Origin of the sequence: Methylorubrum populi (genome assembly GCA_036946625.1) — a bacterium.
GTDB classification, from domain to species: Bacteria; Pseudomonadota; Alphaproteobacteria; order Rhizobiales; family Beijerinckiaceae; genus Methylobacterium; species Methylobacterium populi_C.
Genome location: JAQIIU010000003.1, coordinates 2,170,244 through 2,227,286 on the forward strand (window position 1 = coordinate 2,170,244; position 57,043 = coordinate 2,227,286).

The following is a 57,043-nucleotide window of genomic DNA, read 5'->3' on the forward strand; positions in this document are numbered from 1 at the left end:
AGCGGTGATGAGATCCCCTCCGCGGCGGCTTGATCGGTGGATATATCGGCCAGATGGGGCTCTTTTCTCGGTTTTTCAGTCGGTTTATGGGAGAAGCGCTGGAATTGGCCTTGAAAGTTTTCTCGATCCTTTTAGTTCACAAGAACGAGGGGCAAATCAGGGTCACTTACAATGTCGGAAAACAGTCAGTCACCGGAACTCGACCGGATCGAACTCGCCGCGGATCTCGTCTCGGCCTATGTCTCGAACAACTCCCTTCCGTCGGCCGAGCTCGCGGGCCTGATCACCCAGGTTCACGCCGCCCTCGTCGGCCTCTCGGCGCCCCAGGCGCCCAAGGAAGAAGAAGTCGAGCGGGCGACGCCGGCCCAGGTCAAGAAGTCGATCACGCCCGATGCGCTGATCTCCTTCATCGACGGCAAGCCCTACAAGACGCTCAAGCGCCACCTGACCACGCACGGCCTGGACATCGAGGGCTACCGCCGCCGCTACGGCCTGCCGACCGATTATCCGACGGTCTCGGCCAACTATTCGGCGGCGCGCTCGGCGCTGGCCAAGGACCTCGGCCTCGGCCAGCAACGCCGCAAGCCGTCGACGAAGGCCGCCGAGACCGCCGATGAGGTCGTGGCCGAGGCCGCCCCGGCGACCGGCCGCAAGGGTGCCGCGACGGGCGAGGGCCGCAAGACCGGCGGGCGCCGCAAGGCCGCCTGAGCCCGGACCGGACCGGCAGGAGATCGGATCCTGCCGGCCGCTCCTGGGCCGGACGGAAGACAGGGGTTGGTGTCTCACGCGGCCGGTCCGCCCGGATCGCCGTTGTCGCGTGCGCGTCGATGCGCCGGCAGACTTCGGCTGAAGCGCTCATACCGGCCAACGGGGCCCGGACCGATCGTGAACCCCATCCGGCACCGTCGTGCTCCTGGATTGCTTCGCCTGACGGCTCGCAATGACGGGGGTTGGGCCCTCCTTTTCGGCCCCGTTGCCGTCATCGCGAGGCGGAGCCGAAGCGATCCAGACCGCGACGCGGACCGGATGAGTATGCGAGAGCATCGTGCTGGATATCGGATCCAGCACGATGCTCTCGGCTTTCAATCTTGCATCGTCTTTTCAGACAAGCCGGCGGCCACCTTTCGGGACGATGCTCGAGCCCATCCAAAACTCCGGCGCCGGCAGTATCGACCTCGCGTCGACGGTGCGGTCGGATCCGGAAAATCACCGACGGAGCGGGAGGAGCCCGTTCAGGCGTCGGGCATCGCCGACTGGATGAAGCGGTCGGAGGCGAGGTCGTCCCCGTCCCCCCACCCCCCCCCCCCCCCCCCACCCCCCCCTTCACCCCCCCCCCCCCCCCCCCCCCCCCCCCCCCCCCCCCCTCCCCCCCCCCCCTCCCCCCCCCCCCCCCCCCCCCCCTGGACCCCCCCCCCCCCCCCCCGGGCCCCCCCCCCCCCCCCCCCCCCCCCCCCCCCCCCCCCCCCCCCCCCCCCCCCCCCCCCCCCCCCCCCCCCCCCCCCCCCCCCCCCCCCCCCCCCCCCCCCCCCCCCCCCCCCCCCCCCCCCCCCCCCCCCCCCCCCCCCCCCCCCCCCCCCCCCCCCCCCCCCCCCCCCCCCCCCCCCCCCCCCCCCCCCCCCCCCCCCCCCCCCCCCCCCCCCCCCCCCCCCCCCCCCCCCCCCCCCCCCCCCCCCCCCCCCCCCCACCCCCACCCCCCCCCCCCCCCCCCCCCACCCCCCCCCCCCCCCCCCCCCCCCCCCCCCCCCCCCCCCCCCCCCCCCCCCCCCCCCCCCCCCCCCCCCCCCCCCCCCCCCCCCCCCCCCCCCCCCCCCCCCCCCCCCCCCCCCCCACCCCCCCCCCCCCCCCCCCCCCCCCCCCCCCCCCCCCCCCCCCCCCCCCCCCCCCCCCCCCCCCCCCCCCCCCCCCCCCCCCCCCCCCCCCCCCCCCCCCCCCCCCCCCCCCCCCCCCCCCCCCCCCCCCCCCCCCCCCCCCCCCCCCCCCCCCCCCCCCCCCCCCCCCCCCCCCCCCCCCCCCCCCCCCCCCCCCCCCACCCCCCCCCCCCACCCCCCCCCCCCCCCACCCCCCCCCCCCCCCCCCCCCCCCCCCCCCCCCCCCCCCCCCCCCCCCCCCCCCCCCCCCCCCCCCCCCCCCCCCCCCCCCCCCCCCCCCCCCCCCCCCCCCCCCCCCCCCCCCCCCCCCCCCCCCCCCCCCCCCCCCCCCCCCCCCCCCCCCCCCCCCCCCCCCCCCCCCCCCCCCCCCCCCCCCCCCCCCCCCCCCCCCCCCCCCCCCCCCCCCCCCCCCCCCCCCCCCCCCCCCCCCCCCCCCCCCCCCCCCCCCCCCCCCCCCCCCCACCCTTTCGGGACGATGCTCGAGCCCATCCAAAACCTCCGGCGCCGGCAGTATCGACCTCCGCGTCGACGGTGCGGTCGGATCCGGAAAATCACCGACGGAGCGGGAGGAGCCCGTTCAGGGCGTCGGCATCGCCGACTGGATGAAGCGGTCGGAGGCGAGGTCGTCCTCGTCGTAGCCCAGGAGTTCCGCGAGGCGGCCGCGGGCGCGGCTGACGCGGCTCTTCACCGTGCCGACCTTGCAGCCCATGATGGTCGCCGCCTCCTCGTAGGACACGCCCTCGGCGCCCACCAGGACGAGGGCCTCGCGCTGGTCCGGCGGCAGCTTGGCGAGCGCCGTCTGGAGATCCTCGACGTCGAGCCGGTCGCCCTGGTGCGGGGCGGTGGCGAGCCGGGCGGCGTAGGAACCGTCCTGATCCTCGACCTCGCGCACGCGCTTGCGGTGGTCCGAGTAGAAGATGTTGCGCAGGATCGTGAACAGCCACGCGTTGAGGTTGGTGCCGGGCTGGAAGCGGGCGCGGTGCTGCCACCCTTTCAGCAGGGTGTCCTGCACGAGGTCGTCGGAGCGGGCCGGGTTCGAGGTCAGCGACAGGGCGAAGGCGCGCAGGCTCGGCACGGCCGCCAGGAGCCCGTTGCGGAACCCCGGATCGACCCGCTCTCCCTGCGCCTTCAGGGCCGCCTCGAGCTGTCCGATCAGTTCGGCGAAGCGGGGCGGCGTGTCCTCGGCCGCGCCGAGCGTGTCGTAGACGCTGCGCAGGTGATCGCCGAGATGCGAGCGGATGGAATCGGAGAGCTTCGGACGGCCGTCGGCCATCGCGGGACGATCCAGGGTCGCTTCGGTGTCGTTGCGCATCGGGCTCTTCGCGATCGGATTCTGTGCAATTGTCGAGGCGGCGCATCGTCCGGAAACAAGCACCGGGCCCGCCCTTTGACAGGGTTGTAGCGCATTGCCCGTCCGAGCGCACCCGCACCGGGCGAATTACCGCCACGCTTGCGCACAGGGACGAGACCCCGACTCCATTGCGTGAGATGGCCGGCCGATGCCGACGCGAGAATGCGGCAAATCGGCCGCGAAGGGGACGGCGCGGATCCCGGTCAGGCCGCGCCGCGCAGCACGGGGGCCGGTCGTGCCCGGCGCGGGGCCGGCCGCTGCGTGCCCTTGTGCGTGCCCTTGCGCACCCGCACCGCGCCGTCGACGATCACCACGGTGTCGCCGCGCTCCAGCTCGGTCCAGGTCTCGTCCCGCGTCAGCGCCCGGGTCGCGATCACCGTGACGATGTCGGTCTCGGTGGTCTCCTGGGCGAAATCGACCCGCCAGTCCTCGTCGATCAGCGTCGCCGTGCCGAAGGGGGCGCGGCGGGTGAGGTAGCACAGCCGCTTGCCGCAATGGGCGTAGAGCACGCGGCTGTCGGTGAGCAGCATGTTGAACACGCCGCGCTCCGACAGGGCGAGCGCGCAGTCGGCGACCGCCGCTTCCAGGGCGGCGGCCCGCGGCGGCTTCGGGAAGCGCTCCCGGAGCTGCGACAGGATCCAGCAGAAGGCGTGCTCGCTGTCGGTGGTGCCGACCGGCTCGAACCGCCCGAGGGCCAGGCGCTTCACGCCCTTGAGCTGGCCGTTGTGGGCGAAGGTCCAGCGCCGACCCCACAATTCGCGGGAGAAGGGGTGGGTGTTCTCCAGGCTGACGCGGCCGCGGTTGGCCTTGCGCACGTGGGCCACGACGATGCGGCTCTTGATCGGATAGCGGCGCAGGAGCTTGGCCAGTTCCGAGCGGGCGCTCGGCTCCGGGTCGTGGAAGGAGCGGCAGCCGCGCCCCTCGTAGAAGGTGATGCCCCAGCCGTCGGCGTGCGGACCGGTTTCGCCCCCGCGCCGGGCCAGGGCCGCGAAGGAGAAGCGGATGTCGGTCGGCACGTTCGCGCTCATTCCGAGCAGTTCGCACATGGAGGATCGGGAGCTTCGCGCGGATACCGAGGGGGAGGGCGAAACTAGAGCGCTCTCCGCCGAAGTGGAAGCCGGTTCGGAGAGTTGCCAGGGCCATCGCTCGAAGCCGCTTGAGCGGCTTCGCGGCGCGAAGAGCGCCTGCGCGGAGCGGGTTTTTCCAAGACATTCGTCCTGAAAAACATCGAGCGGAGCGAAAGCCTGATACGACATCCGGCTGATGACTTCGGCCTGTCCTGCGTCCTTGCGAGGCGAAGCCGTGGCAAACCAGGGCGCGCCCTTTCCGGACATGCCCGCGCCCTGGATCGCTTCGCGGCCGCTCGCGAGGACGGCGTGGGGCGAAACCCGAAGCGATCAATCGGAAACGGTATCAGCCCGCGGAAGCCGGCGCCGGCGACTGAGGCCGGCCAAGAAAACCAGGGCCATCGCTTCAAGCGATGGCCCTGGGAGAGTGCGCGCGAACGGGCGTTCAGAGCCGCGCCCGCTCGCGCCCCGGCCAGGCCGGCGTCACGGCCAGGCCCGGGATCAGGCGCCGGACCACCGGCACCAGCCCGGCCGCCAGCCCGGCGACACCCGCGAGCGCCAGGGCATCGGTGGGGCCGATCCGGAAAGTCCCCCGGAAGGCCGGCGTGACGAACCAGAACAATTCGGCGAGATGGACCGCGACGGCGAGCGCGGCCACGAGCCGGGTGCGGTTCTCGCCGGGGCGCAGGGTCAGCCCGGCGGCGAGCGCCACGACGGCGCCCGCGGCCCAGGCCAGGACGCGGCCGGAGCCGCCGGCGCGCAGCCGGTACCACGCGGCGGCCTGCGGATCGGCGGCGGCGGCGAGCATCAGGACCTGCACCGCGTGCAGGCCGGCCCAGACCAGGAGCAGCACGGCGAGCGGGGTGAGCCGATCGTGGCGGCGCCGGGCGGGGCCGGTATCGGGCGGCGCCAGGAGGATCGCCGCGGCGAGCGCGAGGCTCGCCCAGGCCGCCATCGCCAGGAGGCCGAAGGCGCTGGCATGGAAGCCGCCCGCCGCCCCCGCTCCGGCCGTCATCACGAGGTCGCCCGCCACGAGCGTGCCGATCACGGTATGGAGGCCGAGGCCGAGGACGGCGCGCCCGTCGTCGATGCGTCCGGCCTTGCCCCAAGGCTCGCCGCCGCGGCGGGCGAACAGCAGGGCGAGGCCGGTCCAGAGGGCGAAGTACAGGCCCAGACGCCCGGCCAGGAACAGGTGCGCGAGCCAGGGCGCGGCGGAGAGCCCTTCCGGCCGGAGGTCGCCCGCGGGGAAGAGCAGCGGCGCCGCGAACGGGATCGGCAGGCCGAGCAGGGCCGCCACCGGCATCAGCGCCAGCAGGCCCCGCAGGGTCTCCAGCAGGGCGGTCTCGGGCTGCGGCCGCCACGCATCCGAGCGCTCGATCATGATGACGACGGGCAGGGCGCCCGCCGGCAGCGCCAGCAGGCAGGTCCAGGCGGCGAGATAGGCGGGGGCGAGCCGCGCGAGGCCGGCGAGGTGGGCCGCCAGCAACAGGCAGCCGAGCCCGGCGGCGAACGCCGCCGCCGGCCGGCGGGCCGGGTCGAGGAAATAGCCGCGGGCGGATTTCGCTCCGGCCGCCTTGCGGGCGGCGGCGCCCTTCTCCTGCACGCTCACCGGCGCGGCCCCGCGGCGGCGGCTCCGCCGTAGAGGGCCAGCGGCCGACCGCCGGTCTCGGGCAGGCGGCGCAGGCGGCGCGCCAGGGCGGCCGGGTCGCGGCCTCCGGCGGACGGCTCGACCGTCAGGACGAAAGGCTCGGTGAGCGCGGACGGCGCCACGCCGTCCGGCCGCACCGTCAGCGCGAGGAGGAGGGCGGCGGCGATGCCGAACGTGCCGCCCAGGACCGCGGCGGAAAGGGCCGGCACCGCCAGCATCGCCCAGGACATCGCCCAAGACATCGCCCCGGACAGGGCGGTCGCCGCCGTCGACCCGTCCGCCGCACCGCCCTCGCCCGAAAAGGCCCGAACGGCGAGGAAGGCCGCGACGCCGAGGACGGCGCCGAGGAGCGCGAGACGGCGCGTGCCCCCCTCGTCCCGGTGCAGGGCCGCGGCGGCGTCCGGCATCGGCACCGGCCCGAAGGCGTCGAGCCGCGGCGGCCGGTCGAGGACGGAGAGATCCCGGGCCGCCTCGGCGAGACCGGCTTCGGAGGCGAACACCGCGACGAGACCCGATCCCGTCTCCGGAACACCCTCCGGCGCCCTCGCTTCGGCGCGCGGGTTGTGGGCGAGGGCGAGTTCGCGCGTCTGCGCGATCGAGACCGGCGGCACGAGACGGAAGACGAGGAGCAGACCGAAGCCGCACAGGCCGAGGGGACCGAGGAATCCGACGGCCTCCGCGAAAGCCTCGGCGAGGAGACCGGCGCCGGGGACGGCGCCGGCGATCGGATCGTGGTCGGCCCGCAGGCCGACCGCGACCACGGCACCGATCAGGCCGAGCCCCGTGGCGCTGCGGCGCACGGCGCCGATCCAGAACAGTTGCGAGGGCATCAGGCCGACGAGAACCAGGGTCCAGAAGGCGGGGGCCCCTTCGCCGAGGAGCCTGCGGGCCGCGGCCCCCCGATCGGCCGCGCCGCCGTAGAGGACGGCGGTGACGATCTGCGTGACGTGGCAGTAGAGCGCCGCCAGCCCGAAGACGAGGATGAGCCGGCCGAGGATGTCGAGGTGCCGGCCGGTGACGAGGCCGTCGAGCCCCCGGACCCGGCGCAGGGCCGGCGCGAGCGCGGCGGTGAGGCCCGCGCCCGCCAGCACGGCCTCGACCAGCAGGGCCACCGGCCGGAGGGTGTCCCGGCGGAGGAGGTCCTGCCGGTCGGAGCGCAGGGCGTCGGTCAGAGCGAGGTCCATCAGCACCGCCACCGCCGCGAGGATGGCGAGCAGGGCGAGGCCGCGGCAGGCGCGGGTCCAGGCCAGCCATTGCAGCGCCGAGCCCCGCCAGCCGGCCGAGAGCGCGCGATAGAACCGGGCACGCAGGGTCCCGGGTCGTGTTCCCGCTCCTGCGGCGAGGCGGTCGCGCAGCACCGCCAGATCCGGCAGCAGCGCCGCGCCCCACAGGCCGAAGCCGACCGCGAACAGGCCCGCGAGGCTCACCGGACCGACGGGAACGGGATGGAGCGCGGCGATGCCGGCGCAGAGGAGGGCGGCGGACTGCACCGAGCGGTCGATGCCGCAGCGCCACGCGACATCGGCGAGCCGCAACAGCCCCGCGATCATCAGGCAGCCCGCCGCGAGCCCGATCCACCAGCCTCCTCCCGCCCCGTCGAGGCGCGTGCCCGGCAGGGCGGCCTCCGATCCGGCCCAGGCGAGGATCGGGGCGAGAGCGGCGGCGGCGGCGCGGCGCCATCGACGCCCGGCGGGCGCGAGCACGGCCCCCGCGAGCGCGTCGCCGATCGACGCGACCGTCTCGCCCGGGCCGACGACCGGCGCGCCGTAGAGCGGGTCCGTGCGGGATGCGGCCGGATGGGAGAGGGCGGCCATCGGCTCACGGCCCCCGCACGGAAGGCCCTTCGCCCCCGCGCGGCCGGAAGCGGGCTTCTGGGCGGGCCTTTGGGGATGGAGCGTCTCGCGAGGCCATCCGGCGTCGTCCGCTTGGAGGGGAGGCGGAAGGCCGCCGAACGGATCCCGCACAGGACATGCGGCATCCGACTCCGTTCGAGGTCGGGCGCCCGCGCGCCATGTGCTCTCCCGCACTAGAGCCGATCCCGGCCGCGGTGCAATCGGCCGCGGCTCCAAGTTTTTGTTTCGACGCGCGCTCTCGCATCAAACCGCACTGCGCCCCGTCCTGTGCCCATGCCTCTGGCCGGGCGGCGCTCTTCGAGGGAATGCGGGGCGGGCGGCCCAGGTCTCGGGCTTGCGTCTCGGGCTTGCGTCTCGGGCTTGCGCCGCCGCATTTCCGTGCGAAGAGGGCGGCCCTCATCTTATCCACGCCGACGCCGGCCGGATCATCCCTCACCTGCGCCGCGGACCCCGATCGATGCCGCATCCCACCCCCGCGAACCGCCTGCCGGGTACACGGAATGCCGATGGAGCGTGATCCCGTCCTGTTCGCCTGGGCGTCGTCGCCGCGCCGGCACGCGGCGGCGCTCGTCCTGGCGGTCGGCCTCGGCGCACCGCTGGCGCTGTTCGTGCTCCTGTGCCTGCGCGACCTCATCGCCGTGCTCACCCGCAGCAGCCCGGAATTCCTGCCGTTCCTGCGGATCGCCCTGCCCCTGCCCGGCCACCACGAGAGCGAGGCGCCGATCCTGTTCCAGGGCTGGAGCCTCGCACCGACCGAACTGCCGCTGATCGCCCTGACCGCGCTCGCCGCCGCGGCGCTGCTGCTGGCCGGCCTGGGGGCGGCGGTGGCCTATCTCTGCTTCTCGGTCCAGGCCCGGGCCATGGCGCGGCTGCGGACGCGGGCGAGCGAGGCGATCCTGGCCTCGCCGCCGGGCGCCCGCGAAGATCTGCGGACGCTGCCCGGCCTCGTCGGGCAGGCGCTGGCGCGGATGGGTCCGCTCGCGGCGGTCGGCCTCGTCGTCCCCGGGCTCGCCGGCGCCGCGATCCTGCTCGCGCTCGTGCTGGCGGAGCTGGCCGCCCCGCGCCTCGTGCCGGTGGTCGCCCTGCTGCTCGCCGCCGCCGGCCTCGCCCGGGCGCTGCTCGCCAGCCGCACCGCCGCCCGCCGCAGCCTGCGCCGCTCCGACACCGCCGCGACCGAGGCCGGCCTGCGCGACCTGATCCGGCGGATGCCGGCGGTGCGCGCCCACGGGGCGGCGGCGTTCGAGCGGCGCCGCCTCGGGCTCCGGGCCCGGGCGGCCCGCTCCGCCCTGGTCCGGGCCGAGGCCCGGCTCGTCTATGCCCGCGCCCCGGCGCTCGCCCTGGTCGTGATCCTGCCCGCCCTGCTCGTCGCCACCGCCCTGTGGCAGGGCGAGGCCGCGACCGAGGCCGACAACGTCCTGCCCGGGGCGCTCGCCGCCGCGGCCGGCGCCTTCGCGCTCGCCGCGACGCTCGTGGCGATCAGCCTGCGCCTGTGGAACCAGTATCGGGCGCTCGCCCCCCTGTTCCGGGCCATCGCCGAGATCCTGGCGGCGCTCGCTCCCCGCCCGCCCGGCGCCCAGGCGCAGCGCACGGCCCCGTTCCCGGATGCGGGCGCCCTCGCGGCAAGCGGCGTCGGCGCCTACGATCCCGGCAGCGGCGAGCGCCTGACCGGCGTCGACCTCGCCCTGCCGATGCCGGCGCATGTGGCCGTCGTCGGCGCCCGCGGCAGCGGATCGCGGGCCCTCGCCGCCCTGCTCGCGGGGCAGATCGAGCCCACCGCCGGCGCCGTCACCTACGGCGGCACCGACCTGCGCGCGTTCGACCCGGCCGAGCGCGCCCGGCGGATCGCGCTGGCCGGCTCGGAAGCGATCCTGATCGAGGGGACGCTGCGCCAGAACCTGCTCTACGGCGCCCGCAGCGGCGACCGCGAGGCCTCGGGGCTGGCCGAGCGCATCGCCATCCTCAAGCTCACCGGCCTCGATGCCTTCGTCTACGAGCGCGGGCTGGAAGCGTCCGTCGACCCGGAGGACGACCCCGCCACGGCGGAGGCGGTGGTGGACGCCCGCCGGGCCGTGCGCGAGGCGCTGGCCGCCGAGGGCATGGCCCGCCTGGTCGAACCGTTCGACCCCGCCCGCTACAATCATCAGGCCGATATCGGCGAGAACATCCTGTTCGGCGAGGCGGTCGGCCCGGCCTTCTCGGAGGGAAGGCTCGCCGCCCATCCCTACCTGCGGGCGGTGCTGGAGGCGGAAGACCTCACCCGGACGCTGGTCGATGTCGGGCTCCAGGTCGCCCGCTCCACCGTCGAGATCTTTTCCGACCTGCCCGACGATCACCCCCTGTTCGAGACCTTCTCGCTGTTTCCGGCGGCGGAGCGGGGCTATTTCGAGGATCTCGTCGCCCGCCAGCCCGAGGCCCGCGGCTTCCGCCGGGGCCCGGCCGGCCATCGCGACCGCGAGCGGCTGATCGGGCTCGCCCTGCGCTACAGCGAGACCCGCCACCGCTTCGGCCTGATCGATGCGAGCCTCGAACGGCGTCTGGTCGCCGCCCGCCATTCCTTCGCGGCGATGCTTCCGCCGCGCTATCGCGAAAAGATCGAATTCTACGATCCGGCCCGGCTCACCGCCGCCGCCAGCCTGGAGGAGAACCTGCTGTTCGGGCGCGTCACGCAAGGCGAGGCGGGTGCGGAGGCGCGGGTGCGCGCCCTGGTGCGCCGGGTGCTGGCCGAGCAGGGCCTGGAGCCGACCGTCTACCGGCTCGGCCTCACCGCCCGGATCGAGGCGGGCGCGGCGGTCGCCGGCCAGGGCCAGCGCGCGGTGCTGGGCGAGGGCGCCATCGGTCCGCGGGAGCGCGTGGCGATCGAGTTCGTGCGCTGCCTCGTGCGCCGTCCCGACATCCTCGTGGTCGGCCTGACCCTCGACGAACGCAAGCCCGACGAGATCACCGCCCGCGTCGAGCGCCTGCGGGCGCTGCGGGCCGGGGCGGGTCTGATCGTCTGCCTGCCCGACGAGGACACCTTGAGCCGGCAGGCGCCGTTCGACGCCGTGCTGCGGGTGGAGCGCAACACGGTGGTGGCCGGCGCTCCTCGGGCCATCGCCGCGACCGACGCCTGATCGCTTTGCTTCCCCCGGCTTCCCTCGCAAAACCGCCCCAAAGCTTGGGCACGGGTGCTCCCTGCCTCACCCACGGGCGGCCCTGGCCGCGGGCCGGCCTCGATCGAGACGGTGCATGCTTTCCCCGAACGGCTCTCGACGCCCCGCGAGGCTTTCGCTCCGCGCCCTGCCGGCGGTTCTCGTCGCGCTGCTGACCGCCGCCCCGGGCTCCCCGGCACGCGCCGACAAGGCGAACGCGCCGATTCCCGCCGCCACCCTGGCGCTGATGGCCGCGCGCGGCACCGGCGCCGCCGCGCCGATCGTGCTGCGGGCCTACAAGCGGGAATCGGAGATCGAGGTCTGGAAGCGCAACGCCGCCGGCCGCTACGTGCCGATCAAGACCTATCCGATCTGCCGCTGGTCCGGGCAGCTCGGGCCGAAGACGAAGAACGGCGACCGGCAGACGCCGGAAGGGTTCTACACCGTGGCCAAGGGCCAGATGAACCCGAACTCGCGCTACCATCTCTCCTTCGACATCGGCTACCCCAACGCCTACGACCGGGCGCACGGCTCCACCGGCTCGGCGGTGATGGTTCACGGCATCTGCTCGTCCATGGGCTGCTTCGCCATGACCGACGCCGTGGCGGGGGAGTTGTTCGCCATCGCCCGCGAGGCCTTCGCCGGGGGCCAGGGCGCGTTCCAGTTCCAGTCCTTCCCGTTCCGGATGACCGCCGCGAACATGGCCCGGCACCGCACCGACCCGAACATCGCCTTCTGGCGCCAGTTGAAGGAGGGCTCGGACCGCTTCGAGGCGACCGGCGAGGAGCCGGTCGTCGGCGTCTCGGGCGGGGCTTACGTGTTCGCGCCCTCGCGCGATCCGGCGAGGGAGGCGGCCTTCACCGCCCTGCACAAGGACGAGACCGACCGCATCGCCCGCTTGGTGGAAGAGGGCGCGGCGGCCGTGCGCACCACCTACTCCGACGGCGGGCAGCACGCCTTCTGGGCCGCGCGCATCCGCCAGGGTTTTCCGGTCGGCGACATCAGCCGGCCCGAGGCCCTGGCCTATGCCGGCCAGGAGGTCGTGCTGATTCCCGCCCGCCGCAGGATGCCGCCGGTGCCGGAGGCGGTCTGGACCGCCTGGATCGGGACCGACAGCCCGTCACTCACGATCCGCACCGCGGATTTCGTGCCGTCCTACGCGGCGGCGCCCCCGCGCTTCCCGACGCCGGTCACGCGCTACGCCCAGACATGGCCGAGCCTGACCCGGGCGGCGATCGAGGGTCCGCTGCCGACGCCGGATCCCGCGCAATCGCAACCTTCGATCGAGAAGGTGGCGCAGCGCTGACTGGGACCGGCTCGAATCGGCGTGTGCGTGCACGCACACGGACCCGAATGGCGGCCCCCCATCTCAGCGCGGTACACTCCGTTCCCGAACAGGGGCCGAAGGACAGCCGCGAAGACGTGCGCGGATGCGTGCGGCGGCGCCGCTGCCACCCGAGAAAGCCCGGGACGCTGCCGGGCACTGGTACCGATCGATGACCCTGCCATATCCAGCCAAGGGCGACGCGCTCGTCCTGCGTTTCTGGGGCGTCCGCGGCTCCACGCCGGTCAGCGGCCCGGACACGGCCGAGTTCGGCGGCAACACGCCGTGCCTGGAGATCCGCTGCGGGGACCGCCTGTTCGTGATCGATGCCGGTTCGGGCCTCGGCGCCCTCGGGCGCGGCTGCCGCGACAGCCTTCCCCGGGACATCGACCTGCTCTTCAGCCACCTGCATCTCGACCACACCGCCGGCCTGCCCTTCTTCAAGCCGGTGGTGATGGATCTCGGGTGCACGATCCACACCTATTGCGGGAATCTCGGCGGGGCCAGCGCCGAGGATGCCCTCGGCCGGCTGTTCTCGCCGCCGCTGTTTCCCGTGACCCTCGACGTGCTGCCCTGCACCTTCGAGCATCACGGCTTCCGCGCGGGCGAGCCGCTGACCTTCGCCGACGGCAGCCGGGTCGACACCATCCTGCTCGACCATCCGCAGGGCTCGACCGGCTACCGGTTCGACCATGCCGGCAAGCGTCTCTGCGTCATCAGCGACATCGAGCACGGCGCCGACTGGCCCGACCCGGAGCTGTGCCGCTTCGTCGAGGGGGCCGACCTGCTGGTCTACGACGGCATGTTCACCGAGGGCGAATATCCCTGCTGCAAGGGCTGGGGCCACTCCACGTGGCAGAAGGGCGTCGAGCTGGCCAAGGGCTCCGGCGCCAAGGCGCTCGCGATCATCCACCTGCACCCGGCGCATTCGGACGCGCAGTTGCGCAAGGTCGAGGCCGAGATGCAGGCGGTGATGCCGACCGCCTTCATCGCCCGCGAGCGCCAGTCGATCGAAGTCGGCCGCCCGATCGTGCCGCTGGCCGATCCGCCGGTTCTGGCCCTCGCGCGCCGGGCCTGAGGCGAGCCGGACTTCCTTCCACGCACCGGTGATGCGTACCGGCGACTGGCCGAGGCGCGGGTTTCCGACATTCCGCTCCACGACCTCGAAGGCTTTGCCAACACGCCCGCAAAGCCCTACCTTTCGGACATGACGCGGCCGATCCGATTCGAAGAGTCCGTGCTGGACCGTTCCACGGTTCGCGGGCTGCTGAGCACCGTTGCCCTGCGCACCGACCAGAAGTCCTGGGACGGTGAACTCGTGCCGGCGGGAGCCTCAGGCACGATCGTCGAGGTTCTGAAGGGCGGTGAGGCCTATGTCGTCGACATCGCCGAGCCCTTCGATGCCATCGTGACCGTCAGGGCACCCGAACTGGACGACATCGATGGCAGGTAGCGCTTGCTGGAAGCGGACCATCCCCTCCGCGTTCGCATCGTCCGCTTCGAGAAGATCTCCGATTATCTGTTGAGCCGCCGAACCGCGAAGTCGCTCAGTCGCTACACGTTCTTCACCGCATACGGCTTCGATCCCGACGACCCGCAACGACTGGTCGATGCGATCGACCGGCATCCGGAAACCGGCCTCGTGACACCGCTGCCGAGCGACATCTACGGGCAGCGCTGGAACGTGGTCGGCCCGCTCATCACGCCGGATGGCCGCAATCCGGTGATCCGGACGGGTTGGATCAAGGATACAGCGGGCCCGGCGCGCTTCGTCACCGCGATCCCCAAGGCCGGATAGAGCATCGTCTTCTTCCGAAAGCCGGCAGCCGCCTTTCGGGACGATGCTCCGGAACAAGCTCCGCCCGGCGCGGGCCGGACGGGATCTTCCGTCACGCCGATGTCCGGCCATCGCCGCCATGCGCGGTCGATCGTCCCCGCTCGGCGGGGACCGGCCTCGAACTCACAACGCCGTCGTCGCGCCCGCACCCTCCTCGCGGCCGATGCGGCTGTGCTTGCGGCTCCAGGCGAAGTAGATCACGAGGCCGATCGCCAGCCAGATGACGAGCCGCAGCCAGGTCTCGCCGTCGAGCGAGAGCATCATCGCGAGGCAGAACAGCGCGCCGAGGATCGGCACGAACGGCACCAGCGGCGTGCGGTAGGCCCGCGGCGCGTCGGGCTGGGTCCGGCGCAGGATGACCACGCCGGCGCAGACGAGGATGAAGGCGAGCAGGGTGCCGATGCTGGTCATGTGGCCGAGCTGGGAGATCGGCAGGAAGCCGCCCAGCGCGCTCGTGAACACCATGAAGAACAGGTTCGAGCGGTAGGGCGTCTTCCAGGTCGGGTGGATCGCCGAGAAGAAGGCCGGCAGCAGCCGGTCCTGCGACATCGAGTAGAACACCCGGCTCTGGCCGAGCAGGAGCACGAGGATCACGGTCGAGAAGCCGCAGATCACGCCGAAGGTGACGAGGCCCTTGAGCCACGGATACGGCGTCGCCGCGATGGCGGTGTTCACCGGGGCGGCGTCGCCGCGCATGGCTTCGTAGTGGACGAGGCCGGTCAGCACGCCGGCGAAGGCGATGTAGAGCGCGGTGCAGATCGCCAGCGAGCCGAGGATGCCGATCATCATGTTGCGCTGGGGGTTCTTGGCCTCCTGCGCCGCGGTCGAGACCGCGTCGAAGCCGACATAGGCGAAGAACACCACGCCGGCCGCACGCATCACGCCGCTCCAGCCGTACTCGCCGAAGGTGCCGGTGTTGGCCGGCAGGAAGGGGGTGTAGTTCTGCGCCTTGACGTAGAACAGGCCGACGCCGATCACCGTGAACACCACGGCGAGCTTGATCATCACCACGACGCCGTTGACCCGGGCCGATTCCCGGATGCCGATGATGAGCAGCGTCGAGGCCGCGACCACGATCAGGATCGCCGGCAGGTTGACGAGGCCGTGCGCCACCGTGCCGTCGGCGAGCTGATAGGTCTCGAAGGGCGAGTGCACGAGGGAGCCCGGCAGGTTGATGCCGAGCGAGTCGCGCAGGAAGCGGGTGACGTAGCGCGACCAGCTCACCGAGACGGTGGCCGCGCCGACCGCGTATTCGAGCACGAGATCCCAGCCGATGATCCAGGCGACGAACTCGCCCATCGTGGCGTAGGTGTAGGTGTAGGCCGAGCCCGCCACCGGGATCATGCCGGCGAGCTCGCTGTAGCACATGCCGGCGAGCGCGCAGCCGATCGCCGCGATGGCGAAGGAGAGCGTCACCGCCGGGCCGGCATGCTCGGCCGCGGCGATGCCGGTGAGCGAGAACAGGCCGGCGCCGATCACCGCGCCGATGCCGAGCCCGACCAGGCTCCAGGGGCCGAGATGGCGCTCCAGTTTGTTCTCGCCGGCCTCCGCGTCGGCATTGAGCCGTTCCAGCGTCTTGATCCGGAAAAGGTCACTCGCCAAACCCGACGCCATGTCCGCTCACCCTCATGCCAGCCTCGGCCCTCTCCGCGAGGTGCCCGAGCCGTTTCTCCGATCGATCGCAGAACCATCGCGCACGCGACGGCCCGTCGCAACATCGCCCTGCAAGGAAACGGCCAAGTTGCAACGCGCGTGAACGCCGCGCGATCAGATCGGCCAAGTCAGATCCCGATAGGCCAAGTCAGATCCCGATAGGCCAAGTCAGATCCCGATAGGCCCCATCCCAGAACCCGTATTCGAGGCGGGTGGCGTGGGCGTAGGCCGCGTGCATGCGGGCGCGCAAGGGAGGCGAAGCCTCCGCGGCCGCCTCGTCGGCCGCCGCGATCATCGCGGCCACCGCCGCGCCGAACGCCTCGCCGGCATAGGTGTCGATCCAGGCGCGGTAGGGATTGTCGGGCCGCGCGCGGGAGAAGATGTCGCGGCCGACCTCGGCGTAGATCCAGAAGCAGGGCAGGAGCGCGCCGAGCACGGTTTCGTAGGGCTCGGCGTAGGCCGACGCCATCAGCCACGCGACGTAGTGGTCGCAGGCCGGAGACAAGGGCGTGGCCGCGAACGTCTCCGCATCGATGCCGTAGGCTTGAAAAAAGCCGCCGTGCAGCGCCCGCTCGACCACGATCGCGGTCTCGGCGCCGCGGGCGAACTGCACGATCCGGTCGGGACGGGGCGCCTTGGCGGCGGCGAGGGCCAGGGCCCGGCCGAAGCCGATGAGGTAGTTGTTTGATCCCAGGGTTTGATGGTGCACTCTTCACGTTGGAGTGGAGGGACGCGCTATGGGCCAAGTTCTTCACGGCAGCGCCACCACGACGGAGGCAGTCCGTCGAGCGATCCAGCATAGTCAAGCGAGCCTGAGGGCGCTCTCGAAGCGCTACGGGATCAACCGGAAGACGGTCGCCAAGTGGCGGCAGCGGACCTCGGTCGCCGATCAGCGCACGGGTCCGAAGGATCCCCGCTCGACGGTGCTGTCACAGGAGGACGAGGCGGTCGTCGTCGCCTTTCGCCGCCATACGCTCCTGCCGTTGGACGACTGCCTCTACGCGCTCCAGGCGACGATCCCGCACCTGACCCGTTCGTCGCTGCATCGGTGCCTGCAGCGCCACGGCATCAGCCGACTGCCGGAGGTCGACGGTGACAAGCCCAAGCGGTCACGCTTCAAGACCTGCCCGCTCGGCTATTTCCACATCGATCTGGCCGAGGTTCACACAGCCGAAGGGCGACTCTACCTGCTCGTCGCTATCGACCGCACGACCAAGTTCGCCTTCGTTGAGCTCCACGAGAAGGCCACGCGGCGGGTCGCAGGTGACTTCCTCCGCCATCTCATCGAGGCCGTGCCTTACAAGGTGCACACGGTGCTCACCGACAACGGCACCCACTTCACCACGCCCGGCAACGTCGCCTCGGCCGCTTCCGTCATCAAGGAGGCGATTGTAGCCGGCGAGACCTTCCGAGCCCACAGCTTCGAACTTGCCTGCGCCCGCAACGATATCGACCATCGGCTGACCAAACCGCGCCACCCCTGGACGAACGGTCAGGTCGAGCGGATGAACCGCACGATCAAGGACGCGACGGTCAAGCGCTACCATTACGACAGCCACGCGCAACTCCGTGCGCACTTGGCCGACTTTGTCAGCGCCTACAACTTCGCACGCCGTTTGAAGACCCTGCGCGGCCTCACGCCCTACGAAGCCATCTGCAAGGCATGGTCCGCTGAGCCCGGCCGCTTCAGGTCAAACCCGCTCCACCAAATGCCGGGACCAAACAGGTAGTGCGCATCCTGCACGATGTAGCGGCGGAAGCGCTCCGGGCTCAGCGAGCCCTCCGCCAGTTCCGCGTTGAAGGGCATGGTGCGGATGGTCTCGTAGGCCGCGCGGTTGCGGGCCCAGGCTTCTTGCGAGAAGGACGCGGCAGAGGTGATGTCGGCCAAGAACGGCGCTCCGTCGCTTCGAGAAAGGATCAGCCCTGCCGCTGCGCCTGGGTCACCGCCACGTGGATCAGTTCGGCCAGCGTGCGCACCCTGAGCTTCTGGCGCATCTGCGAGCAGGCGTTGGTGACGGTCTTGTAGCTGACCGAGAGGTCGGCGGCGATGGCGCCGTAGGACTTGCCCTGGGCGAGGCGGGCGAGGATCTGCTGCTCGCGCGGCGTCAACTGCGTCTCCGGGGTGCGGCGCGGGTCGGCGCGCAGCATGGCGACCTCGGTCGCGAGCCGCCGGTCGAGGAAGACGTCGCCGGCCCGCACCCGCTCGAAGGCCTGGAACAGCTCGCTCGAGGCGTGGTCCTTCAGCACGTAGCCGAGCGCGCCCGCCTCCAGCGCCCGCGAGACGATGACGGGATCGTTGTGCATCGAGAAGACGAGCACCCGGGTCTCGGGCGCGACGGCGCGCATGCGCCGGATCAGGGCGAGGCCGGCCAGCCCGCTGCCCTGGAAGGTCAGGTCGCAGATCACCACCGGCGGACGCAGACGGTGGAAGGCGCGGTAACCGGAGACGACGCCGGTCGCTTCCACCACGGTCTCGATCCCGGCATCCTCCAGCACGCGGCGGCAGCCCTGCAGGACGATGGGGTGGTCATCGACGACCAGGACGGGCGGGGGGGAGCCCTTGTGCGGGCCCGCCTTCGCCAGGGAGGTGCTGACCGGCGCGTTCATCGTCCACGCATCACTCGGGTTGCGGCGCGGCGGGCGAGGACGAAGCCTCGTCCCCGTCGCGCTCGGGATCGATCGGTAGGGTGATCCGGACAACCGTTCCGGAGGGGCCGTCGTCAAGGGCGGCCTGGCCGAGGGCGAACCGGCCGCCCAGGGCCTCGACCCGCTCGCGCATCCCCGACAGGCCGAGGCCGACGCGGTGGCCGGGGCCGACGCCGCGGCCGTCGTCCTCGACGCTCAGCCGCAGGCGCGTCGCGCCGGCCGCGTCGGTCTCCTCGGCGGCCCGGGCGCGGACGCGGCGGGCGCCGCCGTGGCGCACGGCGTTGGTCGAGCTCTCCTGGATGCAGCGGAACACGGTGAGGTCGACGATGTCGCCGTAGCCCCGGGCCAATCCCTCGAACACGCCCTCGAAGGCGGTGTCGGGATGGCGCCGCTGGAAGTCGCGCAGCAGCAGGTCGAGGCAGTCCGTCAGCGGCACCTCGCCGAGCCCGTGCGGGCGCAGGCGGTTGAGCAGGCCGCGGTTGAGGGTCTGGACCTGCCCGACGATGCTGCCGATGTCGCCGGCCCGCGCCGCCAGCCGGGTGCGGTCGATCTCGCCCGAGGCCGCCGCGAGCCGCGCCACCGAGGCCGCGTTCGCTTCCAGAGCGAACAGGCAGGGGCCGAACTCGTCGTGGAGTTCGAGGGCGATGCGGGCGCGCTCGTCGTCCTGGGCGGTCAGGAGCTGCCGGTTGAGCCGTCCGTTGGCCCCCCGCGCCTCGGCCAGGGCGCCGGCCACCCGGTTGAAGCGCTCGGCGATCACCGCCAGTTCGCGCGAGGCCGGCGGATCGAGATGGGCGGTGTCGTCGTGGCGCTCCAGCCGGGTCAGCCCGTCGGCGAGGCAGCCGAGCGGCCGCAGGATGCGGCCGAGAGCGAGATAGAGGGCGGCCAGCACCGCGAGGTTGAGAACGAGGCCGGCGAGCGCGAGCGAGCGGGCATAGCCCCAGACCTCCTCGATCTCGTCGCGCGGCTCCGTGGTGATCGCCGCGGTGCCGATCCGCTCGGCCTTCACGGCGATGGGCAGGTCGTGCCGGCGCGGCTCGGGCGCGATCAGCCGGACGAACCAGCGCGGCGCCATGCGCACCCGCCCCCGCTCGGACGGACCGAAGCCGACCCGCCGCCCTTCCGCGTCGAGGATGGTCACGCGCACGTGGCGCAGGGACTGGAAGCGCAGGTCGAGGGTGTGGAGCACGCTCTCGGGGCTGGGGCTGCGCAGGGAGCGGATGGTGTCGGCCACCAGCGGTTCGACGGTCGAGAGGCTTGCCGCCATCTCGACCTGCACGGCGCTGCGGGCGGTGAGCACGATCACGCCGCAGGAGGCGAGGACGGCGGCGATGTCGATGGCGAGCACCGCCAGGATCAGGCGCGTGCGCGTCGGCCAGCCGGCCCAGAACGGCACGGCCGCCTCCGGCCGCGCCGCGCGCGGCGCCGGATCGGAAACGGATCGCGCCATCGCGGAGGCGAGAGACGGCTGCGTCGCGGATGGAATCGGCACGGGCCCTCGCGATCGATCAGGCCACCGCCCGCCGATGGCGCCGCGGACCCCTCGGGCCCGGGACTATTCGGCAAGCCGACATCGGATAAAAGTCTCGGATTCCTGCTCTTTCGGCACGGGATGCACCGTGGCCGATCACCTGGCGAAAGTCCATGCCGACGCCGTGCCGCGAGGTCGCACGTCACACTGATGTTTTTCTTATGATCGGATGTCCACGCGCGCCGACCGGCCCGGCCCGACCGACACGCTCCGTTAAACCGCTTCCCCTAAAGATCCCGCACGGGAACCGACCGGGACGAGACTTGGCCGAGGCGCGCACGACGCGCCGGAGGCCGGCCGTTGCGCGTGTATCCACCAGATTCGCATGGACGGCGGGTGCTTGAATTCTTCTCAGGCACCGCCGGACATCTTGCCGCCGCATTGCCGAGGCCGTCTTGTCGCAGGGGAACAACGTGCAAGAGGCCGACCGCATGTCGGTGGCGATCCACCCGTCCGAGACCCGCCGGCCCGCTGGCCGGCCGACATTCCGTCCGCGGCTGAAGGCGATGGCGGTCCTCGCAGGCGGGGGCGTCACCCTGCTCGCCTTCACGCTCGGCGCCTTCTCGTTCTTCTCCGATCTCGCCGGTCCGCGGGCCAAGCCCGTGCGGATCGCGCCGGTCGCTTCGCAATGGCCGGACCTGAAGGACGGCGTTCCGGCACTGGCCGAAGCCCCCGCCGCATCGCCGCCAGTTTTGCGCCAAGCGAGCCGGCCCGCAGCCGAACCGGCCCCGGCCACCCCGGTCCGATCCATCCCCGTCGCGCCGGCTCAGGCGTCCGTTCCGGCTCCGACGCCCGCGCAAGCGGCTCTGCCGATCGAGCCCGCGCCCACGGTGCCGCCGGCGGCACGGACGGCGGCGTCCGTCGGCCCGGCCAGGGTCGCGATCCCGCTCCCCCCGAGCCGGACCGAGACGGTGAAGGCCAAGACGGTGAAGGCCAAGACGGAGCAGCCAGCCCGGTTCGTGTCGCTGCCCGCCCCGAAGGCCAGGGAAGCCGCCGGGACGGAGGCCAAGGCCGTCGCCTCCAAGCCTGACACGACCCAATCCGAAGCCGGGCACAGGCTCGCTCCGCCGGCGCGCAACCGGACCGCGGAGGCGCAGCCGGCGCAGACCGCCTCGGCTCAGGCCCCCGCCCCGCAGCCGGCCCAAGACGCCCCGGACGAGCCGGAACTGCTCGGCGTCAAGATCCCGGGTGGCCGTCAGATTCGCGAGGGCTGGGATTCCGCGGTCAACGGCCTGCTCGGCGGCCAATGACGCGCCGCGCGGCAGAGGCTTCCGCCGCCGTTCGTCATCGCGAGGCTTCAGCCGAAGCGATCCGGACCGCGACGCAGGCCGGATGAGGCGTTCGCGTCGTTCAGGCCCGCACGCCGACCCGGCTCGACCCCCGAAATCCCGCGCCTCGGGATCGACCCGCTCGCGCATCGTCCCGGAAACCGGCTCCAGGGCGATGCGCTCGACGCTTGTTCCTGCACCGTCTTTTCGAACAAACCGGAGGCCACCTTTCGGGACGAGGCTCTATCCGCCCCGCTGCGCCTTGCCCGCCTCGCGGCGATGGCGCTGGGCGCGGGGGCTCTTCGGGCCCTTGGCGGGTGCCGGCGCTTCGCCCTGCATCCGCTCGACGCGGACATCCGGCGGCCCGCGCCGGGCGAAGGCCGCGGCGAAGTCCTCCGCGGCGCTGCTGCGCACTTCGAAGGTGGTCTCCCGGTCGAAGATCCGGATCGCGCCGATATCGCCGCGGCCGATCTGCCCGCGGCGGGTCAGCATCGGCAAGAGGCGGCGCGGCTCGGCCCGGTCGTGCCGGCCGAGATTGAGCCGGAACCACGTCGCCGGCTCGTCCTCGCCGACCCGCGGCGCGCCGACCGGCACGCCGCCGCGGGTGTCCGGGCGCCGGCCCACCTCGTAGGCCGGGTCGGTCACCTCCTCGGGTACCGGGATGCGCGAGCGGTAGAGGCGGGCGAAGGCCGCGGCGAGGCGCTCCGGGGAGAAGCGTTCGAGCAGCGCCTCGGCCCAGTCGCGCTCCCACTCGCGCTCCTCCTCCGTCTCCGGCTCGGAGAGCAGCGGGTCGGACATCATCCGCTCGCGGTCGAGGGCGCGGATCTCGTCGGCGTTCGGCGGGCCGCTCCAGTCGGGGCTCACCTTGGCGATGGCGAACATCTGCTCGGCCCGCCGCCGCCGGGCGGCCGGGACCAGCACGACGCTCGTGCCTTTCCGCCCGGCGCGGCCGGTGCGGCCGGAGCGGTGCTGCATCACCTCGGCATCGTGCGGCAGGTCGGCGTGGATGACGAGGTCGAGGCCGGGCAGGTCGATGCCGCGGGCGGCGACGTCGGTGGCGACGCAGACCCGGGCGCGTCCGTCGCGCAGGGCCTGGAGCGCCGCGTTGCGCTCGCCCTGGCCGAGTTCGCCCGACAGGGCGACGGCGGAGAAGCCGCGCTCGGTCAGCGAGGCCTGGAGGTGGCGCACCCCGTCGCGGGTGTTGCAGAACACGATCGCCACCGGCGCATCGACGTAGCGCAGCACGTTGACCACGGCGTGCTCGATCTCGCGCGGCATCACCCGAACCGCGCGGTAGACGATGTCGGCATGGCCCCGCGTCTCGCCGGCGACCGCGAGGCGCAGGGCCTCGCGCTGGTAGCTCTCGGCCAGCGCGACGATCGCCTTCGGCAGGGTCGCCGAGAACAGCAGCGTGCGCCGGTCCTGCGGGGTCGCGGCGAGGATGAATTCGAGATCCTCGCGAAAGCCCATGTCGAGCATCTCGTCGGCCTCGTCGAGGATGACGGCGCGCAGGCCGTCGGTGACGAGCCGGCCGCGCTCGAGATGGTCGCGCAGGCGCCCCGGGGTGCCGACGACGATGTGGGTGCCGGCCTCCAGCGCCCGGGCCTCGCGGCGCGGGTCCATGCCGCCGACGCAAGCGGCGACGCGGGCCCCGGTCTGGGCGTAGAGCCAGGTCAGCTCCCGCTGCACCTGCAGCGCCAGTTCGCGGGTCGGGGCGATGACGAGGGCCAAAGGCGCGCCCGGCGGCGGCAGGGTCTCCTCGGTCCCGAGCAGGGTGCCGGCGATGGCGAGGCCGAAGGCGACGGTCTTGCCCGAGCCGGTCTGAGCCGAGACGAGCAGGTCGCGCCCGGGCGCGGCGTCGAGCACCGCCTGCTGGACGGGGGTCGGCTCGGCATAGCTGCGCTCGGCGAGCGCCCGTGCGAGGGGGGAGGGCAGGGACGGAAATGGCAAGGGAGGCGCGCCTCAAGGACCGGCGAATTCGGACCGGCGATCATCGGCCGGATCGGAATCGGACGCCGCTTCTAGCCCCAACCGGCCGCGCAGACCACTACCCGCATCGCGCAGGGGCGTTGCGCGGGGGCAGGGGGCCCGCCCCCGCGCAGCCTCGATCGTCGCTCCGCTGCCGGGCCCGCTCGACGCTCCGGCCGTCGCGCGAGGCCTCGACCGTCCACACGCCGTCATCGGCCTCGATGCTGCGCGACGTCGCCGTAGCCGGCCTCGGCGAGCTTGTGCGGCCCTCGATCGGCATCCCATCCTTGCAGGGCTGGTCCGCCTGGGCCGGCGCGGCGGCCGGACCGGCGCGCATCAGGGTCTTGACGGTCTTCGTCGAGCGGCGTCCGTTGCCGGTGAGTGTTCCCACCGCATGCCTCCGGGCCGCCTCGCCGAGCCGACGGGGCCGGCAGGAGAATGTCAGGCAGCCATCCCTCACCGGCCTGTCCTGGAAGAGCGCCCTCAGGACCGGACGGACGGCACGTCGTCCGCGTCGTAGAGGCCCCGGCGGAACAGCCAGGCATAGGATCTGCGCACGATGTCGAGGGACGAGGCGTCGTAATAGGCGGCGGCCGCCGCGCGCGACGTGGTGTTGATGCGCGGCAACGCCTCTCCGGCCCGCAGGGTGACGCCCTCCAGGGCCGCGGGCAGTCCGGCCTCCAGTTCCTCCGTCCTGACGATGGCGAGCTGCGGCAGGGCGAAGGTCTCCTCGATCCGGTGATAGCTCTCGGTGTTCCAGAGGTCGCAGGTCCCGTGCGTGTCCCAGAGCCACTGCAGGTATTCGCCGAAGGGCAACCGCGCCGCCTGGTGCACGGCCTCCAGCAGCACCGGACTGTTCAGATCGTCGGCAACCGACGCGTATTGCAGGTTCTGCCGGTAATGCTCGTAGACGGAGACCTCCCGGTCGAAGGGATTGCGCGTCATGACGAGCACGCGCTTGAACGCCGAAGGCGGCTGGGCCAGGGCGGCACAGGCGTATCCGAGGGAGACGGACAGGGAAGGGTGGTTGCTGTCCAGCTTGCGCACATCGGCGGTCTGGACCTCGGGCAGAACCGAATTCAGATACCTGAGCATCGAGGTTCCGGCCGTCTTCGGATTGTGAACGAAGAGCAATTCACGATTGAACAGTATCATCCGAGCGACCGAGACCCTTTTGTTCGCCGTCACGCCACACTCGGCCACGCGGTGCCGTCATGTCGAGCCTTGTGGCAGTGCTTTCTCGCGCGGCGGGAAGGCGTTTCACCGAAGACCGAGCGCCTTCTCTATCGCAAACACCTATACGGCACGTTGTGCCGGCGGCAATTCGATGTCCCGGCGACGGGTGCGGGCGATGCGCCGCGGACCGGCACTCGACACGCTCGATCCGCGACGTCGGCGAGCCGTGGACCCGCCGCGCGCCGGGGCGGCGGCTTTCTGCTTTCTACCGCGCGCGACGCCCTGAGAGCATCGTCCCGAAAGGTGGCCTCCGGCTTGTCTTGAGAGCCTGTTTGACCGGCCGCCGTGTCTTCGTCAGGCAACGGCAAGGCAAGGTCCTACTCCCATCTCGACCCTCATCCTGAGGTGCCGGAGCATCGCGGAGGCCTCGAAGGGGGCTCCAGGAATCGCGCGGGATCTGGAGCACCCTTCGAGGCCGCTCACGCGGCACCTCAGGATGAGGGGCGAGATGGGATCACCGCGAAAAGACGATGCAAGAACGAGTCCAGCGCATCGTCCTGGAGCCGATTTCCGGGACGATGCGCGAGCGGGCCTGCATGCGCAGGGCGCCATCGATGCGGATGGTCTCGCCGTTGAGCATCGGATTGCCCAGGATCGCCATGACAAGCCGGGCGTACGCGTCGGGACGTCCGAACCGGGAGGGGAAGGGCACGGCGGCGCCGAGGCGGCTCTGAACGTCCGGCGGGCAGACGCCCGCGCAGTTGACCAGGACGCGAGCGACCCCGTGCTTCTCCGCCATGGCGACGGGGCGCCCGCGGCCGTCACGGTGCCGTCCGGAGGGAACGCGGGCTTGAGCGTCGGGATCTTGTCGGGCCGTGCCTTGCGGTCCCTCGCACGTCCGCGCCGACCGACCGGGACGGTCTCGTCGGCGAAGGCGCCCGCCTGCGCGGCGCGCTTGGCGCGGGCCAGGGATTCGAGGGCGTATGCGTCCTGCGCGTCTCGGGTGGACCGGTCGTGCCCGAGCATGACGATCGGATCGACCTGCATCTCCCGTTCCCTTCGCGATACGCCGTCCCACCGGCCCGGCCATGGCGCGGGGTTCAGCTCTCGGTCGCGGCTTCGAGGGCCGCTTTGGCGACCTCCCGATTGCGCAGGACGAAGCGCTGCAGCTTGCCGCTCGGCGTCTTGGGCAGACGATCGGCGAACTCGATTTCGCGCGGGTAGGCGTGCGCGGAGAGACGCGTCTTCACGGAGTCCCGGATGGCCTCGGCCAGGGCGGCGTCGGCTTGGATACCGGCTTTCAGGACGACGAAGGCCTTGACGATCTCCGTTCGCTGCCGATCGGGCTTGCCGACGACGGCCGCTTCCGCGACGGCCGGATGCTCGATCAACGCACTCTCGACCTCGAACGGGCCGATCCGATAGCCCGACGACGTGATGACATCGTCCGAGCGGCCGACGAAGGAGATGCTGCCATCCCCGTTGCGTTCGACGGTGTCGCCGGTCAGGTAATAGTCTCCGACGAAAGCCGGTGTCGGACGCTGCCAGTAGCCCGTGAACCACATCAGCGGCGACCGCGCCCGGTCGAGGGCCAGAATGCCCGGCTCGCCGGGACCGAGTTCCGCGCAGACGGCATCGACCACCGCCACGCGGTGGCCGGGGATGGCATAACCCGCGGAGCCGTGCGTGACGGGATGGGCCAGCGCATGATGGTTGCACAGGACCATCCCGAGCTCCGTCTGGCCGTAATGATCGTGGATGGTCGTGTCCAGATGCTCCGCGAACCAGCGGATGATCTCGGGATTCAGCGGCTCGCCGGCGCTGCTGACGGCGCGCAGGCTTCCCTTGACGGCGACCGCAGCCTCGGGGCCGGCCGCGATCAGGTGGCGGAAAGCCGTGGGGGAGCCGGCCAGGTTCGTGATGCCGAGCCGCTCGATCGTTCGGTAGGTGTTTGATCCCAGGGTTTGATGGTGCACTCTTCACGTTGGAGTGGAGGGACGCGCTATGGGCCAAGTTCTTCACGGCAGCGCCACCACGACGGAGGCAGTCCGTCGAGCGATCCAGCATAGTCAAGCGAGCCTGAGGGCGCTCTCGAAGCGCTACGGGATCAACCGGAAGACGGTCGCCAAGTGGCGGCAGCGGACCTCGGTCGCCGATCAGCGCACGGGTCCGAAGGATCCCCGCTCGACGGTGCTGTCACAGGAGGACGAGGCGGTCGTCGTCGCCTTTCGCCGCCATACGCTCCTGCCGTTGGACGACTGCCTCTACGCGCTCCAGGCGACGATCCCGCACCTGACCCGTTCGTCGCTGCATCGGTGCCTGCAGCGCCACGGCATCAGCCGACTGCCGGAGGTCGACGGTGACAAGCCCAAGCGGTCACGCTTCAAGACCTGCCCGCTCGGCTATTTCCACATCGATCTGGCCGAGGTTCACACAGCCGAAGGGCGACTCTACCTGCTCGTCGCTATCGACCGCACGACCAAGTTCGCCTTCGTTGAGCTCCACGAGAAGGCCACGCGGCGGGTCGCAGGTGACTTCCTCCGCCATCTCATCGAGGCCGTGCCTTACAAGGTGCACACGGTGCTCACCGACAACGGCACCCACTTCACCACGCCCGGCAACGTCGCCTCGGCCGCTTCCGTCATCAAGGAGGCGATTGTAGCCGGCGAGACCTTCCGAGCCCACAGCTTCGAACTTGCCTGCGCCCGCAACGATATCGACCATCGGCTGACCAAACCGCGCCACCCCTGGACGAACGGTCAGGTCGAGCGGATGAACCGCACGATCAAGGACGCGACGGTCAAGCGCTACCATTACGACAGCCACGCGCAACTCCGTGCGCACTTGGCCGACTTTGTCAGCGCCTACAACTTCGCACGCCGTTTGAAGACCCTGCGCGGCCTCACGCCCTACGAAGCCATCTGCAAGGCATGGTCCGCTGAGCCCGGCCGCTTCAGGTCAAACCCGCTCCACCAAATGCCGGGACCAAACACGTCGCATGTCCCATGGCGAGGGGGCCGGTCACGGCGTAGTACAGGCCGTAGGCCCAACCCGGATCGGCGATGTTCCAGAACCGGTCGTCCGGACGGAGATCCACGGCGTCCCGCATGTAACCGACGAAGGCCACGATGGCCTTGATCGGGACGAGCAGCGGCTTGGCCGGCCCCGTCGTTCCCGACGTGAACATGATCAGGAACGGATCTTCCGCGTCACAGGGCACCGGTACGGCCCCGCCGGGCATGGCCTCCGACGCGGCCCAGAAGTCCAGATCCGTCCCGCCGCTCCCGGCACTCACGGTGACGATCGTGCACAGGTCCGCGACATCCGCGGCCTTGGCGCGGTTGGCGGCGTCCGTGACGAGGATGCGCGTCCCGGCATCCCTGACGCGCTGCCCGACGGCCTTCGGACCGAAGGCGGTGAACAGCGGCTGGTAGACGCAGCCCAGGCGCCATGTCGCCAGGATCGTGATCAGCAGTTCGGGTGTGCGGGGCAGCAGCCCGGCGATGCGGTCGCCCTTGCCGACGCCGCGCCGGGCGAACACTTCCGCAAGCTTGGCGGCTTGCACGACCAGTTCGGCGAAGGTGATGTCCCGGACGGTGCCGTCCGTCGTCCCGTAGCGGAGCGCGACGCGGCCCGGATCCCCGGCATGGCGGTCGCAGCAGGTATGACAGGCGTTGACCCGCCCCCTTCCTTCCGGAAAGAGGTGATCGAAGGCGTCTCGATAATCGAACTTCGACACGGCCTCCCGGTGGTCGGCAGGCTCCCGTCGCCGGATGGTCTGCTGCAATCGCGCTGCCGTTCATCTGTTCCGTCCCCTGCTTTATTCTTGTATTTGCAAGATTCTTGTATTTGCAAGCAGCCGACCTTCGCGATCCGGCCGGCATCGACCCTTCGGCAAGCGGCAGAACTTGTCTCAGAGCCTGTTTGACCGGCCGACGTGTCTTCGTCAGGCAACGGCAAGGCGAGAGGAAGATCCTGCTCCCATCCTGAACCCTCATCCTGAGGTGCCGGAGCGCAGCGGAGGCCTCGAAGGGGGCTCCAGGAACCGCGCGGGATCTGGAGCATCCTTCGAGGCCGCTCACGCGGCACCTCAGGATGAGGGGCGAGATGGGATCACTGCAGTCAAACAGGCTCTCAGTCGAGCCGGCCGAAGGCTCTCACGTTCCAGCGGCGTCCATCGCTCGTCAACTCGGTCCGGCTGAGGGGACGAACATCGAGGCGCGGGAACGACGCCTCGCCGGCATCGAGCGCATGGACGACGGCCGCCCGGACGACGGCCGCGGCGGCGACCACGATCGAGGCGCCTCCGTTTCTCCGGCCGGCGAGCCAACGTCCGACGCGTGCCACCAACTGGCCGATCGGTTCTCCGCCGGGTGGGGTGGCGGTCGCCGGGGACACGACCCAGGCGGCGAGGAGGTCGGGGGCCTCGGATCGAATCTCCTTGATCGTTCGACCTGTCCAGGCCCCGTAATCGAGATCGCGGAGCGCCGGATCCACGACCGCGTCGAGCCGAAGGGCCTCCGCACTCCGGCGCGACGCGCGGTCCGGCCCGGTCCAGGCCCGATCGGAGGCCGGCAGCAGGTTCGCGAGGGCCTCGGCCTCCCTCGCAGCACGCTCATCCAGCGGGTCGTCCTCACCGAACCGCCCGGTGCGGAGGGCGGCGGTCGCACCTCTGCACACGAAGGTGACGACATGGATCATCGCCCCTTCGACCCCCGCGCCGTCGCGCTCTGGCGTCCCCCGGTCAACGCGTCGAACGCGAGGCCGAGCGCCCCCCAGAGAACCGTCTGGACGCCGAGGGCGGCCAGCCGGAAGTCCCACAACAGGGCCGCCGGAAATCCCTCGGGAACCTCGTCGATCGCCGGCATGGCGAGCGCGGCGACCCCGACCAGCACCCCGTAGGACAGGCCGGCGCAGACCGCCGGGCCCCATGCCCCTCGACACGACCCTCGACGCCTGTGCATCCACCCGGATGCCGCGACCGCGAGCGCCATGGCGCCGACGGAGAACGTGACCATCCAGAAGAACAGCGCCGTACGGTGGCCGATCGTGCGGAAATCTCCGACGGAAGGCGGATTGGCGGGGTACTTGAGGCCGGGAACCAAGACGATCGCGACGAAGCCCGCCAGCGCGATCAGCCCGGCGACACCGTGGGCCCCGATCCGCCCCAGCCGGCCGTGCGCGAAGGCGAAGACCAGGGCGAAGCTTCCGCCGAGCGCCGCACCGTAGAGCACGAGCCCGGTGAGGAGACCGATGCCGGCCTGCGTGGCCCGGCTGACGATCGGGGCCTCGCCGCCCTGCGCCGTGCCGGCGGCGCGACCCAGCGTTTCCTCCACGGCGAGCGCCCGGTCGACATAGGGCTCCGCGACCCCCTTCGCGAACGCGAAGGCCAGAAGGGCCGCGACGATGCCCGCGAGCATGCCGCGCAGAAGCAGATCCCTTACCATGCTCGGTGGTGCTGACCCGTGAAGTCGTGCGGAACCGGACCGGAACGCAGGAGGCGCCCCGGGAGAGGGCTCAATGGCAAGGGAAGCCGAGCAGATGGCGCGCGTCGTGCACGAATTCGTGGACGTAGCCGCCTGAGAACAGGGCCGCCGCGCCCTGTTCCGTTCCGAGGAAATAGATCAGGAGGAGGGAGATCAGACCCGTGAAGACCGCCCAGGGCAGCAGTTCCTCGGCCGGGATGCGGACCGGTCCGTCCGTGGACGGGGCGAGGGATGCCGGAGGGGAGCTGGTCATGCGCTTGATCTCCACAGGGTGACGTTCAAAGGACGTACGGTGCCTTTTCAGCGGGCTCACATGACCTTCACCAAGCGAAGCATGGCGCGCAGATCTTCCTTGAAACCACCGCGCACGGTCAGATCGCGCTGCACCTGTCCCAGGATTTGGAAATCGGGCGCCAGGAACTTGCCGACTTCGAAGCGGATCTGCTGCGCCCTCGTCGCGGTACCGGTCGGGATCCCGTTCAGGAATTGCGTGCCGCCCCAGAGCTGCGAGTACCCTGCAGCGATCCGCCACGTCTTGTCGCTCGGCGGGACATAGGACAACCAGCCCTGGAACTGGAAGGTGTTCTTCTGGGTGAGAACGGAGCCGGGCGTCGCGGCCGCATCCTTGTTGTCCCCGTAGAACAGGACTTCACCCGAAAGCTGGGTCAGGAAATCCGGGCCGAGTGCTTGCGCCAAACCGGCCTGAACGTTCGCCCTCCAGCGGTTCTCACCGAGATCGAGCGTGGCGCCGGGCGTGTAACTGCCGAGGGGCACGAAGACATAGGGTGTGATGGCGAAATAAGTGCCGGACTTCTCGCTGTTGATGAGCCAGACGGGGGCGGCCAGAATGGGATCGCCCAATCCTCCCGCCGAGCGGAGGCCTGCGCCGCCGAGGCTGCCGTTGAAGAGCGAGCCGCCCGGAACGAGGATCTGGGGGGCGACCGTGAAGCCGGCGATGTCCATGTACCGGATGACGCGGGCGATCTCGACCAGCGAGTCGAGATGCGTGTCGGTCTTGATGGCGAATCCGTTCTTGTCCTTGAAGCCGTCGCGCGTCGCGAACGTCGTGTAGGACACGAACACGTTCGTCCCCACGGGGAGCGGCACGTAATCCGTCGCATTGAGATCGACCGCGAGAGCGGCCGTGCTCGGGGGGAGCGTGAGCATCGTCGCGAGAGCGAGCGTGCGCCGGAGCTTTCCGAAGAGCGAGAACAAGGCCATCCCCTATCGATTGCCCCCTTGAAGGACGCCCCGACCCCGATCGGCCGGTGCTCGAAATCCGCGCGTCGCGATGCCACGCCGAACGGCGCATGGAGCGGTCCTGCGCGTGCCGACCGTCGCGCCGAACAAGACGGGATCGCTCCCGATCCGTGCCAAACCGATGAATTATGTACCGTTGAATTTTCTACTTGATGCAGACACGAAACCCATCGCCCGAGCTGCGGGACCCTGCACATCCCTCCCGTGCCGACCTTGGATCCTCCTCGATCCCGAAGGCCCTCATGCCAGGCCCGGGCCGGCACGAAGAGGGTTCGGTCACATCGTTTCAAGACGACGAACTGGGTCGGAACGGTAAAAACCAATACATACCGATGAATGATTTGCCATGTTCCGAAAGAGTCGGCCGCAGCTACATCGTCTTCCAGTCGCCGGTTCTTTCGAGGGCCGCCGATGCCGCGACCAATGACGCCTCGTCGAAATGCTTCGCCGTCAGCATGAGGCCGATCGGCAGACCATCGCGAACGCCGCACGGGATGCTGATCGCAGGGTGCCCGGTCACATCGGCCACCACCGTGTTCCTGACGCTGCCGAGCATGTTCGCCACCGTTTCCAGCGGGCCGGCGTCGCGGTCGACCATCTTCGTCGCGCGGCACGGGATCGTCGGGCAGGCGATGACGTCGTAGTTCGCCAGCACCGCGTCGTAGGCCTCGTTCACGAGGTGGCGCTGGTTCTGTGCCCTGCCGTAATAACGGCCATGGTAGAACTTGCGCATGTACTCGCCCTGGAGAAGAACGTTTTTCACCGTGGGCGGCATGTCCTGGGCGCGGGCCTTCAGACCGCGGGCAAGAGCCTCGCTCATCCCGGTATTGTACCAGCCGTGCCAGTTGCTGCCGGCGCCGCAGCCCTTCAGCATGAAGGCCGCGGCGCCCTCGACGGCGATGGCGGACCAGATGTGATAGGCGTCGAGATGCATCGGGATCGACACCTCCTCGACGGTCGCCCCCAGAGAACGGAGGCGATCGAGGGCGGTCTCGACGCACTCATCGGTCTCCGCGTCGGACGACAGCAATCCGATCGACGTGTTGTCCTGACCGAACCCCTCCTTGAGGACGGCGATCCTCATGCCGCGGACGCCGCGCGACAGGGCGGACATGTAATCGGCCTCGAAGCCGGGATCGATGCGTCCCTGCTGGCGCGGATCGAGGGGGTCGTGGCCGGCGATGACCGTCAGGAGCCTCGCGATGCCTTCGGTGCTGCTCGCCATCGGGCCGACATGGTCCATCGTCGCCTCGATCATGGCGCAGCCCGTATAGGGGACCAGGCCGTAGGTCGGCTTCAGGCCGTAGCAGCCCGACCACGCGGACGGCAGGCGGATCGATCCGCCCTGGTCACCGCCGATCGCCATGTCGACCGCGCCCAGGCTGATGAGGACGGCGCACCCGTTCGAGGAGGCACCCGGATTGTGGTCCGGTTTCCAGGGATTGCCGACCGGTCCGGAACTGCAGGTCATGCCGCCGGCGGAGAAGCAGAAATCCTCGCAGTTCGCCTTGCCGGCGATGATCGCGCCCGCGTCCAGCAGACGGGTCACGACCGTCGCGTCGACATCGGGGACGTAACCTTCGAGAACCTTCGAGCCGTTCATCATCGGTACGCCGGCGACGCAGACGCTGTCCTTGATGGCGACCCGCTCCCCTTTCAGGAGCCCCCCCGTCGCGCCTTCGATCTCGCAGCGCCAATACCACCCGTTCAGGGGATTCTCGCCCGCGGACGGCCGCCAGCCGGGGGTGCGCGGATACTTCACCGGCAGCTTGCGTTCGGGCAACGCCTCAAGACGGCGGTAGGACTTGATGGCGCCCGCCATCATTGCCCGATACTCTTCCGCCTCCGCATCGGTGAGCGAGAAGCCGTTTTCCGCCGCGATCGCCTTGATCTGCTCAATCGAAGCCAGTTCGGGTCCTATAGACATCTCTAACCCTGCAAGGATGTGTCCGTGATCCTTCGGACGCGCAGGTCAGGGACCCGCGCCCAGCGCGTTCGATATCTAGCGGCAGCTCGAATTCGATGTCAACGACGATTCAATCATATCATATGAAAATATTGCAATTTCAAACAATGACGGCCTTCATCCCCGAGAGGAGCCTCCCCCCTGCCCGTGCGGATGGGTCTCGACCGCCAGGGCGTGCCGGGAGCCCGCTCGGCGCCAGCCGCACCGCACGCTCGCGGACCTCAGGCGAAAAGGGTGGTTGCCGCCACCATGGACGAACACGCCCGGCTGGACGCAGCGGCACGACGGGCCGGCCGGCCCGTCACCGTCCGGGCCGAGGCGTGGGCGGCGTCCGTCGCCGCCTACTTCGTCGATCCCGTCACCTCCTGGCCGCAAGGCCGGCGCCGGCAGGCGCCGCTTTCCGCCTTGCCGAGGATCGTGCGGCGAAGGGCCGGCGGCCGTCGGATCAGGCTTCCTTGCGCCGCGCCGGAAGAAGCCCCGCCACGGCCTTCCAGGCCGGCGCCAGAATCCTGCCGGCCAGCGGAATCAGCGCGAAGCCGGCGAGCAGCCCGATCACGCCCGCCCCGGTCGCCCTCACGAGCCACGCGACCGCCCCGCCGATTGCCGGCACGGCCCCGCCCGCCGCCGTCGCCGCCGCGTGGATCGCGTGCTCGGGACCGGCGGCTCCGTAGTGCGCGAGGCCGTGGACGATGATGCCGCCGCCGACCCAGACCATGGCGGCCGTCCCGAGCAGGGCGAGCGCTTTCAGAAATCCCGGCATGCCGCGCACGAGCGCGCGGCCGACGAGCGCCGACACGCCGCCGCCCCGTTCGGCGAGGGCCAGACCGACATCGTCGGCTTTCACGATCAGGGCGACCGCGCCGTAGACCGCGACCGTGATGCCGACCGCGACCACCGCCATCACCACGGCACGAGCCCACACCGTGTCGACATCCAGGCTCGACAAGGTGATGGCCATGATCTCCGCCGACAGGATGAAGTCCGTCTTGATGGCGCTCGACACCCGCTGGTCTTCCAGGACCTGCGCATTCGGCGCAGCCGCCTTCGCCTCGCTCCCGCGGTCGGGCTCCGCGTGCGGCGCGATCATCTCGTAGACCTTTTCGGCGCCCTCATAGGCCAGGTACAAGCCGCCGAGCATCAGGAGCGGCGTGATCGCCCAGGGCGCGAAGGCCCCGAGCATCAGAGCGGCCGGAAGCAGGAACACCAGCTTGTTGACCAGCGATCCGCGCGCGATCCGCCAGACGATCGGCAGTTCACGCTCCGGCGAGAAGCCGACGACGTAGCGGGGGGTGACCGCCGCATCGTCGATCACGACACCGGCGGCTTTGGTCCCCGCCTTCGCGGCCTGCGCAGCCACATCGTCCAAAGAGGACGCCGCGACCTTCGTCAGGGCGACGACATCATCGAGAAGGGCCAGCAGACCGACGCTCACAGCAGGTTCCCCCGGTTCCAGTGCCTGACGCCCCCACGGCCTGGAGCCGCTTCCGATCACGTTGCAATCGGGAGCGGCTTCAAGCTCTTGTTTTGACGCGCCCTCTTGCGCCGAACCGGTCTCCGCTTCGGCGCAAGAGGGCTCTAGCCCCTTCGTCTCCGCCGTGGAAGCCGGTGGCGCAGGAGCCGGCTCGGTGGCGGAGAGCGGGCCCCCGTGCCGGTCGAGCGGCATCGGCGCCCGCGGCCTGTGCCCGCGGCGTCCGTCACCCCTCGGCCGGTCGGGACCGGAGCCGGCCAGGGCCTCGCGCAGAAGCGCATCGACCGCCTCGGCCGGGGACGATGGCACCGCTCTCCTCCGCCGAAGTCCCGGGCGAAGTCCCGGACCGCGCCCAGGGCAGGATGTAGGGGGTTCCGTCCGCGGCCCGGCCGCGCTCCAGGGCGAGCCCGATATCCGCCAGGATCGTCCGGCCATCCCGCGTCACCCGGACGTCGTGCGCGGCAAGGCCCATGACGGGGAGGCTGACGGGGAGGCTCATGCCCGCCTCCCGCGGTTTCCCAGGAGCAGCACGATCAGGAAGGGCGCGCCGACGAGCGCGGTCACCACCCCGAGCTTGAGTTCGGGCCGGGTGGCGAGCCCGCGCACGCCGATATCCGCCGCGAGAACCAGAACCGCACCGCCGAGCCCGCTCGGCAACAGGCCGGCCCCGGGACGGGCCCCGACGAGGGGTCGCATGAGATGCGGCACCACGAGGCCGACGAAGCCGATGGCGCCGGAGACCGCCACCCCGCTGCCGACCGCGAGCGCCGCACCGGTGACGAGGCGCAGCCGCACCGAGACGAGCCCGACCCCGAGGCTCGCGGCGGTGTCCTCGCCGAGCGTGAGGGCGTCGAGGGCGGAGCCCGTGGACAGCATCAGGCCCCATCCGATCGCCATCAGCGGCAGGCAGAGGAGGACGTGGTCCATGCTGCGGTCGCTGAGCGAGCCCATCAGCCAGAACACGATTTCCAGCGCCGCGTAGGGGTTGGGCGACAGGTTGAGCGCCAGCGCGGTCAGGGCGCCGGCGAGACTCGACAGGCCGACGCCGGCCAGGATCAGCCCCAGCGTGCTGCCGCCGCGGGCGGCCAGGAGGTTGAGGAGGAACGCCGCGACCGCCGCCCCGGCGATGCCGCCGAGCGGCAGGGCGAGGCTCACCGAGGCGGCGAGGCCGCCGTAGAAGACGACGACGGCGCCCAGAGCCGCCGCCGAGGAGAGGCCGAGGATGCCGGGGTCGGCGAGCGGGTTGCGCAGGTAGCCCTGCATCGCCGCGCCGGTCAGGCCGAGGCTGAACCCGACGAGGCCGCCGAGAAGCGCCCGCGGGATGCGCAGCTCCCACAGCACCAGGGCCGGCAGCGTGGTCCGGCCCGCGGCGAGGTCCGCGAAGGCGGCCCCTACGTCGAAGGGCGCGTAGCCGATGGCGACCGAGGCGAGCGTCAGGACGAGGACGGCCAAGCCGAGAAGGGCGATGACGGCTCGACGGGCACCCGGCGTACCGGGGCGGACGAGGCTCGTGACAGGCGCGCTCATGGCCGTGCCGCCCGCGCGTTCGCCGCCTCGGCCAAGCGTGCAACGACCTCGGCGACCTGGGGTCCTGGGCAGGTCCAGAAGCGGTTCGGGATAGCGACCGTCCGATGCTCCCGCGCCAGCGCTCGGAAGACGGGGTGGTGCAGGAGCGTGTCGGCGAGCGAGGGCATGCCCGGCGCAGCCTCATCGACCACGATCAGGTCGGCATTCGCGAGCGCCGCGGTTTCGAGCGGCACCTGCCCGAAGCGGTCGCGACCGATCTCGGCCGCCACGTTGACGAGGCCCGCGGCGCGGATGAGCGCGTCGCCGAGGCCGCCGGGCACGACCGTGAAGGCGTTCGGCCGCAGGACCAGGGCCCGCAAGGGACGGGTGGCCGGCCGGATGGACGCGAGCCTGGCGTCGAGTTCCGCGACCATCGCCTCGCCGCGCTCCGGATGGCCCACGGCCGCCGCGACCTGCCGAACTTGCGCACGCACGCCGTCGAGGTCGGCCGGCACGCCGAGTTCGAGCACCGGGGAACCGACGCGCCTGAGCATGCCGACGGTCGCGCGGGTGGTGAAGGCGCCCGCGACGACGAGGTCCGGCCGGAGCGCGACGATCTCCTCCGTGAGGCCGCGCGTGACGGCTAAGCCGGCGGCCTTCTCCGCGACCGTCGAGCCGCGCGGGTCACGGGCGAGGCCGGTGACCGCCAGGACCTGCGCGCGGTCGGCCAGCCGCAGGACGAGTTCGTCCGCGCACAGGTTCATCGAGACCACGCGGACCGGCGTCCCCGCCGAGTCGGCGGCACGGGCCGCGGGCATGGCGGCCAGGACGGCCGAGAGAACGGTCACGGCCCGCGACGGCATCGTCACCTCAGAACGTGGTCAGGCGCACGCCGCCGTAGACGGCAAGGCCCGGTCCCAGAAAGCCCGTCGGGTTCTGGTAGCGCTGGTCGAACAGGTTATCGATGCGCGCGAACAAAGTCGTCGTCTCCGACCATGCGTAGTTGGCCGAGAGGTTGACCAGGGTGAAGCCCGGGTTCCTCAGCCGCGTGACCGAAAAATCCCGATTCCCGTCGACGAAGGCGCCGACGGCGATCAGGGTGCCGGTGAGCGTCAGGCTCGGCAGCGGCGTCCAGAGGCCGGTGAGGCTGACCTTGTGGCGGGGGCGCCGCAGCAGCTCCTGGCCCGCGACCTCGTCCTTGGTCACCGTGTTGGTGTAGTCGGCCCGGGCGCCGAGGGTGTCGGTGAACCTGACCGAGACGAAGCTCTCCGCGCCGTAGGCCACGGCGCGGCCGAGGTTCACGTTGGTCGCGTAGGTCGGGAAGGAGGCCGTCTGGATCAGGTTGCGGAAGTCGGTCTCGAAATAGGTCGCGCCGACGAGCACGCGGTCGCCGAGCGGCTGTTCGAAGCCGGCGTCGAAGCCGAAGCTCTCCTCCGGCCGCAGGTTCGGGTTCCCGAAGAAGCGGAAGTCCGGATAGTCTTGGTAGAGTTGGCTCAGGGTCGGCGGCTTGAACCCGGTGCCGACACTGCCCTTCAGGCGCGTCTCGGTGCCCGGCAGGATGGTGCTCTGCGCGACCCGGAAGGTGGTGGCGCCGCCGAACTGGTCGTTCGCGTCGTGGCGGATGTTGGCGACGAGGAAGACGCGGTCGGTGAGGGCGGATTGAAGCTCGGCGAAGCCGCCGGTGTTGCCGTTCGCGCGGTTCAGGCCGGTCGTCTCGATGCGCTCGTCCTCGCGTTGCGCCCCGAACAGCAGGAGGCTGCCCGGCGCGAGCTGCGCGTCGCCGCGGTAGTCGAAGCGGCTGCGCTCGCCGAGAGAGGTCGTCGGCGTCGGAGGCGACAACGGGTCGAGGGGACCGGCGCTCAGGCGGTCGAAGGCGGCGTAGTTCGCCCCGAAGACGTTGTGGACGCCCGGGACCGGCGTCCACTCGGCCTCGCCGCGCATGAGGAGCTGCCGCTGGTCGTTGAGGTTTCGGTATGGCAGCGGCCGGTAGGGGAAGCCACCGTCCGCCTGGTCGAGATAGGCGCTGTCGGAGAAGCGCAGCACGGTGTTGAGGCGGACGGTGTCGGTGAGCTGCGCGCCGAGCTTGGTCGAGACGGTCTTGATGTCGGTGAAGGCGGTCCGGAGCGGAACGCCGACCGGCAGGAGCTCGAAGGGCGTCACCGGCAGCGCGGCCTGGCGCAGGTGCTGGACGCCGACCGAGTAGTCGAGGATGCCCTCCGAGCCGGAGATGCGGCCGCCCTGCTTGGCGGTGCCGTAGGAGCCGCCCTCGACGAAGGCGGCAGCCCGGGCCGGACCCTCACCACGCTTGGTCACGAAGGCGACGACGCCGCCGATGGCGTCCGCGCCGTAGAGGCCGCTCTGGGGGCCGCGCAAAACCTCGATGCGGGAGAGGTCCTCGGTCAGGAGCTGGCTGAAGTCGAAGGCGCGGTTCGGGGTCGAGGGGTCGTTGACGTCGATGCCGTCGATCTGGACCTTCACGTGGTTCGAGTTGGTGCCGCGGAGGAAGACCGAGGTCTGGCCGCCGGCACCGCCGGTGCGGACCACGTTGAGGCCGGGCACCTGCTGCAGGGCGTCCGGCACGGTGCGGATCTGCTGGGCCTGGAGCAGGTCCGAGGTCAGCACGGTCACGCTGGACCCGGTCTGTGTAACCGGCGTCGGCACCCCGGTGGCCGAGACCGAGATCTCGGCGAGCGAGACGGCGGCCTCGCCGCCGCGCGGCATGTCCGCGAAGGGCGCAGCAACCTGCTGGGCGTGGGCCAGGGCCGAGGCGAGCAGGGCCGGACCGGCGCAGGAAAGCGCCAGCACGCTCCGGAGAGCGGAACGAAGGAGATGGGGCACGGGAGACGGGCCTCGGGCAACGGCAGTGGCACGTCACCGCGAACGAGGCCTCGGGTCACCGCCTCCTCGCAGGGATGGCGGGCCTTCGACACCCGCCGGGACACCCCGCCCGACGCGTTTCGCGTGTGACCACGACTGACGGCAGGTCTCCTGGCTCGCGGGTCGCTGCCCTCTCACCGTCTTCCCGGGCGAGGCTGCCCAGTGACATGGTGGCGGAAGGCTCGCCGCTTACAGTTGCGGGGGCAGCCGCGGCATCGGGCAAAAGCCCTCACCGCGTTCCCTTTTGATCCCCGAGGGGAACCGTCGCAGCTTGGCTATTCGGCCTGGAGAGGGGCTGTCAACCCGCTCGGGGCCGAAGCGCGGCGAGCCGGGCACCGGCCCGGCCCGGGCCAAGCGTTCCAGGGCCCGGTTCTTCCGCTGCCGGTCGAGCTGGATCCCGGAACGGGGTGCCGGACGGCATCGCAGGCGAAGAGGTTCCCGATCCACCGGCCCGATCCACCGGAATGCGTCGGGGCGGAGCCTCGTTCATCGCCGGTCGGCCCTGCGGAACGCGTAGGGGCTCGTGCCGAACCGGGTCTTGAAGGCGCGCGAGAACGCCGCCGTCTCCGCGTAGCCGAGCCGGGCCGCGATCTCGCCGATCGGCCGCCGGCTCTCTCTCAGGAGGGTCTGCGCGAGGGCGAAGCGCTCGCCGTCCCTCAGGCCGCGGAACGAGAGGCCGCGCTCCGCCAGCGCCCGCTGCAGGCCGCGCCGCGACCGGTCGAGCCGCCGCGCCACCGCCTCGATGTCGCTCGTACCGAGGGCGAAACCGTCGCGCAGCGCCATCCGGACATCGGTCTCCAGGGCGCAGGCGGACGGGCCGTGCCGGTCGAGCAGAACCTGGGCGTAGGTCGAGAGCAGCGCGTGCAGCCGGATATCCACGCCGGTGCGCTCCGCATCGAGTTCGTCGCGACGCAGTTCGATCGCGTTGACGGGGCTGTCGAACCCGACGGGACAGCCCAGGCCCGAACGGTAGCGCTCCGGCCGCGGGGGTTCCGGCATGGCGCACAGCACCCGCACCGGCCGCCAGCGCTGTCCGCGATGCGCCTGCAGCATCCGGACGAAGAAGCCGTTGCCGTGGCCCGTGAACTGGGCCGAGGGACCGACATCCGTGACGATCGACCAGAGGAGCGCCGGCGGATCGCGGTGTTCCGCCAGCGTGAGGTGAATGCCGCCCACCAGCGTCGGCAGGGTGCGGGCGAGATCCCGGATCGCATCCCGGAAGCGCCGGGCGTTCAGCACGAGGTAGCCGGGGATGCCCGAGCGCTCGGCACGGGTCATGGTCCCGAGTCCGAGGCCGAAACACGGGTCGCCCGACATCTGAGCCGCCACCTCGAAGTAGCGGACATAGGTGGCGAGCGAGGTGCAGGGGCCGGGCCGGTCGATCGCCTCCGGCGACAGGCCGAGCGAGCGGAACACCGAAGCGGCACCGCCGGGCAGGTGCCGGACCGCCCGATCGAACCCGGACCATGCCATGCCGTCCACCAGCGCTTCGTCAACCTGCGGGGTCATCTCGGATTCCGTCGGGGAGCCGGCATGGATTATCAAAATCCTGGCACCGGATGGCAATCCTTTGCCCGCCCAACGTGCAATGCTGCCTGCCATCGAGTGGGCTGCGGACCGCTCCGAGCCGGTTGGGCGCCCGCGTCGCGGCGGAGGCCAGGCCGACGACGCCGGTTTTGATCGCCGCCATACTTCCAAGAAACGGCACGAAACAGCGAACGGGAGGCAAGAGGTGGAAGAACTGACGACGCGCGTGATGGCGGCGACCGGGCTCGACACGGCCACGGCCCGGAAGGCGATCGGGATCATCCTGACCTTCCTGCGCAAGGAAGGGCCCGCCCCGGAAGTCGAGCGTCTCGTCGCCGCGATCCCGGGCAGCGCCGCGGTCATGGACGCGCCGGCCGGCGGCGGCCTGCTGGGCCGGCTCAGCGGCATGATGGGCGGCGTGATGGGGCTCGGCCAGAAGCTCATGGCGGCCGGCGTGTCGATGAATCAGATGCACCCGCTCGGCCGGGAGCTGTTCGCCTACGGCCGCGAGCGGGCCGGGGAGGACGTGATCGGCCCGATCGTGGGCTCGGTCCCGGGCCTCGGCCAGTTCGTCTGAGCGCACGAGCTGCGAGGCGGGCACGGCCTGATCGGACCACGGGAGCGACGTCCGAGGTCCGGCGGCACAACGACAACGAACGGGGCGGAGGGCGCGCCATGATCGAGGAGCAGAGGGCCGTCAGGCCGTGGCTGGCGTCGTATCCGCCCGGCATGCCGGCCGACATCGACGTCGACGGACTCGGCACCCTCGTCGACATGTTCGCGGCGAGCACCGCGCGCTTCGCCGATCGGACCGCCGTGATCGGCTTCGGCGCGACGCTCAGCTACGCCCAACTCGGCGCCATGGCCGGCGCCTTCGCCGCCTGGCTCCAGCGGCAGGGCTTCGCCAAGGGCGACCGCGTCGCCCTGATGATGCCGAACGTGCCGGCTTACCCGATCGCGCTGTTCGGCACGCTCCTGGCCGGCGGCACCGTCGTCAACGTCAATCCGCTCTACACGCCGCGCGAACTCGCCGCCCAGCTCAACGATTCCGGCGCCCGCCTCCTCGTCGTGCTGGAGACCTTCGCCGCGACCGTGGCCGCCGCGCTCCCGTCCCTGGGCCTCGACCGGGTCGTGCTCGCCTCGCCCGGCGACGGGCTCGGCCTCAAGGGGAGGCTGATCAACCTCGCGGCGCGCCACATCAAGAAGGCGGTGCCGTCCTACCGCCTGCCGCGGGGGCTCGGCCTGCGCCTCGCCGACGTGCTGAAGACCGGGCGCGGGCTGCCGTTCGCGCCGGTGCCCGTCACGCAGGGGGATCTCGCCTTCCTGCAATATACCGGCGGCACCACCGGCGTGGCCAAGGCGGCGATGCTGACCCATCGCAACGTCATGGCCAACGTGGTGCAGAGCCAGACCTGGTTCGGCGCCGCCGACCCGGACGGTCCCGAACGCGTGATGGTCACGGCCCTGCCGCTCTACCACATCTTCGCGCTGACCTGCTGCTTCCTGTTCTTCATCCGCGCGGGCGGCACCTGCCTGCTGATCCCGAACCCGCGCGACGCCGACGGCTTCGTGAGGACGCTCGCACGGCACCGCTTCACCCACATGTCGGGGGTGAACACCCTGTTCAACCTGCTCGGCAACCACCCGAAGATCGGCACGGTCGACTTCTCGAAGGTCGACTTCGTGGTCGGCGGCGGCATGGCGGTGCAGTCGGCCGTGGCGGCACGCTGGAAGCAGGTCACGGGCACGGCGATCATCGAGGGCTACGGCCTGTCGGAGACCTCGCCCGTCGTCTGCGTGAACCCTCACCGGCTGCAGGAATGGTCCGGCACGATCGGCTATCCCGTGCCCTCGACCGAGGTGTCGATCCGGGCCGAGGATGGCACGGCGCTGCCCTTCGGCGTACCGGGCGAACTCTGCGTGCGCGGCCCCCAGGTCATGGCCGGCTACTGGAACCGCCCCGACGAGACCGCCAGGGTGACGACGGAGGACGGCTTCTTCCGCACCGGCGACGTGGCGGTGATGACCCCCGACGGGCAGGTCCGCATCGTCGACCGGATGAAGGACATGATCCTGGTCTCAGGCTTCAACGTCTATCCGAACGAGGTCGAGGACGTGCTCGCCACCCATCCGGGCGTGCTCGAATGCGCGGTGGTCGGCGCGCCCTGCCCCGACAGCGGCGAGATGGTGGTGGCGCACGTGGTGCTGCGTGATCCCTCGGTGAGCCCGGACGCCCTGAAGGCGCACGCCCGGGCCGGCCTCACCGGTTACAAGGTGCCGCGCCGGATCGTGCTGCACAAGACGCTGCCCAAGACCAATGTCGGCAAGGTGCTGCGCCGGGCGCTGCGCGAGGCGCCTCGCGAACCGGCGTAAGGGTCCCGCGCCGCGACGCCTGCGGCCGGATGACGTGTCTCTCGGGAGTTGGCCATGAAGGTTTTGGTGCCGGTGAAGCGGGTCGTCGACTACAACGTGAAGATCCGGGTCAAGGCGGACGGTTCTGGCGTGGAACTGGCCAACGTCAAGATGTCGATGAACCCGTTCGACGAGATCGCCGTCGAGGAGGCGATCCGGCTGAAGGAGAAGGGCCGGGTCTCCGAGATCGTCGCGGTCTCGATCGGCCCGCAAGCCGCGCAGGAGACGCTGCGCACCGCCCTCGCCATGGGGGCCGACCGGGCCGTGCTGATCAAGACCGACGTCGCGTGCGAGCCGCTGGCCGTGGCCAAGCTGCTCAAGGCCGTGGTCGAACGGGAAGGCCCCGGCCTCGTCATCCTCGGCAAGCAGGCCATCGACGACGATTCGAACCAGACCGGGCAGATGCTGGCCGCGCTGCTGGGCTGGCCGCAGGGCACCTTCGCCTTCCGGCTCGCATTCGGCGAGGACGGCATCGACGTGACCCGCGAGGTCGATGGCGGCCTCCAGACCGTCGCGCTCAGGCTGCCGGCCATCGTCACCACGGACCTGCGCCTCAACGAGCCGCGCTACGCCTCGCTGCCCAACATCATGAAGGCCAAGAAGAAGCCGCTGGAGGAGCTGAGCCCCGAGACCCTCGGCATCGACGTCACGCCGAAGCTGACCGTGCTCAGGGTCGCCGAGCCGCCGGGCCGGCAGGCGGGCGTGAAGGTCGCCTCCGCCGCCGAACTCGTGCAGAAGCTCAAGGTCGAAGCCGGCGTGCTCTGATCCTCGGGCCGCGCCGCTCCCGGCCCCGGTCGAGCGGCGTCCCTCCTCCCTCGTTCCCGAAGGTTTCGCCGATGACCACGCTCCTCTACGCCGAGCACGCCCACGGGCAGATCAAGGACGGCACCCTGAAGGCGCTGACCGCGGCCCGGGCCCTGGGCCAGCCGGTCCACGCCCTGGTGCTCGGCTCCGGTTCGAAGGCGGCGGCCGCGGCCGCGGCCGCGCTCGACGGCGTCGAGACGGTTCTGAACGCCGAGGACGCGGCCTACGACCACGATCTCGCCGAACCCGCCGCCGCGCTGATCGCGGCGATCGCGGACGGTTACGACGCGATCGTGGCCGCGGCCACGACCACGGGCAAGAACACGTTGCCGCGGGTGGCCGCCTTGCTCGACGTGGCGCAGATCTCCGACATCATCAAGGTGGTGGCGCCCGACACCTTCGAGCGGCCGATCTACGCCGGCAACGCGATCCAGACGGTGCGGGCGGGCGCGGGCAAGCGGGTGATCACCGTGCGCACCGCCGCCTTCACGGCGGCGCAGGCGGGCGGCGCGGCCGCCCCGGTCGAGGCGGTCTCGGCCGCGGCGCCCGACGCGCTCGGCGCCGCCTACAAGTCGGAAGACATCGCCCGGTCCGACCGGCCGGAGCTGGCCTCGGCCAAGTTCGTCGTCTCCGGCGGCCGCTCGCTCGGCTCGGCGGAGCAGTTCAAGGCGCTGATCGAGCCGCTGGCGGACGCCCTCGGCGCGGCGGTGGGCGCCTCGCGCGCCGCGGTGGACGCGGGCTACGCCCCGAACGACTGGCAGGTCGGCCAGACCGGCAAGGTGGTGGCGCCCGACCTCTACGTGGCGGTGGGCATCTCCGGGGCGATCCAGCACCTGGCCGGCATGAAGGACGCCAAGGTGATCGTGGCGATCAACAAGGACGAGGACGCCCCGATCTTCCAGGTCGCCGATTACGGACTCGTCGGTGACCTGTTCCAGGTCGTGCCGGAGTTCATGGCGCAGTTGGAGCGAGCCGATCAGGCATGACGGCCCCGAGAGCCTGTTCGGCCGACCTGTTCCGACGCCCCTGACGATCTCCGGCATGCAGGGCGGCTCCGAATACGACGCGATGTTCGTCAACGCCTCGCTGCAGGGGCATCAGGAGGCCTATCAGATCCACGGCTCCCATGCCCGGGCGGGCAACGATCCGGGCCTGCGCCGCATCGCGGCGGGCACGATTCCGCTGATCCAGCTGCACATCCCGCAGCTCTCGCGGATGCAGGCGACGATGGGCGGCAACCGGCGGGGGTAGGGCCCCGTCAAGCCGGGAGACAAAAGTCGCGCGACCCGGCCGGAACTGAAGCTTTGCCCTGCCGTTCTCAAAAGCAGTCAATGGCAGGGCATGATCCGATGAACGCCGACGCGATCAAGAGCCGCGACGAGGCCCTGGCTCTTCTCGATGCAGATTTGATCACCATCCATGACTTCATGACGCTGTGCGACCTGAAGGGTTGGGACCGCTAGAAAGCACGAGGGCCGGCCTCGATCCCGGCATGGTGCATGGCCGATGGCAATGCCCGCGCAATGAGAGCCCGTTTGAGCGCGCTGTTCCGGCAAGCCCATCATTCCTCATGTCGAGGCCGTGCACCAGCAGCCTCGAAGCACGCCGCGACGCTTCTCCCGGCAGGCCGGCGCCGTGGGATCGACCGTTCCGGGGGGCTCAAAGCCGAGCTTTCGCTCGGCACCTCAGCATGAGGACCGTCCTGATCGCCACATCAGCTCGGGCAAACAGGCTCTGATACCATCAAGCAATCAGAGCCTGTTTCCCGGCCGCCGTGTCTTCGTCAGGCCACGGCAAGGCGAGAGGAAAGCCCTGCTCCAGCCCCACCCTCATCCTGAGGTGCCGGAGCGCAGCGGAGGCCTCGAAGGGTGCTCCAGATCCCGCGCGATCCTGGAGCATCCTTCGAGGCCGCTCACGCGGCACCTCAGGATGAGGGGCGAGATGGGATCACCGCAGTCAAACAAGCTCTCAGAGAAAAATATAAAATATCCACCAAAACAATGTCTAAAACCCTACCATGCTTAAACTGCATAAGAGTCACCGCATCGAAGGGCTCGCGCTACAATCGCCATCCCGAATGATCAACTCGTCAAGTTACAGTTCCAGACCCGTACCGGCTGCGCCGGAACAGCCACCTCGCGTTCGCGGATCGACAGGCTTCGAATGAGAGCCATGCCCGATTGCATCGCGATCGAGCAGGCTCTGGCGAGCCCGTCCTCGATGGGGCCGACGAATCCAAACCGGCCCCATCATCTACCACTCAGATCGCCGCGGCCGGGTCGCGGTCCTCGGCATCGCCCGCGGGCGGCCGGGTCGTGTCGCGGCGCGGGCGGCGCTCCAGCAGGGCCCGGCCCAGCGCGCGCAGGGGCGCGGTGAGGCGGCGGGCGTCGTCGGCGCGCTCCATCACCGTCTCGCCGCGGCGGATCTCACGGTCGAGCTTGGCCATGGTGCGGGCGAGCGCCGGGTCGTCGTCCTCCAGCCAGACCTCGACGGTGCGGGCGAAGGCGATCACGGTGCCCTGGATCTTCAGCCGCCCGAGCGGCCCCTCCGTGTCGATGCCGGCCGCGGCCAGCATGTAGCGGTGGGAGTTGAGGGCGACGCCGTTCAAGGCCAGCATCGAGAGCGGGTCGCCGCGCAGGGCGAAGGCGATGCGCCGCAGCGCCGTCTTGTAGGGCGCCATCGCGTCGAGGCGGCGCATCAGCACGTCGAACAGGCGCTCGCGGGACGGCTCGTCGGCGAGGTCGTCGGTCTCGGCCTCCAGCACCGCCCGGTCGACGATCCGCGACAGGCCGCCGAGCACGGCGCCCTTCGAGGGAAACAGCTCGCGCAGGTCCGCGAGGCTCAGGTTCGCCTCGCGGGCGATGTCGCCGATCTCGATGTCGTTCCAGGGCTGCTCGGCGGCGAGCCGCATCAGCGCCTCGACCGCCGCCTCGCGCGGATGAGGCTCGCGCGGATCGGGCTTGTGGGCGGCCTTCGGCTTCGCGGATTTCGGGGAAGCAGTCTTGCCGCCGGTCTCGGGCTTGCCGCCGGATGTCGGCTCGGGCGCCGTGTCCATGGTCCGTGCTCCGTCTTCGCGTCCCCTCTCATGTAGGGGCGGAGCCGCGCGCTTGAAGCGTATCCCGCGTCATACCAAGAAGCCGGCCGATGGTCGGCTTCCCTGCGTCCGGCGGGCGCCCACCGCCGCGCCTTCGCGGGCGACCGGCGATGAGGCGGGATCATCGCCGGTGGGGATCAGCCGGACAATTCGCCCGCCCGGCGCCGCGCTTCCGCCACCGCTTCCGTCATCAGGGCCGGGAGGCCCCCCTGGCGCATCAGCACGGCGAGCGCCGCCGCGGTGGTGCCGCCGGGCGAGGTCACGTCCCGGCGCAGTCGGCCGGCCTCGCGGGCGTCGGAGTCGAGCAGGGCGCCGGCTCCGGCGACGGTGGCGCGGGCGAGCTGCGCCGACAGGACCGGCGGCAGCCCCGCCGCCACGCCCGCCTCGGCGAGCGCCTCCGCGAGCAGGAACACGTAGGCCGGGCCCGAGCCCGAGACCGCGGTCACCGCGTCGATCAGCCTCTCGTCGTCGAGCCACGCGACGAGGCCGGAACTGTCCAGAAGCGCCTGCGCGCCCGCCCGCGCCCGCGGGCCGACCTCGGGGCTGCCGACGGCACCGGTCGCACCCCGGCCGATGCTGGCGGGCAGGTTGGGCATGACGCGCACCACGGCGCGGGCGGCCGGCAGGCGCCGCTTCAGGTCGGCGATGGTCTTGCCGGCCAGGATCGAGACGACGAGGGTGTCCGGACCGATCCAGCCCTCGAGGGTGGCCGCCGCCGCATCCAGAACCTGCGGCTTGATGCCGAGCACCAGCGCCCCGGCGGGCGCCGCGTCCCGTGGGTTGAGGCGCAAGCCCCGCTCGGCGCAGAGCCCGTCAACCTCGGGCGACGGCTGCGGATCCACCACCGTCACCGCGGCGGGATCGAGCCCGCCCGCGAGCCAGCCCCGCAGCAGGGCCGCCCCCATCTTGCCGGCGCCGGCCAGAACCAGGGGCGTGGGGAAGGCGGTCGAGGCTTCATCGCGCGTCATGCGCCCTCGATCCCACCGGACAGGCCGCGAAGCAAGGGCCGCGGCCGGGTTCGGATCAGGCCTCGCCCTCGGTCTCGAACAGCACGGCATCGAGAGCCTCGCGGGCGCTCTTGCCGGCCCAGAGCACGAACTGGAACGCCTGATAGTAGCGCTCGCAGGCATCGGCCGCCGTCTTCATCATCATCGCGCACTGACCTTGCGTCGGGGCGATGCCGTCGGTGAGCAGCAGGGAGTGGCGGAACATCACCACGCTGTCCGACGACCACAGGTCGAAATGGCCGATCCAGAGCTGCTCGTTGACCAGCGCGACGAGGCGCAGCATCTCGGCCCGGCGCCGCTCCGGCACCTTCAGGTCGAAGGCGGCGGCCACGTGCAGCGACTCGACTTCCTCGATCCAGGTGAAGGCGACGTGGTACTCGGCCCAGCGGCCCGAGACGGAGACCGACATCTCGTCGGTCTCGATACGGTCGAAGATCCAGTCCCGCAGCGAGGCGAGGCGCTCGACGACATCGAGCGGGTGCTCCGGCCGGTCGGTGTCTTCGATGAGGTTGAGCTGGGTCATGGCGATCCAAGTTGTCGACCCGGTCGAGGGGCTCGATCGGGCCGGCGGGCAAAGCAGGGCCGTGACGGGATTCGAGGCAAATCCCGTCGAGCCCCGTCCTGCGGAGGGTTACAGTCCAGATTTCACGAGCCCGGGGTTCGGTTCCACCTGTCCTCCGGGGCGAATCGACTTCGCAACGTTTATAGCCCGCGCGCCCCGCGGGCTTCAAAGCGTCGCCCCGGCATCAGCGGTGGGCAACCCGGCTATCCACCGATGCTTCCTGTGCAAAGAAATCCGGATTCGGCTTCCCCTCGGCGCGCGGCCTCAGACCGATTCGGTGCTGCCGGCGCCCCCCGTCCCGGCCCCGAGCCGGGCCTCCAGGGCGCCGACCCGGGCGGCGAGCGCATCGTTCTGGCTGCGCAGGGCCGCGACGAGGTCGCGCAGCACGTCGACCTCCTCGCGGGTCGCGACGTCCATGTCGCGGATCAGGCGCTCGACCTGACCCTTGAACATCGTCTCCGCCTCGCGGCGCACGCCCTGGGCGGCGCCGGCGGCATCGGTGAACAGGCGGGCGACGTCGTCGAAAAGGCGGTTCGAGCCTTGCATCGGGGTTCTCCTCCCGCGCCCGGACCTGTCGAGCACGCCCGCCCGACATAAGAATCGGCGCGCGGCAGGGCAATCATCAGGGCCATCGCTCGAAGCCGCTCGAGCGGCTTCGCGGCGCCAAGGGACACGACCAGGAGCGCCGCGCGGAGCGGGCTTTTCAGGATGGATGCCCTGAAGAGCATCGAGCGGAGCGAAAGCCCAAGGGGCCGCGATGTCCGCGGAAGCCGGCGCCGGCGACTGAGGCCGGCCCAGAAAACCAGGGCCATCGAGGGAGCCCTTGCCGGATCGGATTGTTACCGAGGATGTCCCGGGCCTTGCCGGAAACGGGCGGTTACAATCTCGGAGGCCGTTCCCGCTTCCGGGCGGGGCGGGCGCGGGCGTAAGTGTCTCTCGCAAAACTCCCGCCGCGCCGTCGTCGCCAGAGCGAGAACGGTCGGTGACCGGGCGTTCTGTGAGGCACTCTCTAAGACTGTTTCCGTCATGACCGCGAACCCGCCGACCCCCCACGTCCTCGTCGTCGAGGACGACCGCGAGATCAGTGCGCTGGTCGCGCGCTACCTGCGCGCCAACGAGTGCCGGGTGAGTCTTGCGGGCGACGGGCGCGAGATGGACCGGGTGCTCGCCGACGCCCGGGTCGATCTCATCGTCCTCGACCTGATGCTGCCGGGCGAGGACGGCCTGAGCCTGTGCCGGCGCCTGCGCGCCTCCTCGCAGGTGCCGATCCTGATGCTCACGGCGAAATCCGAGGAGATCGACCGGATCGTCGGGCTGGAGATCGGCGCCGACGACTATCTCGGCAAGCCGTTCAACCCGCGCGAACTGCTGGCGCGGATCCGGGCGATCCTGCGGCGCAAGGGCGCCGAGCCGCAGGACGGGGACGGCGCCCGCCGCTTCCACTTCTCCGGCTGGATCCTCGACGTCGGCCTGCGGCAGGTCCTGAGCCCGGAGGGGGCGCGCATCGCCATCACGGGAGCCGAGTTCGACCTGCTGCACGCGCTGTGCCTGCGCCCGGGCCGGGTGCTCTCCCGCGACCAGCTCCTCGACCTGACGCAGGGGCGGGCGGCGGGACCGTTCGAACGCAGCATCGACGTGCTGGTCTCGCGCATCCGCCAGAAGATCGAGCGCGATCCGCGCAACCCCGAGATCATCCGCACGATCCGCTCGGGGGGCTACCTGTTCGCCCCGGAGATCGCCCGGACATGAGCGGCACCCGAACCGCGGCGGAGGCACCTGCCACGCCCGTCCCCGCGCAGCCCCGGCCGCGGCACCGGTCATGGCACCGGTCATGGCACCTGCCCTGGCCGCGCCCGAAAAAGGCCGCCGGGCAGATCGCGCTTCTCGTCGTCGCGGCGCTGCTGGCCGCCCACGTGCTCGCGGCGGTGGCGGTGCTGGCCCTGCGCGAGCCGTGGCGGCCGGACGAGCGGCCGGGGGTCGCCGCGACCCGGCTCTCCACCGTCGCGCGCCTGCTCGACGCCGCCGAGCCGGGCGAGCGCGAGGGCCTGATCCGCGCCGCGGCGCGGGGCCTGCCGACCCTGCGCATCGCCCCCTGGGACGGCGCCGCGCCGCCGGCCGGGCAGGGCGCTCCGGAGGGCGCCCGTGAGAGGCCGGAGGGCGGGATCGAGCGCCATCCCCTGGTCGAGCGCCTGCGCGACGGGTTCGGGCGCCGGTTGCCGGTCACCGACCTCGCCCCCGACCGGGCGCAGACCGGCCTCCTGCAGATCGGCATCACCACCCCCGCCAGCGCGCGGATGCGGGCGGTGCTGCCCGACGACCACCCGCGCCCGCCGGCGCAGGGGCCCATCGTCTTCACCTTCGTCTTCCTGAGCGTCAGCCTCACGCTGCTGTCGTTCTGGGCGACGCGGGCGATCACCGCGCCGCTCGCCGGGCTCGCGGCCGCGGCGGAAGCCTTCGGCACGGCCGAGGAGCCGCCGCCCCTGCCCGGGCGCGGCCCGGAGGAGGTGCTGGCGCTCGCCCGCGCGCTCGACCGGATGCGCGCCCGGGTGCTGCGCCTGCTCGACGACCGCACGCAGATGCTGGCCGCGATCAGCCACGACCTGCGCACCCCGATCACCCGACTGCGCCTGCGCGCCGAGTTCATCGAGGACGAGCGCGCCCGCGAGATGACCCTGCGCGACCTCGACCAGATGAACGGGCTGGTGGAATCGGCGCTCTCCTATGTCCGGGACGGGCAGGGCGGGAAATCCGAATCCGAGACCGCGCTGATCGACCTCGCCTCCGTGGTGCAGACGGTCTGCGACGGATTCGCCGACATCGGCGCGGCGGTGAGCCTGGAGCGGACCCGCCACGTCCTCGTGCGCGGACGGACCGACGACCTCCAGCGGGCGATCACCAACCTCGTCGACAACGCCGTGAAGTACGGCGGCGGCGCCCGACTCGTGATGGGACCGGCGGGACCGGCGGACCGCCCGGGCGTGGCGGTGGAGGTTCTGGACGACGGCCCCGGCATCCCCGATGCCGAGCGCAGCGCCATGCTCCAGCCCTTCGTGCGGGGCGACCGTGCCCGCAACCTCGATGCGGCGAGCGGCTTCGGGCTCGGCCTGTCGATCGTGCTCGCCATCGTCGAGGGTCATGGCGGGCGCCTGCGCCTGGAGAACCGCCCCGGCGGCGGCCTCCGCGCCCGGATCGAGCTGCCGCTCGCCTCGGCGCGCCCGCGGGAGGCGGGGACGGGCGTTCAGACGGCGTAAACCCTTCCGCAAAGATGCGGCTCAACGTTGCCGGGCCGCCCTTCCGAAACATTCGGAAACGATTGCGCCACCCGGCGGCAAGATCCCGTTAAGCGAACGGGCGCTTCCTGATGACGTGGGCAAATTGCCCGCAGGCAGCATCCGGAGAGCCCGCCATGACCTCGATCTCGTCCACCACCGCGCAAGCGATGCGCCCGCCGCCCCCGCCCTCCGGCGGCGGCGGACGCTCGCGGATCGACGACCAGATCCAGCAGGGCGTCTCCTCCGGCTCGATCAGCGCCACCGACGCCACGGCGCTGACCTCAGCCCTCGATTCGATCGACACCAGCCTGTCCTCGGACGCCTCGGATTCGGCCGCGTCGAGTTCGACCTCCTCGTCGACCCGCACCACGCGTCGCGACCCGTCGGCGATGAAGGACAAGATCGACGGGCTGATCGCCGATCAGGTCAGCGCGGGCAGCCTCACCAGCGATCAGGCCGACACCCTCAAGTCGCTGTTCGCGAGCGGAGGCAAGGGCGACCACGGCGGCGGGCAGGGCGGACCGAACGGGATCGGAGGTCCGGGCGGCCCGCCGCCCCCCGACGCGGCCTCCGGCACCGCGGACACCGGCGCCTCCTCCGATTCCGCGTCGAGCGGAACCTCCTCCGGCGACGCCAACACCGCCACGAGCAAGCTGCTCTCCGACTTCCTCTCGCAACTGCAATCGACCCTGACCGGCAGTTCCGGTTACGGCGCCACCGGCACGTCGAGCGCCAACCGCACGGCGACGAGCCTCGTCATGGATTTCGACGCCTGAGGCGGCTCCCGGTCGGGCCGTCCGGTGCCGCCCTCGTCGCGAGCGGAGACGAGGCGTCGCTTCGTCTCCGCTCGCGACGCCTGCAACGGGTGGCCGCGGACCGGGCGGGTGTCGAGGAGGGAGAGGGATGGGGGAGGCCGCCGGGCGGGCGAATGGAGATCGCCCCACGGTTCAGATGCTTCGGATCGGCTGCCGAAGAACGGTCTTGAGCCTGGACGGCTCAGTCTTACGGCGATCATTGAGATAGATTTCGTGATGAGGACCGCCAAAGGTCACACCCAGTCCGGGCATTACGTCCTCGTGCAGGCGCTTCAGCACGGGGCCTTCATCGTCATAACTGCCAACGTGCATGATTTGCAGTGACCGGCCCTCGACATAGGGCTCGAACCGCAACGACGACGGGCGATCGCTCCGCTTGGCCAGCATCTTGGCGACCGCATCTTCGAACATCGTGCCGGTCATGAAGTCGGGCGTCATGATCATGGCCGTCCACTGCCAGCGATCCTTCTCGCGGCTGGTGAAGGTGCCGGGATCGTCCGACCACCAAAGCGCTTCGAGCGGCGGCACGACATAATCGCGGGCCAGCACGTCCTTTGCCGCGAACTTCATAGCATAGCTGACACCGTACAGCCATTCGACCGCAGTCTGAAACACAACAGCGGTATTTGGGTCGCCGGCTCCGTCGAGCTTCACGAAGGGCATCGTCGGAACGACTATCTCCACGAATTCGTGCTTCGGTGGATTGAAGAGTTCGCGGCATTGCTTCTTCAGATCGAGCTTCGTCATGCATCCCTCGAGGCGCCTGCACAAGGCTACGGCCGTTTACCGGGATAGCGAAGCGCCCTTGACTTGACAAAGCTTTTTATTCTCGCAAACGAACGTCCAACGAGCGGGCCGGAACGACCGGTGACGAGATGCGGACCATCGGCTTGGCCGAGCAGGGCCGGCGGCCGCCTCAAAACTCCATGTCGAGTTCCTCGATCTCCTCCGGCTCGCCCTCGGCGAGCGCCGCCCACTCGTTCATCGGGTCCCAGGCGAGGATCGTGTCGCGGTAGGTCGCGGCGGTGAAGGGGAGGGTGACGTCGTAGGTGCGGAAGCGGGTGCAGACGGGGGCGTACATCGCGTCCGCCACCGTCGGCCGGGCGCCGAACAGGTAGGGCCCGCCCGAGCGCGACAGGCAATCCTCGAAGATCGCGCAGATCCGCTCGATGTCGCCCTGGGCGCCGTTGAAGATCTTGAAGCCGCGGTGGAGGCTGCGCAGGTTCATCGGCAGGGCCGAGCGCAGGTTGACGAAGCCGCCGTGCATCTCGCCCGAGACGGCGCGGCAGCGGGCGCGCTCCGCCGGCCCCTCGGGCAGGAGGCCGGCTCCGGGCCGGACCTCGTTGAGATATTCGGCAATGGCGAGGGCGTCCCACACCACCACGGCGCCGTGCTCCAGCCGCGGCACCAGGAAGGACGGCGACAGGTGGAGCAGTTCCGCCCGGGTCGAGGCGTCCGAGCCCGACAGCACCGCGACCGAGAGGTCGAGCCCGGCCATCCGGCACAAGAGCCAGCCGCGCAGGGACCACGAAGAATAGTTCCGGCTGGAGATCGTGAGCGTCGCCTCGGTCATGGCCTTCCCCGGTTCGGTGCCCTGGTCGAACCGGGGATCCAAAACGCGTGCCGCGCCCCGCCGCAGGCCGCCCCGCGCCGGCGAACGAATCCCTCCTCCGGTTATCCCCCATGAAAGGTGATGCATCCACACCACAGGGGCATGCGATGTGCTTTTGATCGGTTGCGCCCGATCCTGAACGGCTTAGCCTCTGCCGTCCGATATCGCGTCGCGAGGGCGACGGTTGCGATCCGACAGGCGAGGCGAGCGAGACCGGGCCGGCGGGTCGCTCGCGGGAGATGGGCGCGTGGGTGTTCCCGCGCGCCGGGAGTTTGGGCCCGATGCTCTATCAAGCCTTCGATGTCCAATCGGACATCGCCCGGCAGACCCGGCAATGGGGCCGCATTCTGCAGGATGCTGCAACCCCCTGGATGCGCACGCCGTGGCACGACGCGGCGAAGTGGTGGTCGGCGGGCGCACGGATGATGATGCGCGCCGGGCTCACCTTCGCCCGGCCCGCCTACGGCATCCACGCCGTCACGGTCGGCAACCGCGAGGTGCCGGTGATCGAGGAGCCGGTGCTCGCCACGCCCTTCGGCACGCTGCTGCGCTTCCGCAAGGACGTCGACACCCCCCAGCCCAGGGTGCTGGTGCTCGCTCCCCTCTCCGGCCACTTCGCCACGCTGCTGCGCGGGACCGTGCGCACGCTGCTGCCCGACCACGACGTCTACATCACCGACTGGCACAACGCCCGCGACGTGCCGGTCTCGGAAGGCCGTTTCGGCTTCGACGACTATGTCGATCACGTCGTGCGCTTCCTGGAGACGATCGGCGAGGGCGCCCACCTGATGGCCGTGTGCCAGCCCGCCGTGCAGGCGTTGGCCGCCACCGCGGTGATGGCGCACACGAAGAACCCGGCGCAGCCGCGCAGCATGACGCTGATGGCCGGGCCGGTGGATTGCCGCATCAGCCCGACCTCGGTGAACGCGCTCGCCACCTCGAAGCCGATCGAGTGGTTCGAGCAGAACCTGATCGAGACCGTGCCCGCCCGCCACAAGGGGGCGGGCCGGCGGGTCTATCCCGGCTTCATGCAGGTCGCCGCCTTCGTCTCGATGAACGCCCGGCGCCACGGGGACGCGCATTCCGACCTGTTCTGGCACTACATGGACGGTGACGCCGACAAGGCGTGGGCGATCGAGACCTTCTACGACGAGTATTTCGCCGTGCTCGACCTCACCGCCGAGTTCTACCTCGAGACCGTCAAGACGGTGTTCCAGGACTACACGCTGGCCCGCAACCGGCTCACCTATCGCGGCGAGCCCATCGACATGGGCGCGATCCGCCGCACCGCCCTGATGACGGTCGAAGGCGAGCGCGACGATATCTGCGCGGTGGGCCAGACCATGGCCGCCCACGACCTCTGCTCGAACCTGCCCGGGCACATGAAGAGCCACCACCTCCAGCCGGGCGTGGGGCATTACGGCGTGTTCTCCGGCCGCAGATGGGAGGCCCAGACCTACCCGCTCGTGCGCAATTTCATCGCCGCGCACGCCTGAACCGGACCTCTCCGTCATCGCGATGCTTCAGCCGAAGCGATCCGGGGCGCGAGGCGATCGATCGAAAACCGCGCGGCTCCGGACCGGCGAGAGGCTTCCCTCGAGAGACCTTCCCGCACTTCCAACACGAACCCGTTTCGTGTATGCCGCGCGCTCAGGTGCAATTCTTTCGCACCGATTCGGCTGCCGTCACGACGCCTCCTCCGGAACGAAGACCGGGGCAGGGGCGCCTGACGGTTTTTCCCGGTTCCGCCGGGAATCCGGGGCCGGTGCGGTTCGAAACAGACAGATCCAGGGGTTGATTCCGTTGCAGGTACTCGTTCGCGACAACAACGTCGACCAAGCGCTCCGCGTCCTCAAGAAGAAGATGCAGCGCGAGGGCATCTTCCGCGAGATGAAGCAGCGCAAGGCCTACGAGAAGCCGTCCGTGCGCAAGGCTCGCGAGAAGGCCGAGGCCGTGCGCCGCGCCCGCAAGCAGGCCCGCAAGACCGCGATCCGCGAGGGCCTGATCGCCGCGCCGAAGCCGAAGCCCCGGACCGGTGCCCCGCGCCGTCCGAGCCCCCCGAGCTTCTCGCAGCAGCCCGCCGCCCAGGCGCCCGCCGCCGCGTCCTGAGACCGGCCGGCCGAGACGACGTGCGACCCCTTACGGGCCGCGCGGCGCGGACACGAAAAAGGCCCCGCCACGACCGGCGGGGCCTTTTTCGTGGGCGATACCCGGCTCAGGCGGCGCGCGCGGTGAGGGTCGCGCGCTCGGCCTGCCGCAGCAGTTCCAGCGGCAGCCACGGCTTGCGCATGTAGACCGCGTGCGGCGGGATCCCGGTCCGGCGCTCCTCGCGGGCTTCGGAGGTCACCACGAGCCGCACGTCCGGCCAGCGGTCCTCGACGGCGCGCGCCAGCGCCGCGCCGTCCATCGCACCCGAGAGATGCGTGTCGGCGACCACCATCGCCACCGTCACGTCCCCGCGTTCGAGGACGGCCAGCGCGTCCTCCGCGCTCGAACAGGCGATCACGTCGAGATCGGTCTCCTCGATCAGCGCGGTCGCGAGATCGCGGGCGGCCTCGTCCTCCTCGACGACGAGCGCGACCGGACTGTCGGTTCCGGTGTGAGCCATGATGTCTCCCTGAAAGCTGCGAGCGTTTCGGAAGCGGCGGCCCGGCCAGGGTGCGCCGCGGCGGAATCGGCGGCGCCGACGATGCTTGCCCTGCGACAACAAGCGTAGGGATGATCGGTTCAGGGAAATCTGTGCCGACGCGAACCCACGCCGCCCGCGCGTCCGCTTAACGGACTGTTCATCCTGCCGGTCGAATTGTTACAATCCGGCGACGCCAGACGGTCCGAGCGGACCGATGCTTGCGTGTCCCGCCCCGGACCGTGAAGGAGGCCTTCGTCCCGCCATGTGCCGCTTCCTCGCCTATCTCGGTGAGCCGGTCTTCCTGAACGAGCTGGTTTGCGCGCCCACGCACTCGCTGGTTCACCAGTCGCTGCACGCGGCCGAGGCGAAGACCGAGACCAACGGCGACGGTTTCGGGATCGGCTGGTACGGCGAGCATGCCGAGCCCGGTC

The 57,043-nt window shown here is 71.2% G+C and carries 46 protein-coding genes, 6 pseudogenes and 1 riboswitch (1 of these 53 only partly in view); of the genes and pseudogenes, 20 read left to right on the top strand and 32 right to left on the bottom strand.

The annotated features are described in order from the left end of the window. The first annotated feature begins 171 nt into the window (after positions 1-171). Positions 172-708: a MucR family transcriptional regulator gene (locus tag PGN25_21575; GenBank protein MEH3120104.1), complete on the top strand. Its 537-nt coding sequence runs from the start codon at positions 172-174 to the stop codon at positions 706-708. A gap of 1,737 nt (positions 709-2,445) precedes the next feature. Here PGN25_21575 and PGN25_21580 read toward each other — a convergent pair. The 4 genes from PGN25_21580 to PGN25_21595 form a co-directional block, all read right to left on the bottom strand. Further along, entirely contained in the window at positions 2,446-3,180 is a 735-nt protein-coding gene (locus PGN25_21580) for a sigma-70 family RNA polymerase sigma factor (protein MEH3120105.1), read from the bottom strand. A 242-nt stretch (positions 3,181-3,422) separates the two neighbouring features. Further along, entirely contained in the window at positions 3,423-4,265 is an 843-nt protein-coding gene (locus PGN25_21585) for a class II glutamine amidotransferase (GenBank protein ID MEH3120106.1), read from the bottom strand. Positions 4,266-4,731: 466 nt separating this feature from the next. Further along, the gene (locus PGN25_21590) at positions 4,732-5,895 is read right to left on the bottom strand and encodes a hypothetical protein (GenBank protein ID MEH3120107.1); all 1,164 of its coding nucleotides are present in this window, start codon (positions 5,893-5,895) and stop codon (positions 4,732-4,734) included. Further along, positions 5,892-7,748 carry a DUF3341 domain-containing protein gene (locus tag PGN25_21595; GenBank protein ID MEH3120108.1) on the bottom strand — a complete coding sequence of 619 codons (1,857 nt, stop codon included), beginning with the start codon at positions 7,746-7,748 and terminating at the stop codon, positions 5,892-5,894. Before PGN25_21595 ends, PGN25_21590 begins: the two co-directional genes overlap by 4 nt. 545 nt (positions 7,749-8,293) lie before the next feature. Here PGN25_21595 and PGN25_21600 point away from each other — a divergent pair. The 5 genes from PGN25_21600 (at position 8,294) to PGN25_21620 (ending at position 14,037) form a co-directional block, all read left to right on the top strand. After that, the gene (locus tag PGN25_21600) at positions 8,294-10,897 is read left to right on the top strand and encodes an ABC transporter ATP-binding protein (protein ID MEH3120109.1); all 2,604 of its coding nucleotides are present in this window, start codon (positions 8,294-8,296) and stop codon (positions 10,895-10,897) included. Positions 10,898-11,012: 115 nt separating this feature from the next. Continuing rightward, entirely contained in the window at positions 11,013-12,221 is a 1,209-nt protein-coding gene (locus PGN25_21605; protein ID MEH3120110.1) for a murein L,D-transpeptidase, read from the top strand. A gap of 190 nt (positions 12,222-12,411) precedes the next feature. Further along, complete coding sequence (locus PGN25_21610; protein MEH3120111.1) at positions 12,412-13,317, top strand: MBL fold metallo-hydrolase; 906 nt, start codon at positions 12,412-12,414, stop codon at positions 13,315-13,317. Between the two features lie 129 nt (positions 13,318-13,446). After that, positions 13,447-13,692, top strand: a complete 246-nt coding sequence (locus PGN25_21615; protein MEH3120112.1) for a DUF4926 domain-containing protein — start codon at positions 13,447-13,449, stop codon at positions 13,690-13,692. Positions 13,693-13,695: 3 nt separating this feature from the next. After that, complete coding sequence (locus PGN25_21620) at positions 13,696-14,037, top strand: hypothetical protein (protein ID MEH3120113.1); 342 nt, start codon at positions 13,696-13,698, stop codon at positions 14,035-14,037. A gap of 162 nt (positions 14,038-14,199) precedes the next feature. Here PGN25_21620 and PGN25_21625 read toward each other — a convergent pair whose 3' ends face one another. Both PGN25_21625 and PGN25_21630 read right to left on the bottom strand, forming a co-directional pair. Next, positions 14,200-15,690, bottom strand: a complete 1,491-nt coding sequence (locus PGN25_21625; GenBank protein ID MEH3120114.1) for an amino acid permease — start codon at positions 15,688-15,690, stop codon at positions 14,200-14,202. Between the two features lie 187 nt (positions 15,691-15,877). Then, on the bottom strand, positions 15,878-16,438 hold the full coding sequence (locus tag PGN25_21630) for a thiaminase II (GenBank protein MEH3120115.1): 561 nt from the start codon (positions 16,436-16,438) through the stop codon (positions 15,878-15,880). A 28-nt stretch (positions 16,439-16,466) separates the two neighbouring features. Between PGN25_21630 and PGN25_21635 the strand changes: the two genes are divergently transcribed. Next, on the top strand, positions 16,467-17,459 hold the full coding sequence (locus tag PGN25_21635; protein ID MEH3120116.1) for an IS481 family transposase: 993 nt from the start codon (positions 16,467-16,469) through the stop codon (positions 17,457-17,459). Here PGN25_21635 and PGN25_21640 read toward each other — a convergent pair. The 3 genes and pseudogenes from PGN25_21640 to PGN25_21650 form a co-directional block, all read right to left on the bottom strand. After that, a pseudogene (locus tag PGN25_21640) lies at positions 17,453-17,617 on the bottom strand (thiaminase II). The gene PGN25_21635 and the pseudogene PGN25_21640 overlap by 7 nt on opposite strands. 29 nt (positions 17,618-17,646) lie before the next feature. Continuing rightward, the gene (locus PGN25_21645) at positions 17,647-18,336 is read right to left on the bottom strand and encodes a response regulator transcription factor (GenBank protein MEH3120117.1); all 690 of its coding nucleotides are present in this window, start codon (positions 18,334-18,336) and stop codon (positions 17,647-17,649) included. Positions 18,337-18,346: 10 nt separating this feature from the next. Beyond that, positions 18,347-19,864: a histidine kinase gene (locus PGN25_21650; protein MEH3120118.1), complete on the bottom strand. Its 1,518-nt coding sequence runs from the start codon at positions 19,862-19,864 to the stop codon at positions 18,347-18,349. Positions 19,865-20,298: 434 nt separating this feature from the next. Here PGN25_21650 and PGN25_21655 point away from each other — a divergent pair, with 434 nt between their 5' ends. Beyond that, a complete protein-coding gene (locus tag PGN25_21655) occupies positions 20,299-21,153 on the top strand; it encodes a hypothetical protein (protein ID MEH3120119.1) in 855 nt (284 codons plus the stop codon). 261 nt (positions 21,154-21,414) lie between these two features. Here the strand turns inward: PGN25_21655 and PGN25_21660 are convergent, their stop codons facing one another. From PGN25_21660 to PGN25_21680, 5 genes and pseudogenes are all read right to left on the bottom strand, one after another. Next, on the bottom strand, positions 21,415-23,121 hold the full coding sequence (locus PGN25_21660) for a DEAD/DEAH box helicase (GenBank protein MEH3120120.1): 1,707 nt from the start codon (positions 23,119-23,121) through the stop codon (positions 21,415-21,417). 501 nt (positions 23,122-23,622) lie between these two features. After that, the gene (locus PGN25_21665) at positions 23,623-24,234 is read right to left on the bottom strand and encodes a hypothetical protein (protein MEH3120121.1); all 612 of its coding nucleotides are present in this window, start codon (positions 24,232-24,234) and stop codon (positions 23,623-23,625) included. Between the two features lie 667 nt (positions 24,235-24,901). After that, positions 24,902-25,060: pseudogene (locus PGN25_21670) on the bottom strand (3-hydroxyacyl-CoA dehydrogenase). 74 nt (positions 25,061-25,134) lie between these two features. Continuing rightward, positions 25,135-25,341 (bottom strand): annotated as a pseudogene (locus PGN25_21675) (acetyl-CoA C-acetyltransferase). Between the two features lie 74 nt (positions 25,342-25,415). Beyond that, positions 25,416-26,267, bottom strand: a pseudogene (locus PGN25_21680) (AMP-binding protein). Between the two features lie 52 nt (positions 26,268-26,319). Between PGN25_21680 and PGN25_21685 the strand changes: the two are divergent. Next, positions 26,320-27,306, top strand: a pseudogene (locus PGN25_21685) (IS481 family transposase). On the opposite strand, the gene PGN25_21690 reads toward PGN25_21685, so the two are convergent. The 11 genes from PGN25_21690 to PGN25_21740 all read right to left on the bottom strand — a co-directional run bounded on the left by PGN25_21690 (position 27,269) and on the right by PGN25_21740 (position 40,387). Then, a complete protein-coding gene (locus PGN25_21690; protein ID MEH3120122.1) occupies positions 27,269-28,054 on the bottom strand; it encodes an AMP-binding protein in 786 nt (261 codons plus the stop codon). The pseudogene PGN25_21685 and the gene PGN25_21690 sit on opposite strands and share 38 nt — an antisense overlap. Before the next feature lie 395 nt (positions 28,055-28,449). Further along, complete coding sequence (locus PGN25_21695; GenBank protein ID MEH3120123.1) at positions 28,450-29,016, bottom strand: histidine phosphatase family protein; 567 nt, start codon at positions 29,014-29,016, stop codon at positions 28,450-28,452. Then, complete coding sequence (locus tag PGN25_21700; GenBank protein MEH3120124.1) at positions 29,013-29,762, bottom strand: CbtA family protein; 750 nt, start codon at positions 29,760-29,762, stop codon at positions 29,013-29,015. The genes PGN25_21695 and PGN25_21700 overlap by 4 nt, the downstream gene beginning before the upstream one ends. A 70-nt stretch (positions 29,763-29,832) precedes the next feature. Then, positions 29,833-30,054 carry a CbtB-domain containing protein gene (locus tag PGN25_21705; protein ID MEH3120125.1) on the bottom strand — a complete coding sequence of 74 codons (222 nt, stop codon included), beginning with the start codon at positions 30,052-30,054 and terminating at the stop codon, positions 29,833-29,835. A 56-nt stretch (positions 30,055-30,110) separates the two neighbouring features. Continuing rightward, on the bottom strand, positions 30,111-31,022 hold the full coding sequence (locus PGN25_21710) for a transporter (protein ID MEH3120126.1): 912 nt from the start codon (positions 31,020-31,022) through the stop codon (positions 30,111-30,113). A gap of 409 nt (positions 31,023-31,431) precedes the next feature. Next, complete coding sequence (locus PGN25_21715; GenBank protein ID MEH3120127.1) at positions 31,432-32,988, bottom strand: amidase; 1,557 nt, start codon at positions 32,986-32,988, stop codon at positions 31,432-31,434. Between the two features lie 484 nt (positions 32,989-33,472). Beyond that, positions 33,473-34,459 (bottom strand): DUF808 domain-containing protein, encoded by a 987-nt coding sequence (locus PGN25_21720; GenBank protein ID MEH3120128.1) that lies wholly within the window; start codon positions 34,457-34,459, stop codon positions 33,473-33,475. A 531-nt stretch (positions 34,460-34,990) separates the two neighbouring features. Then, positions 34,991-36,022 carry an iron ABC transporter permease gene (locus PGN25_21725; protein MEH3120129.1) on the bottom strand — a complete coding sequence of 344 codons (1,032 nt, stop codon included), beginning with the start codon at positions 36,020-36,022 and terminating at the stop codon, positions 34,991-34,993. After that, positions 36,019-36,864 carry an ABC transporter substrate-binding protein gene (locus PGN25_21730; protein ID MEH3120130.1) on the bottom strand — a complete coding sequence of 282 codons (846 nt, stop codon included), beginning with the start codon at positions 36,862-36,864 and terminating at the stop codon, positions 36,019-36,021. The genes PGN25_21725 and PGN25_21730 overlap by 4 nt, the downstream gene beginning before the upstream one ends. Positions 36,865-36,871: 7 nt before the next feature. After that, positions 36,872-38,839, bottom strand: coding sequence for a TonB-dependent receptor (locus tag PGN25_21735; protein ID MEH3120131.1), 1,968 nt, complete (start codon positions 38,837-38,839; stop codon positions 36,872-36,874). Between the two features lie 122 nt (positions 38,840-38,961). Further along, a riboswitch (cobalamin riboswitch) is annotated at positions 38,962-39,159 on the bottom strand. A 205-nt stretch (positions 39,160-39,364) separates the two neighbouring features. Then, the gene (locus PGN25_21740; protein ID MEH3120132.1) at positions 39,365-40,387 is read right to left on the bottom strand and encodes an AraC family transcriptional regulator ligand-binding domain-containing protein; all 1,023 of its coding nucleotides are present in this window, start codon (positions 40,385-40,387) and stop codon (positions 39,365-39,367) included. A 223-nt stretch (positions 40,388-40,610) separates the two neighbouring features. On the opposite strand from PGN25_21740, the gene PGN25_21745 reads away from it, so the two are divergent. The 5 genes and pseudogenes from PGN25_21745 (at position 40,611) to PGN25_21765 (ending at position 44,872) form a co-directional block, all read left to right on the top strand. Further along, positions 40,611-40,982: a DUF2267 domain-containing protein gene (locus PGN25_21745; protein ID MEH3120133.1), complete on the top strand. Its 372-nt coding sequence runs from the start codon at positions 40,611-40,613 to the stop codon at positions 40,980-40,982. Positions 40,983-41,080: 98 nt separating this feature from the next. Continuing rightward, positions 41,081-42,778 (top strand): AMP-binding protein, encoded by a 1,698-nt coding sequence (locus tag PGN25_21750; protein MEH3120134.1) that lies wholly within the window; start codon positions 41,081-41,083, stop codon positions 42,776-42,778. Positions 42,779-42,832: 54 nt separating this feature from the next. Further along, positions 42,833-43,582 (top strand): electron transfer flavoprotein subunit beta/FixA family protein, encoded by a 750-nt coding sequence (locus PGN25_21755; GenBank protein MEH3120135.1) that lies wholly within the window; start codon positions 42,833-42,835, stop codon positions 43,580-43,582. Between the two features lie 71 nt (positions 43,583-43,653). Beyond that, positions 43,654-44,607, top strand: coding sequence for an FAD-binding protein (locus tag PGN25_21760; protein MEH3120136.1), 954 nt, complete (start codon positions 43,654-43,656; stop codon positions 44,605-44,607). A gap of 46 nt (positions 44,608-44,653) precedes the next feature. Continuing rightward, positions 44,654-44,872: pseudogene (locus PGN25_21765) on the top strand (DUF4142 domain-containing protein). A gap of 1,009 nt (positions 44,873-45,881) precedes the next feature. Here PGN25_21765 and PGN25_21770 read toward each other — a convergent pair. The 4 genes from PGN25_21770 to PGN25_21785 form a co-directional block, all read right to left on the bottom strand. Further along, positions 45,882-46,676, bottom strand: a complete 795-nt coding sequence (locus PGN25_21770; protein ID MEH3120137.1) for a TetR/AcrR family transcriptional regulator — start codon at positions 46,674-46,676, stop codon at positions 45,882-45,884. Positions 46,677-46,852: 176 nt separating this feature from the next. Continuing rightward, the gene (gene proC, locus PGN25_21775; GenBank protein ID MEH3120138.1) at positions 46,853-47,683 is read right to left on the bottom strand and encodes a pyrroline-5-carboxylate reductase; all 831 of its coding nucleotides are present in this window, start codon (positions 47,681-47,683) and stop codon (positions 46,853-46,855) included. Between the two features lie 55 nt (positions 47,684-47,738). Then, entirely contained in the window at positions 47,739-48,245 is a 507-nt protein-coding gene (locus PGN25_21780; GenBank protein MEH3120139.1) for a YbjN domain-containing protein, read from the bottom strand. A 303-nt stretch (positions 48,246-48,548) separates the two neighbouring features. After that, positions 48,549-48,830 carry an accessory factor UbiK family protein gene (locus tag PGN25_21785; protein MEH3120140.1) on the bottom strand — a complete coding sequence of 94 codons (282 nt, stop codon included), beginning with the start codon at positions 48,828-48,830 and terminating at the stop codon, positions 48,549-48,551. A 480-nt stretch (positions 48,831-49,310) separates the two neighbouring features. Here PGN25_21785 and PGN25_21790 point away from each other — a divergent pair, with 480 nt between their 5' ends. The 3 genes from PGN25_21790 to PGN25_21800 all read left to right on the top strand — a co-directional run bounded on the left by PGN25_21790 (position 49,311) and on the right by PGN25_21800 (position 52,332). After that, positions 49,311-50,033 (top strand): response regulator, encoded by a 723-nt coding sequence (locus PGN25_21790; protein ID MEH3120141.1) that lies wholly within the window; start codon positions 49,311-49,313, stop codon positions 50,031-50,033. Further along, positions 50,030-51,535: an ATP-binding protein gene (locus PGN25_21795; protein MEH3120142.1), complete on the top strand. Its 1,506-nt coding sequence runs from the start codon at positions 50,030-50,032 to the stop codon at positions 51,533-51,535. The genes PGN25_21790 and PGN25_21795 overlap by 4 nt, the downstream gene beginning before the upstream one ends. A 155-nt stretch (positions 51,536-51,690) precedes the next feature. Next, positions 51,691-52,332: a hypothetical protein gene (locus PGN25_21800; GenBank protein ID MEH3120143.1), complete on the top strand. Its 642-nt coding sequence runs from the start codon at positions 51,691-51,693 to the stop codon at positions 52,330-52,332. A gap of 171 nt (positions 52,333-52,503) precedes the next feature. Here PGN25_21800 and PGN25_21805 read toward each other — a convergent pair whose 3' ends face one another. Together PGN25_21805 and PGN25_21810 are read right to left on the bottom strand one after the other, a co-directional pair. After that, positions 52,504-53,118: a GyrI-like domain-containing protein gene (locus PGN25_21805; GenBank protein MEH3120144.1), complete on the bottom strand. Its 615-nt coding sequence runs from the start codon at positions 53,116-53,118 to the stop codon at positions 52,504-52,506. A 169-nt stretch (positions 53,119-53,287) separates the two neighbouring features. After that, complete coding sequence (locus tag PGN25_21810) at positions 53,288-53,944, bottom strand: glutathione S-transferase family protein (protein MEH3120145.1); 657 nt, start codon at positions 53,942-53,944, stop codon at positions 53,288-53,290. A gap of 320 nt (positions 53,945-54,264) precedes the next feature. Here PGN25_21810 and phaZ point away from each other — a divergent pair, with 320 nt between their 5' ends. Further along, the gene (phaZ, locus tag PGN25_21815) at positions 54,265-55,479 is read left to right on the top strand and encodes a polyhydroxyalkanoate depolymerase (GenBank protein MEH3120146.1); all 1,215 of its coding nucleotides are present in this window, start codon (positions 54,265-54,267) and stop codon (positions 55,477-55,479) included. A 307-nt stretch (positions 55,480-55,786) separates the two neighbouring features. After that, on the top strand, positions 55,787-56,092 hold the full coding sequence (gene rpsU, locus PGN25_21820; protein MEH3120147.1) for a 30S ribosomal protein S21: 306 nt from the start codon (positions 55,787-55,789) through the stop codon (positions 56,090-56,092). Positions 56,093-56,198: 106 nt separating this feature from the next. On the opposite strand, the gene PGN25_21825 is transcribed toward rpsU, so the two are convergent. Continuing rightward, positions 56,199-56,591: a response regulator gene (locus PGN25_21825; protein ID MEH3120148.1), complete on the bottom strand. Its 393-nt coding sequence runs from the start codon at positions 56,589-56,591 to the stop codon at positions 56,199-56,201. A gap of 283 nt (positions 56,592-56,874) precedes the next feature. Between PGN25_21825 and PGN25_21830 the strand changes: the two genes are divergently transcribed. Beyond that, a protein-coding gene (locus PGN25_21830; protein MEH3120149.1) for a class II glutamine amidotransferase crosses the window boundary here: on the top strand, positions 56,875-57,043 show its start. The gene runs 617 nt beyond the window's last position; only the first 169 of its 786 coding nucleotides appear in the window; it begins with the start codon at positions 56,875-56,877; its stop codon lies beyond the right edge, outside the window.

Coding starts and splice junctions, on each gene's coding strand:
- PGN25_21575 (MEH3120104.1), top strand. CDS start 172: ATGTCGGAAAACAGTCAGTCACCGGAACTCGACCGGATCGAACTCGCC.
- PGN25_21580 (MEH3120105.1), bottom strand. CDS start 3,180: ATGCGCAACGACACCGAAGCGACCCTGGATCGTCCCGCGATGGCCGAC.
- PGN25_21585 (MEH3120106.1), bottom strand. CDS start 4,265: ATGTGCGAACTGCTCGGAATGAGCGCGAACGTGCCGACCGACATCCGC.
- PGN25_21595 (MEH3120108.1), bottom strand. CDS start 7,748: ATGGCCGCCCTCTCCCATCCGGCCGCATCCCGCACGGACCCGCTCTAC.
- PGN25_21600 (MEH3120109.1), top strand. CDS start 8,294: ATGGAGCGTGATCCCGTCCTGTTCGCCTGGGCGTCGTCGCCGCGCCGG.
- PGN25_21605 (MEH3120110.1), top strand. CDS start 11,013: ATGCTTTCCCCGAACGGCTCTCGACGCCCCGCGAGGCTTTCGCTCCGC.
- PGN25_21610 (MEH3120111.1), top strand. CDS start 12,412: ATGACCCTGCCATATCCAGCCAAGGGCGACGCGCTCGTCCTGCGTTTC.
- PGN25_21615 (MEH3120112.1), top strand. CDS start 13,447: ATGACGCGGCCGATCCGATTCGAAGAGTCCGTGCTGGACCGTTCCACG.
- PGN25_21625 (MEH3120114.1), bottom strand. CDS start 15,690: ATGGCGTCGGGTTTGGCGAGTGACCTTTTCCGGATCAAGACGCTGGAA.
- PGN25_21635 (MEH3120116.1), top strand. CDS start 16,467: ATGGGCCAAGTTCTTCACGGCAGCGCCACCACGACGGAGGCAGTCCGT.
- PGN25_21645 (MEH3120117.1), bottom strand. CDS start 18,336: ATGAACGCGCCGGTCAGCACCTCCCTGGCGAAGGCGGGCCCGCACAAG.
- PGN25_21665 (MEH3120121.1), bottom strand. CDS start 24,234: ATGCTCAGGTATCTGAATTCGGTTCTGCCCGAGGTCCAGACCGCCGAT.
- PGN25_21695 (MEH3120123.1), bottom strand. CDS start 29,016: ATGATCCATGTCGTCACCTTCGTGTGCAGAGGTGCGACCGCCGCCCTC.
- PGN25_21700 (MEH3120124.1), bottom strand. CDS start 29,762: ATGGTAAGGGATCTGCTTCTGCGCGGCATGCTCGCGGGCATCGTCGCG.
- PGN25_21705 (MEH3120125.1), bottom strand. CDS start 30,054: ATGACCAGCTCCCCTCCGGCATCCCTCGCCCCGTCCACGGACGGACCG.
- PGN25_21710 (MEH3120126.1), bottom strand. CDS start 31,022: ATGGCCTTGTTCTCGCTCTTCGGAAAGCTCCGGCGCACGCTCGCTCTC.
- PGN25_21715 (MEH3120127.1), bottom strand. CDS start 32,988: ATGTCTATAGGACCCGAACTGGCTTCGATTGAGCAGATCAAGGCGATC.
- PGN25_21725 (MEH3120129.1), bottom strand. CDS start 36,022: ATGAGCGCGCCTGTCACGAGCCTCGTCCGCCCCGGTACGCCGGGTGCC.
- PGN25_21730 (MEH3120130.1), bottom strand. CDS start 36,864: ATGCCGTCGCGGGCCGTGACCGTTCTCTCGGCCGTCCTGGCCGCCATG.
- PGN25_21740 (MEH3120132.1), bottom strand. CDS start 40,387: ATGACCCCGCAGGTTGACGAAGCGCTGGTGGACGGCATGGCATGGTCC.
- PGN25_21750 (MEH3120134.1), top strand. CDS start 41,081: ATGATCGAGGAGCAGAGGGCCGTCAGGCCGTGGCTGGCGTCGTATCCG.
- PGN25_21755 (MEH3120135.1), top strand. CDS start 42,833: ATGAAGGTTTTGGTGCCGGTGAAGCGGGTCGTCGACTACAACGTGAAG.
- PGN25_21760 (MEH3120136.1), top strand. CDS start 43,654: ATGACCACGCTCCTCTACGCCGAGCACGCCCACGGGCAGATCAAGGAC.
- PGN25_21770 (MEH3120137.1), bottom strand. CDS start 46,676: ATGGACACGGCGCCCGAGCCGACATCCGGCGGCAAGCCCGAGACCGGC.
- proC (MEH3120138.1), bottom strand. CDS start 47,683: ATGACGCGCGATGAAGCCTCGACCGCCTTCCCCACGCCCCTGGTTCTG.
- PGN25_21780 (MEH3120139.1), bottom strand. CDS start 48,245: ATGACCCAGCTCAACCTCATCGAAGACACCGACCGGCCGGAGCACCCG.
- PGN25_21785 (MEH3120140.1), bottom strand. CDS start 48,830: ATGCAAGGCTCGAACCGCCTTTTCGACGACGTCGCCCGCCTGTTCACC.
- PGN25_21790 (MEH3120141.1), top strand. CDS start 49,311: ATGACCGCGAACCCGCCGACCCCCCACGTCCTCGTCGTCGAGGACGAC.
- PGN25_21795 (MEH3120142.1), top strand. CDS start 50,030: ATGAGCGGCACCCGAACCGCGGCGGAGGCACCTGCCACGCCCGTCCCC.
- PGN25_21800 (MEH3120143.1), top strand. CDS start 51,691: ATGACCTCGATCTCGTCCACCACCGCGCAAGCGATGCGCCCGCCGCCC.
- PGN25_21805 (MEH3120144.1), bottom strand. CDS start 53,118: ATGACGAAGCTCGATCTGAAGAAGCAATGCCGCGAACTCTTCAATCCA.
- PGN25_21810 (MEH3120145.1), bottom strand. CDS start 53,944: ATGACCGAGGCGACGCTCACGATCTCCAGCCGGAACTATTCTTCGTGG.
- phaZ (MEH3120146.1), top strand. CDS start 54,265: ATGCTCTATCAAGCCTTCGATGTCCAATCGGACATCGCCCGGCAGACC.
- PGN25_21825 (MEH3120148.1), bottom strand. CDS start 56,591: ATGGCTCACACCGGAACCGACAGTCCGGTCGCGCTCGTCGTCGAGGAG.